44 protein-coding genes (1 of these 44 only partly in view) are annotated in these 57671 nt (G+C 57.4%); 37 read left to right on the forward strand and 7 right to left on the reverse strand.

All coding sequences use genetic code 11. The annotated features are described in order from the left end of the window. Nucleotides 1–59: 59 nt before the first annotated feature. From hisB to G3M56_RS08815, 8 genes are all read left to right on the forward strand, one after another. On the forward strand, nt 60–656 hold the full coding sequence (hisB, locus tag G3M56_RS08780; RefSeq protein ID WP_164363441.1) for an imidazoleglycerol-phosphate dehydratase HisB: 597 nt from the start codon (nt 60–62) through the stop codon (nt 654–656). Between the two features lie 14 nt (nt 657–670). Continuing rightward, nucleotides 671–1285: an imidazole glycerol phosphate synthase subunit HisH gene (gene hisH / locus G3M56_RS08785; protein ID WP_164363439.1), complete on the forward strand. Its 615-nt coding sequence runs from the start codon at nt 671–673 to the stop codon at nt 1283–1285. Between the two features lie 155 nt (nt 1286–1440). Further along, nucleotides 1441–1704, forward strand: coding sequence for a KH domain-containing protein (locus G3M56_RS08790; protein ID WP_164363437.1), 264 nt, complete (start codon nt 1441–1443; stop codon nt 1702–1704). A gap of 144 nt (nt 1705–1848) precedes the next feature. Continuing rightward, entirely contained in the window at nt 1849–2784 is a 936-nt protein-coding gene (locus G3M56_RS08795; RefSeq protein WP_164363435.1) for a Gfo/Idh/MocA family protein, read from the forward strand. Nucleotides 2785–2853: 69 nt separating this feature from the next. Beyond that, nucleotides 2854–3993, forward strand: a complete 1140-nt coding sequence (lpxB, locus tag G3M56_RS08800) for a lipid-A-disaccharide synthase (protein ID WP_235203334.1) — start codon at nt 2854–2856, stop codon at nt 3991–3993. A 14-nt stretch (nt 3994–4007) separates the two neighbouring features. Further along, nucleotides 4008–4793 (forward strand): hypothetical protein, encoded by a 786-nt coding sequence (locus tag G3M56_RS08805; protein ID WP_164363433.1) that lies wholly within the window; start codon nt 4008–4010, stop codon nt 4791–4793. Nucleotides 4794–4806: 13 nt separating this feature from the next. Continuing rightward, nucleotides 4807–6156, forward strand: a complete 1350-nt coding sequence (locus G3M56_RS08810; protein WP_164363431.1) for a mechanosensitive ion channel family protein — start codon at nt 4807–4809, stop codon at nt 6154–6156. Between the two features lie 20 nt (nt 6157–6176). Beyond that, nucleotides 6177–6524 (forward strand): acyl-CoA thioesterase, encoded by a 348-nt coding sequence (locus G3M56_RS08815; RefSeq protein WP_164363430.1) that lies wholly within the window; start codon nt 6177–6179, stop codon nt 6522–6524. Between the two features lie 191 nt (nt 6525–6715). On the opposite strand, the gene lgt is transcribed toward G3M56_RS08815, so the two are convergent. Then, nucleotides 6716–7699 carry a prolipoprotein diacylglyceryl transferase gene (lgt, locus tag G3M56_RS08820; RefSeq protein ID WP_164363428.1) on the reverse strand — a complete coding sequence of 328 codons (984 nt, stop codon included), beginning with the start codon at nt 7697–7699 and terminating at the stop codon, nt 6716–6718. A gap of 137 nt (nt 7700–7836) precedes the next feature. Beyond that, nucleotides 7837–8787, reverse strand: coding sequence for a DUF6263 family protein (locus G3M56_RS08825; RefSeq protein ID WP_164363427.1), 951 nt, complete (start codon nt 8785–8787; stop codon nt 7837–7839). Between the two features lie 263 nt (nt 8788–9050). Here G3M56_RS08825 and rpmE point away from each other — a divergent pair, with 263 nt between their 5' ends. From rpmE to htpG, 10 genes are all read left to right on the forward strand, one after another. Continuing rightward, complete coding sequence (gene rpmE, locus G3M56_RS08830; protein ID WP_164363425.1) at nt 9051–9287, forward strand: 50S ribosomal protein L31; 237 nt, start codon at nt 9051–9053, stop codon at nt 9285–9287. A gap of 148 nt (nt 9288–9435) precedes the next feature. Continuing rightward, entirely contained in the window at nt 9436–10515 is a 1080-nt protein-coding gene (prfA, locus tag G3M56_RS08835; RefSeq protein WP_164363424.1) for a peptide chain release factor 1, read from the forward strand. A gap of 24 nt (nt 10516–10539) precedes the next feature. After that, nucleotides 10540–11409, forward strand: coding sequence for a peptide chain release factor N(5)-glutamine methyltransferase (prmC, locus tag G3M56_RS08840; protein ID WP_164363422.1), 870 nt, complete (start codon nt 10540–10542; stop codon nt 11407–11409). 124 nt (nt 11410–11533) lie between these two features. Continuing rightward, nucleotides 11534–12802: a UDP-N-acetylglucosamine 1-carboxyvinyltransferase gene (gene murA / locus G3M56_RS08845; RefSeq protein WP_164363421.1), complete on the forward strand. Its 1269-nt coding sequence runs from the start codon at nt 11534–11536 to the stop codon at nt 12800–12802. 118 nt (nt 12803–12920) lie between these two features. Continuing rightward, nucleotides 12921–13268 (forward strand): hypothetical protein, encoded by a 348-nt coding sequence (locus tag G3M56_RS08850; RefSeq protein WP_164363420.1) that lies wholly within the window; start codon nt 12921–12923, stop codon nt 13266–13268. A 384-nt stretch (nt 13269–13652) separates the two neighbouring features. Further along, nucleotides 13653–14402, forward strand: coding sequence for a hypothetical protein (locus G3M56_RS08855; protein ID WP_164363419.1), 750 nt, complete (start codon nt 13653–13655; stop codon nt 14400–14402). A gap of 134 nt (nt 14403–14536) precedes the next feature. Then, a complete protein-coding gene (locus G3M56_RS08860) occupies nt 14537–16036 on the forward strand; it encodes an SEL1-like repeat protein (protein ID WP_164363418.1) in 1500 nt (499 codons plus the stop codon). Continuing rightward, entirely contained in the window at nt 16027–16638 is a 612-nt protein-coding gene (locus G3M56_RS08865; protein ID WP_235203335.1) for a PDZ domain-containing protein, read from the forward strand. The genes G3M56_RS08860 and G3M56_RS08865 overlap by 10 nt, the downstream gene beginning before the upstream one ends. After that, nucleotides 16638–18776: a tetratricopeptide repeat protein gene (locus G3M56_RS08870; RefSeq protein ID WP_235203336.1), complete on the forward strand. Its 2139-nt coding sequence runs from the start codon at nt 16638–16640 to the stop codon at nt 18774–18776. The genes G3M56_RS08865 and G3M56_RS08870 overlap by 1 nt, the downstream gene beginning before the upstream one ends. A 334-nt stretch (nt 18777–19110) precedes the next feature. Beyond that, the gene (gene htpG / locus G3M56_RS08875) at nt 19111–20964 is read left to right on the forward strand and encodes a molecular chaperone HtpG (protein WP_164363415.1); all 1854 of its coding nucleotides are present in this window, start codon (nt 19111–19113) and stop codon (nt 20962–20964) included. Nucleotides 20965–21117: 153 nt separating this feature from the next. On the opposite strand, the gene G3M56_RS08880 is transcribed toward htpG, so the two are convergent. Continuing rightward, nucleotides 21118–21666, reverse strand: coding sequence for a hypothetical protein (locus G3M56_RS08880; protein ID WP_164363414.1), 549 nt, complete (start codon nt 21664–21666; stop codon nt 21118–21120). A gap of 92 nt (nt 21667–21758) precedes the next feature. Between G3M56_RS08880 and G3M56_RS08885 the strand changes: the two genes are divergently transcribed. Continuing rightward, nucleotides 21759–22139 carry a glutaredoxin family protein gene (locus G3M56_RS08885; protein ID WP_164363412.1) on the forward strand — a complete coding sequence of 127 codons (381 nt, stop codon included), beginning with the start codon at nt 21759–21761 and terminating at the stop codon, nt 22137–22139. 173 nt (nt 22140–22312) lie between these two features. Here the strand turns inward: G3M56_RS08885 and glnD are convergent, their stop codons facing one another. Beyond that, complete coding sequence (gene glnD, locus G3M56_RS08890; RefSeq protein WP_164363411.1) at nt 22313–25102, reverse strand: [protein-PII] uridylyltransferase; 2790 nt, start codon at nt 25100–25102, stop codon at nt 22313–22315. Nucleotides 25103–25274: 172 nt separating this feature from the next. Here glnD and G3M56_RS08895 point away from each other — a divergent pair, with 172 nt between their 5' ends. The 6 genes from G3M56_RS08895 (at nt 25275) to G3M56_RS08920 (ending at nt 35919) form a co-directional block, all read left to right on the forward strand. Beyond that, complete coding sequence (locus G3M56_RS08895; protein ID WP_164363409.1) at nt 25275–28982, forward strand: ATP-binding cassette domain-containing protein; 3708 nt, start codon at nt 25275–25277, stop codon at nt 28980–28982. 101 nt (nt 28983–29083) lie between these two features. After that, complete coding sequence (locus G3M56_RS08900; protein ID WP_164363408.1) at nt 29084–29959, forward strand: phytoene/squalene synthase family protein; 876 nt, start codon at nt 29084–29086, stop codon at nt 29957–29959. 111 nt (nt 29960–30070) lie between these two features. Further along, nucleotides 30071–31780, forward strand: a complete 1710-nt coding sequence (locus G3M56_RS08905) for an AAA family ATPase (RefSeq protein ID WP_235203337.1) — start codon at nt 30071–30073, stop codon at nt 31778–31780. Between the two features lie 68 nt (nt 31781–31848). After that, a complete protein-coding gene (locus tag G3M56_RS08910) occupies nt 31849–33042 on the forward strand; it encodes a hypothetical protein (protein WP_164363407.1) in 1194 nt (397 codons plus the stop codon). A gap of 12 nt (nt 33043–33054) precedes the next feature. Beyond that, nucleotides 33055–33660, forward strand: a complete 606-nt coding sequence (recR, locus tag G3M56_RS08915; protein ID WP_164363405.1) for a recombination mediator RecR — start codon at nt 33055–33057, stop codon at nt 33658–33660. A 261-nt stretch (nt 33661–33921) separates the two neighbouring features. Continuing rightward, the gene (locus G3M56_RS08920) at nt 33922–35919 is read left to right on the forward strand and encodes a beta-N-acetylhexosaminidase (RefSeq protein ID WP_235203338.1); all 1998 of its coding nucleotides are present in this window, start codon (nt 33922–33924) and stop codon (nt 35917–35919) included. A 104-nt stretch (nt 35920–36023) separates the two neighbouring features. On the opposite strand, the gene G3M56_RS08925 is transcribed toward G3M56_RS08920, so the two are convergent. After that, the gene (locus tag G3M56_RS08925) at nt 36024–36503 is read right to left on the reverse strand and encodes a SixA phosphatase family protein (protein WP_164363401.1); all 480 of its coding nucleotides are present in this window, start codon (nt 36501–36503) and stop codon (nt 36024–36026) included. 119 nt (nt 36504–36622) lie between these two features. On the opposite strand from G3M56_RS08925, the gene G3M56_RS08930 reads away from it, so the two are divergent. Continuing rightward, on the forward strand, nt 36623–37711 hold the full coding sequence (locus tag G3M56_RS08930) for a hypothetical protein (RefSeq protein WP_164363398.1): 1089 nt from the start codon (nt 36623–36625) through the stop codon (nt 37709–37711). Nucleotides 37712–37734: 23 nt separating this feature from the next. Further along, the gene (locus G3M56_RS08935; RefSeq protein ID WP_164363396.1) at nt 37735–38109 is read left to right on the forward strand and encodes a DUF423 domain-containing protein; all 375 of its coding nucleotides are present in this window, start codon (nt 37735–37737) and stop codon (nt 38107–38109) included. 1469 nt (nt 38110–39578) lie between these two features. Here the strand turns inward: G3M56_RS08935 and leuB are convergent. Next, a complete protein-coding gene (leuB, locus tag G3M56_RS08940; protein ID WP_164363394.1) occupies nt 39579–40691 on the reverse strand; it encodes a 3-isopropylmalate dehydrogenase in 1113 nt (370 codons plus the stop codon). A 28-nt stretch (nt 40692–40719) separates the two neighbouring features. After that, complete coding sequence (locus G3M56_RS08945; RefSeq protein WP_164363392.1) at nt 40720–41415, reverse strand: phosphoribosylanthranilate isomerase; 696 nt, start codon at nt 41413–41415, stop codon at nt 40720–40722. A gap of 63 nt (nt 41416–41478) precedes the next feature. Between G3M56_RS08945 and uvrA the strand changes: the two genes are divergently transcribed. The 10 genes from uvrA to G3M56_RS08995 all read left to right on the forward strand — a co-directional run. Beyond that, nucleotides 41479–44382: an excinuclease ABC subunit UvrA gene (gene uvrA / locus G3M56_RS08950; RefSeq protein ID WP_164363390.1), complete on the forward strand. Its 2904-nt coding sequence runs from the start codon at nt 41479–41481 to the stop codon at nt 44380–44382. A 73-nt stretch (nt 44383–44455) separates the two neighbouring features. Next, nucleotides 44456–47035 carry a tetratricopeptide repeat protein gene (locus G3M56_RS08955; RefSeq protein WP_164363388.1) on the forward strand — a complete coding sequence of 860 codons (2580 nt, stop codon included), beginning with the start codon at nt 44456–44458 and terminating at the stop codon, nt 47033–47035. 185 nt (nt 47036–47220) lie between these two features. Continuing rightward, nucleotides 47221–48303, forward strand: a complete 1083-nt coding sequence (locus tag G3M56_RS08960) for a pyridoxal-phosphate-dependent aminotransferase family protein (RefSeq protein WP_164363386.1) — start codon at nt 47221–47223, stop codon at nt 48301–48303. A gap of 100 nt (nt 48304–48403) precedes the next feature. Next, the gene (gene asd, locus G3M56_RS08965) at nt 48404–49309 is read left to right on the forward strand and encodes an archaetidylserine decarboxylase (protein ID WP_164363384.1); all 906 of its coding nucleotides are present in this window, start codon (nt 48404–48406) and stop codon (nt 49307–49309) included. 124 nt (nt 49310–49433) lie between these two features. Further along, a complete protein-coding gene (locus tag G3M56_RS08970) occupies nt 49434–50201 on the forward strand; it encodes a tetratricopeptide repeat protein (RefSeq protein WP_164363383.1) in 768 nt (255 codons plus the stop codon). A 230-nt stretch (nt 50202–50431) separates the two neighbouring features. Then, nucleotides 50432–53152, forward strand: a complete 2721-nt coding sequence (locus tag G3M56_RS08975; RefSeq protein WP_164363381.1) for a coiled-coil domain-containing protein — start codon at nt 50432–50434, stop codon at nt 53150–53152. A 19-nt stretch (nt 53153–53171) separates the two neighbouring features. Next, a complete protein-coding gene (locus G3M56_RS08980) occupies nt 53172–53909 on the forward strand; it encodes a hypothetical protein (RefSeq protein ID WP_164363378.1) in 738 nt (245 codons plus the stop codon). A gap of 27 nt (nt 53910–53936) precedes the next feature. Beyond that, on the forward strand, nt 53937–54950 hold the full coding sequence (locus G3M56_RS08985; protein ID WP_164363376.1) for a prenyltransferase/squalene oxidase repeat-containing protein: 1014 nt from the start codon (nt 53937–53939) through the stop codon (nt 54948–54950). Further along, nucleotides 54940–56397 carry a hypothetical protein gene (locus tag G3M56_RS08990; protein ID WP_235203339.1) on the forward strand — a complete coding sequence of 486 codons (1458 nt, stop codon included), beginning with the start codon at nt 54940–54942 and terminating at the stop codon, nt 56395–56397. The genes G3M56_RS08985 and G3M56_RS08990 overlap by 11 nt, the downstream gene beginning before the upstream one ends. 106 nt (nt 56398–56503) lie before the next feature. Further along, nucleotides 56504–57671, forward strand: the 5' portion of a protein-coding gene (locus tag G3M56_RS08995; RefSeq protein WP_164363372.1) for a hypothetical protein. 311 nt of this gene lie beyond the right edge of the window; only the first 1168 of its 1479 coding nucleotides appear in the window; it begins with the start codon at nt 56504–56506; its stop codon lies off the right edge, out of view.

Consider the following 57671-nt stretch of genomic DNA (forward strand, 5'->3'; position numbering starts at 1 on the left):
TTTTTGTTGGAATCAGGTGCTTTGACAAGGCACGTAATTGAGCCGATGATCGAACCGTTATGGCAAGAACTGCAGAAATCACACGTGAGACCGCCGAGACCCAGATTCGCCTCAGCGTGAATTTGGACGGCACAGGGAAGAACGAGATTTCCACTGGGATCGGTTTCTTCGATCACATGTTGGATCTGCTTTCGCGTCATTCGTTGATCGATTTGGTGGTCGAGGCCAAGGGTGATCTCGAGGTGGATTTGCACCACACGGTGGAAGACACCGGGATCGTGCTGGGACAAGCCATCCGCAAGGCGCTTGGTGATAAAGCGGGCATTCGTCGTTACGGCTGGAGCTACCTGCCGATGGATGAAACCTTGGCACGCGTGGTCGTGGATCTGGGTGGGCGTCCATTCCAGGTATTCGAATTGCCACAGGGCCAGCAGATTGATCCGATCAATGGTAACTTTCCGATGACCTTGGTGGAGGAGTTCTTCCGCGCTGTGTCGTTCAATCTGGGAGCGAACGTGCACAGCACCGTGCTTTACGGGCGTGACGCGCACCACATGGCTGAGGCGATCTTCAAAGGTTTTGCCAAGTGTCTCTACCAGGCTGTGGCTGTTGACCCTCGTATCGAGGGTGTGATGTCGACCAAGGAAACCATCTAACCGAAGTCTGACCGATGACTGGAATTATCGATTACGGTGCAGGCAATCTGTTGAGCGTTGCCAATGCAGTGCGCTCGCTGGGAGTGGAGTCCAAGATTGTGGCGGCTCCAGAGGATTTCGACGGGGTGACCCGCTTGATCCTTCCAGGGGTTGGGTCCTTCGGCGATTGCGTGGAGAACCTTAAGCGTCAGCAGTTGTGGCAGCCGATCAAACAGTGGCTCGCCGATGGAAAGCCGTACTTTGGTATCTGTCTTGGATACCAGGTTTTGTTTGAGTCGAGCGAAGAGACGCCAGGTGTGGAAGGGCTCGGGCATTTTGCCGGGCAGGTGGTGGAGTTTTCTCCTGAAGCTGGTGACAAGATTCCACATATGGGGTGGAATGAAGTCTCGCTGGTGGATCCGGCGGCTGCAATGTGGAACGGGCTCGCCGACCGCACCCACGTCTACTTTGTTCATTCATTCTTCCCGCGTCCGGCGGACGGGTCGATTGTGGCGTGCCGCACCGACTATGCGGGTGAGTCCTTTGCCGCCGCTGTGATGAGCGGGGCCGTGTGGGCGACTCAGTTCCACCCGGAGCGCAGCCAAGCGGCTGGCTTGCAGTTGATGAAGAATTTCATCGACGCGAACTAACTGACTCTATTGTCTCTCCGTGGGATCTACGGGATCCGGCGGGGATTGATTCAAGGCTCCAGAGCTCGGGGAAGGGAAGTATACGTGCCGCCGTTCCTTCAGAGTGACCAATTTTCTTGCCATCCGGCTTAGCAATCCCAAGTTTTATATTCGTTATGGACCCTACATCGACGCTTCAAGAATTCCTCGTTTTCATGCTTAACAACCTTGTCGACTATCCAGATGAGGTGGAGATCTCGTCGGAGGAGATCGATGGCGGGCGTCAGTTTGTGGTGAAGCTGAATGATGACGATGTAGGGCGCGTGATTGGTCGCAATGGCTTCACCATTAGCGCGCTGCGCAGCATGTTTGATGCCGCTGGCGAAAAGCACGGGATGCGTGTGCGTCTGAAGGTGTTTGGCTTCAGTGAAGTGGAGTAACACCATTTAACCTGTCGCCTTGGCTCACTCGAAGAGACTCTCCGCCAATCCGCCAACTTGACTGTTCAATTGGTATAGGCGTCAGGATCGCATCGTTGTTGATCCGAGGTTGATTGCGGTGGGAATCCGCATCACAGTGCCGGCATGATCCGATTGGGAGTTGTTGGAGTTGGCGGCATTGGCCGGAACCACGCGCGTATTCTTGCCGAGCTTGATGATGTCGAGGTTGGTGGGATTTACGACGCGGACCAGGAGCGCTGCAAAGCGGTGGCCGCCGAGTTTGGCGTGCCTGCGTTGGATTCGCTTGAAGCGTTGATCGAGTCGGTCGATGCGGCGAGCGTTGCGACCCCGACAATTTACCATCGTGAGGTGGGTGAGGCCCTGCTCAATGCGGGCAAACACGTGCTGATTGAAAAGCCGATTGCACCGACACTCGACGACTCACGCGCCTTGGTCGATCTGGCCAAAGAGAAAAATCTGATCCTTCAGGTGGGGCACATCGAGCGCTTCAACCCGGTGATGGGAGAACTTGAGCGCAAGCTGAGCGATGCCAAGTTCATCGAGGCGCACCGCTTGTCGCCATTCCCTAACCGAAGTGTGGATATCGGAGTGATCCTCGATTTGATGATCCACGATATTGAGATTGTACTCCACTTGGTGAAGTCGCCAGTGGTTAGCATCGATGCAGTGGGCGTTCCTGTCTTGACCCAGCGTGAGGATATCGCCAACGCACGCCTTCGCTTTGAGAATGGGTGTGTGGCGAACATTACCGCGAGCCGGATCAGCCCAGAGCGTCTGCGTAAGATCCGCGTGTTCCAAGGGGACGGCTATTTGTCGCTCGACTACCAGGCACAGGCAGGTGAGATCTATTCCAAGGACGGAATGGAGATCACGCGCGAGTCGGTGGCGGTTGAGAAAGACGAGCCTCTGAAGCTGGAGTTGGCGCACTTTGCGGATTGTGCGCGTCACGGGCGCCAGCCAAAAGTGACCGGCCAGGAAGGAATGGCAGCGCTTGATCTCGCGTTGGAGATTACCGAAATGGTGCAGAACGGCGGCGGGCAGCGGATTCTGCAGGCGTAGCGAGGTGTGTTTGTGTCATTGTCGGGCGGTCGCTCTCAGGCTGCCGGCTGTGGTTGATCGAATCGTTTTATGGCATCGCCTCTGAAAGTCTATTTGCTAGTTGGTGAGCGCAGTGGGGACACTCACGGCGCTGATCTCGTGCATGCGCTGCAAAAGCGGGTTCCGGACGTGGAGATCCGTGGTATGGGTGGGCCCAAGTTGGTAGATGCGGTCGGTGGCGACGGCATTGAGGATTGGGTTGAGGAGGCGGGAGTAGTCGGCTTGGCCGAGGTACTTAAAAAGTACGGCTACTTCAAGGCGAAGATGAGCCAGGTTGTGGACGATGTGATGGCTTGGCAGCCCGACGTGGTGGTGCCGGTTGACTACCCGGGTTTCAACCTGCGGTTGGCAAAGGCACTGCGGAAACGCGGCTTTGACGGCAAGATCGTTTATTACATCAGCCCACAGGTTTGGGCGTGGAACCAGGGACGTATCCCCAAAATGGCGAAGATGCTCGACCGCATGTTGTGCATCTTCCCGTTCGAGAAGGCGCTGTACGAGAAGTCCGGATTGGCAACGGATTTTGTGGGGCATCCACTGGTGGACAAGTTGGAGGAGATCGCGGCTGCGCCGGTCGAGAGAGACGAGCGCATGCTAGGGCTCTTTCCAGGAAGCCGGATGCGTGAAGTCGATGCTTTGTTCGGCGACATGGTTGGAGCGGTCGAGCGGATGCGTAAAAAGCTGGAGCGCGATGATTGGCGCGTGGTGGCTGCCGCAGCATCCGAAAAAGTGGCTGCGCCAATGCGCGCGATTGTCAGTGAGCGTGGGTTGCAGGACTTGATTGACGTGCAAGTGGGGACGTCGCGCGAGCTCATGCAGCGCTCGACGCTTGGCGCGGTGGCGTCTGGTACGGCGACGCTTGAGGCGGCGGTGTTTGGGATGCCTTATTGTTTGGTCTACCGGGTCGCTCCTTTGACCTTCCTTGCTGCGAAGCTTTTGATGAAGGTGCCGTATCTTGGGATTGTGAACATATTGGCCGATCGGCAGATCGTAGCCGAGTTGTTACAAGGCGACCTGTCCGCCGATTCACTGGCGGGGTGGTTTGAAGAAATGGTCGATCAGCCGCAAAAACGTGAGGAACTGCAGCGTGAACTGCGCGCTGTGATCGATAAGCTCGGGACGGGCGGTGCCGCCGAGCGCGCGGCCGATGCGATCGTTGCAGAATCCTAATCAAGCGAAGAGATATGAGTGAGAATTCATCTGATAACGGAGCGAAGCCGGTTAAAGCGGGATGGTTGATGAAGTTCTTGGTCGGCGGTTTGCCGTTCGGGCTTTTCATCGGGGTCGTGGTGGCGACCTTGTTATACGTGCGCAACGAAGGCACAGAGGGGACGGCTACCGGCGAAGTGACCGGGGTGGGCTACACTCGGGATATGACGGTGAGTTCGTTGCAGGACCGTTACGAAAAGTTTGAGTACCGCGTTGGTCGACGCAATTTCCAGGATGCCGATGGGATCGATGGAGTGGCGAACGCGGCAGCCCTCGTGCGGGGGAGTTTGAGCCGCACGAACATGGGCTTCAGCAAGGTCGATCGGCTGGATAAAATGCGCGGCGAGCGGGAGTTCTCTGCATTTTGGGTAGATGTGGTCGGTATGCGCAACCCATCCGAAATTATTGAGATTCGCGTGCCTTATGACCAGCCGGTGGATGAGCGCAGCGATGTGCGCATCTCGTCGCTGTCGCTGGCGGTGGCGCTTGAAGTTGCCAATGCGGTAACGGGGACTGAAAACCGTCGGACAATTCGTTTTGCCTTTGTTCCCGATGGCTTTGACGGCGGGCCGGTTGCAGTAGCTTACGACGCCATTTACCAGAACCGTCAGCTGCGCGTGATCGCGGGCTTCGAAGTGGAGAAGCGTGACGACTTGAACCCGACCACCTTGAGTTTGGCGGATGGATCGCTTGATTGGTCGGCGGTGCTTGAGGTAGCAAAGGCGTTGAAGGCGGATGTTTTGGATGCCGCGAACCGTTAATTTTAAAAATATTTTGAGTGCGAACAACATGGCGGATATCGCCAAGCAGTTTCAGGAAAGGGTTGAGTCCGCAGGTGCGGCCGCTCCTCAATCTCCGTTGATTGAGACGATTCGCAGCTGGTTGGAGTCTGCTGGAGTGGTGGAGAACCTGGATCGCTGGTCCCATCTCGGAGCGCTGTCTGCGATTTTGTTGATTGCCGTGGTGGCGCACTTTATCGGGCGGGTCGTGGTTTTGCGCTTGGTGAAGGCATTTGCGATCAAGTCGCCGGGTGGCTGGGACGATGAAATGTTCAAAGCTGGGGTATTTCGCTGGCTGGTGCATTTGTTGCCTGCGGTGATTATCCAGCGGATGTCGGCCAATGTGGATTTCCGTTGGGGTGCGGTGGAAGGTGCACTGGATATTGCTGTGCAGCTTTACATCGTGGTGATCTCATTAATGGCTGTGCTCGCCGTTTTGCGCGGTGCGCATGCGATCATCCGGAGCTACAAGCGCTTCCGCAATGTACCGCTGCGGGGGGTGTTCCAGATTCTTGGGGTTCTGTGCTCCGTGGCGGCTCTTATCATTGCCTTGGGAATCGTGTTAGATCGCTCGCCGACGGTGCTGCTCTCCGGTTTGGGTGCGGCCACGGCGATTATCATGTTGGTTTTCAAGGATTCCCTGCTTGGTTTTACCGCGGGGATCCAGCTCGCGGGGAACCGGATGGTTTCTGTCGGCGATTGGATTGAGATGCCGAAGTACGGCGCGGACGGTAACGTGCTCGATGTCGCGTTGACCTCGGTGAAAGTGCAGAACTGGGACAAGACGATCACCACCGTTCCGACCTACGCGTTGATCAGCGACGCATTCAAAAACTGGCGCGGGATGGAAGAAGCGGGCGGGCGTCGCGTGAAGCGCTCGCTTTATCTCGATATGGGAACCATCGCGATGGCGACACGCGAGGATGTCGAGCGGTTCCGCAAAGTGCACCTGATCAAAGATTACATCGGGCGCAAGGAGAAGGAGATCGGTGAGTGGAATGAGAGGCTTGGCATTGGTCCTGATGACATGTTGGTCAATGGCCGCCGAATCACCAATGTCGGAACCTTCCGGGCTTATGCGAAAGCGTATCTGGAGAACCATCCGCAGGTGAACCTGGAGATGACGTTGATTGTGCGTCAGCTCCAGCCGACAGATCTTGGCTTGCCGATCGAGCTCTATTTCTTCATCAAGGACAAGCGCTGGGCGCACTTCGAGGACATTCAGTCTGATGTGTTTGACCATCTGCTAGCGGTGGCCCCGGAGTTCGGTCTGCGTGTGTTCCAGCGTCCGTCTGGCGGCGACCTGCGTAATGCGGTGGGCGGCCGTGAGATGGGTGTCGCTTGATACTCTAGCATCCGATTCCGATGGAAAACTTCAAACTGGTCCTGCCCGAGCACCTCAACCATTTGGGGAAATTGTTTGGTGGCCAGTTGTTGCGCTGGGTGGATGAGTCCGCCTACATTGCCGCGCGGATGGAGTATCCGGGCTGCAATTTTGTGACGATTGGCCTGAGCCAGGTCGAGTTCCGGCAGCAAGTGGTTGCCGGTGCGGTGCTACGCTTTGTGGTGACCAAGGTTAAACAGGGGAACACATCAGTGTGTTATGAGGTTGACGTGAATGAGATCGACGACTGTCATGCGAAGTCGGTTTTCGCCACCACGGTGACCTTTGTGAATATTGGTCCGGATGGCAACAAGGTGCCAGTGGTTTGAGGCGGTGATCCCATCCCCTTTAGACCGTCCCTTCGGGACGCTTCATTCTTGGACTCAGTTCCGGAGGTTGAAACCTCCGGCTAGCCGGCGAAACTGTCGCTTCGCGACGACTTTGATCACCTGGGTGTACCAGCGAGCGACGATATCCGTTACGAGCGCTCAATCCCCATCGGGTCCGCCGAGGTGACTGTTCAATTGGTATTACCTTGCGTGGCTGCCTTGCGCTGGGTGAATGAAAATACGAGGAAGCCGAGGCCGACGAGGAGCATTGGGACCGAGTAGAACTGTCCGCGGGTGAGGCCCATGATGAGCTCGGCATCGGGTACGCGGAAGTGTTCCACGATGATCCGGAAGATGGCGTAGCAGATGAAAAAGAGCGAGGTCAGTAGGCCATTCGGGGCGTTGCGCCAGATCACGCGCACCGCGAAGAGAATACCGAAAAGCACCAGTCCTTCCAGCGCGCCTTCGTAGAGTTGGGATGGGTGGCGCGGGGTGAGGAACTCGCCGACCGCTTGGCGGAAGGCGTCGTTGGTGTGCATTTGGTCGAGAAAGGCCGGGATGTCGATCCGGCGATCCGGAGTGAAGATCTGCGGCGCCATGCTGTTGGCTACGTCAAAGATGCCGCGTGTGGCGACCGGACCAAGTTCGCCGTTGATGAACTCAGCCGGAAACTTGACCGCCCAGCTGACGGTGGTCGGGTGGCCGTAAAGTTCGCCATTGATGAAGTTGGCGATCCGGCCGAAGAGAATTCCGATCGGCGCGACGACGACCAGATTATCGCCGAGGGCTGTCCACGAGATGTTTTTCATCCGGCTGTAGACGAAGGTGAAGATCATCAAGCCGATGACGCCGCCGTGGCTCGCCATGCCGCCATCCCATACTTTGAAAATGCCGAGCGGGTCCTCTGTGAGGATGTCGGGGCGGTAGAAAAGTACGTAGCCGATGCGACCGCCGAGCATCACGCCAAACAAAGCGGCACCGAAAATGAAGTCGCCGACCTGGCTCTGCTCGAGTGGGCCGATCTTGCGCTTCGCCATCCACACCATCAGGAGATAGGCGCAGAAGAAGCCGGCAACGTAGGCCAGGCCGTACCACTTCGGTCCGAACGTGTCGGTGATCTTGAAAATCTCCGGCTGCAGGTTGTGGATGTAGTGGGCGAGGGGCAATGCGGTCATCGCTGCGAAAGTGGAGCGAGATGGTGACGAGTGCGAGGACAAAATGATGATTGGCGGTGGCTCCCCAAGGTGCGCGTTTGATTCGCGTCCCTTGAAAAGCGCACCGCCAATCGATGAGCTGAGCTTTGTCTGAACTACTATTTGATCTCGGTAGTCACTGACTGTGAGGTGGTCGATGGGATGATCATTGGTGGGCCTTCACCCATAGGGTTCGGGATTGTGGTGTTCATCTTCATGTCCATTTCGTAGCTCTTCGGGTAGTCGTTCTTCATGTCCCAGACGATGGCACCCTCGAAAAGAGAAACTTCAATCTTCATATCGGCGAGCGCGGCCGCGGCTTCGGGAACCTCCGCGGCGGCTTCTTTCATTGCCTCTCCGAGATCCATGTCCATGGTCCCGACGAACGAGATCACCGCGCACGGAATGCCGTCGAGTTCGGTGGTGCCTTCGAGCTTGTAGGTTCCGTTGATTGTGCCCTGGCCCATGGCCCCGCCTGGCATTGCCTGTTCGAAGTCCCAAGTGTCGCCGGCTTTCACAGGCTTGCCTGGGAGCAGACCGCTCACATCAAAGCCGTTGACTTGGTTCATGGTGTCCTTGTTGATGACTGTGGTGCCCATGGCCCCCATGTCCTTGAGCATTTCATCAAGCCCCGTGACTTCGACAACTTCGTGGTTTTCGTCCACGACCACGGTGAACGGCTTGTTCACCATTTTGAGCATAGGGGCGAACATAGGGTTGGCTTCGTCCGGAACATCGCTATCGAACTCGATGACGGTGCCCATGACCTCTGTACGCATGGCGACGCGGGTGAACGAGGTCTCCAACTGCTGGTTCTTCGAATCATCGACATCAGAGACCTTCATCTGCGTGGTCATGTCCATGGTCATGCGCTGGTCCATGACCTGTTCGCCCATTGGGACGCTCGTGTTTGAGCGCATGCTGGAGAGCATGGTGTAGGTCTTGCCGGATTGGTATTTGAGCTCCAGTTCGATGGGCTCGTGATCCTTGTTGATCTGCGGGGTGGCGACGACGGCCGGAGCGGTCAGTGTGAGCGCCAGCGCGGTGGCTAGCGAGGTGGTCGATTTCATGCGATGTTGTTAATCGATGACCGTGCCATCGGACAAGAATGAAGATGGCAAATTGGAAAGATCCGCAGCGCTGAGGTGGAGTATTTCATTAACCAACCTGAACTAAAATGCACGGATTCACGCTTGTTCGGGAAAATTCCGTTTGCGAACACCGCATCGGTCGCCTAAGTTCGCGCTCCCGTATGCCTGGTGTGCTGATGGTTGAATCTGTCGCAGTTCACGCGAAGGTGAAGGGATCAGAAGCTTTTACCACGGAGAGAACCATGAAAGAGAACATTCACCCAAACTACGTCGATACGACCATCACCTGCTCGTGCGGTGCGGTTTACAACACCCGCTCGACCTCGAAAGACATCAAGATCGGCATCTGCGCCGCATGCCACCCGTTCTACACCGGTGAGCAGCGTCTTGTGGACACCGCAGGCCGCGTGGACAAGTTCGCCAAGCGTTACGGTGCATCTTCGCTCCGCCGCTCGAAGCCGAAGCTTTCCGCAAAATAATTCCTTTTGCATTGCGGCCATGCGCCGTATTGCCAGATTCAATGGCGGCGCGGGATCTGATTCCCGCGCCGCCATTCTTGTTTCCCCCTGGTGGAGCAGGCTGCTATGTTCCACCGAGCCTTCAATTTGTCTGACCCTGTAGATTCCCATGGATTTTGCTCCACTAGTTGAAAAACGCCGATCCCGCTTGTCTGAACTCGAGGCCGCCATGGGTGAGCCTGATTTCTTCGATGATCAGCGCAAGGCAACCGAAATGACCCGCGAGCACACGCGAATCAAGGAGTTGCTGAGCATGTGGGACGAGCAGACCGAGGTGCAGAAGCAGATCGCGGAGAACCGTGAGCTACTGAGCGAAGATGACCCGGAAATCGTCGAGATGGCGGAGATGGAGATTCCTGAGCTTGAAAAGCGCCTGGAGCAACTGGAGTCGAACATTCAGTACTCGCTGTTGCCGCGCGACCCGACCGAAGATCGCGACGCGATTTTCGAGATCCGTGCCGGTACCGGTGGTGACGAGGCGTCGCTTTTCGCGGGGGACTTGTTGCGGATGTACCAGCGTCATGCGGAAACCCGTGGCTGGAAATTCGAGACGCTGGAGAGCGCGCCGTCGGATGTGGGTGGCTTCAAGGAAGTGACTGTGAAGATTTCCGGCGAGGAAGTGTTCCGCTACCTGAAATACGAGAGCGGCGTGCACCGTGTGCAGCGCGTGCCGAACACGGAGACGCAGGGACGAATCCACACATCCACCGCAACTGTGGCAGTGATGCCTGAGGCGGAGGACGTGGACGTTCAACTCAAGCCGGAAGACCTGCGAATTGAGGTCTGTCGTGCGGGTGGTGCTGGTGGTCAGCACGTGAACCGAACCGAATCCGCAGTGCAGGTCTTCCACTTGCCGACCGGTGTGATGGTGCGTTGTGAAGACGGCCGCAGCCAGACCAAGAACAAAGAGAAGGCATTGATGATTCTGCGCTCCAAATTGCTCGAGCGTCAGCAGCAAGAGCAGGCAGCGGAATACTCCGAGAAACGTCGTAACTTGATCGGTAGCGGCGGCCGCGAGGAGAAGATCCGTACCTACAATTTCCCGCAGAACCGGATCACCGATCACCGTATCGGCTTGACCGTGTACAACCTGGATCAGGTGCTGGAAGGGCAGATCAACGAACTGACTGAGAACCTTCAGGCCGCGGAGATTGCGGATCGACTCGAGGAACTTGAGGCGAACGCGTAAATTCCAACCACTTCGGGTGACCCTGTGAAGTCAGTTCTCGAGACAATTCAATCCGGCACACAGTACCTTGAGGCGCGCGATGTGCCCGAGGCGCGGTTGTCGATGGAGCACATGCTGGCCTCCGTGCTGGAGTGCAAACGGTTGGACCTCTATATGATGTTCGACCGTCCGCTCGGCGAGGCCGAGTTGGCGCCATTGCGTGAGATGCTGAAGCGTCGGGGCAAGCGTGAGCCACTCCAGCACGTGCTGGGGACGGTGGACTTTCTTGGATATGAGTTCGCCAGCGATGCCCGCGGTCTCGTTGCACGACCTGAAACGGAGGAGTTGGTAGAAGAGGGACTGAAGCTGGCACGTGGGTTTGATGGTCCGTTGCGTGTGCTGGATGTGGGAACCGGGAGCGGTGTGATCGGCTTGACCATGGCGCTTGAGCTCGGTGACCGCTTGGAGCGCTCGGTGATGGTCGACCTGTCCATTGATGCGCGATCGCTGGCGGCGGAGAACTACGCGCGACACGAACTCGACGGTGAGCGTGTGATTATCGGTGAGTCCGACTTGGTATCCGGTGCGGTGGTGGCGGAGCACGCTCCGTATCACGTAATTCTGGCGAATTTGCCTTACATTCCATCCGGCGAGATTCCTGGGTTGGATGCGGAAGTTCAGTTCGACCCGAAGATGGCGCTTGATGGTGGTGACGACGGATTGGATCTTGTGCGTCGATTGCTAACTGATGCCCGCAAGCATCTCGTGGCAGGCGGCTGGATCGGCCTCGAATTGGGTATCGGTCAGACCGAGTCGGTCGTAGCATTTGCTGAATCGCAAGGTTACCTCGATGTGCGAGCTGAAGAGGATATGGCGGGGATCGCCAGGTTTGTCTACGCTCGCATGTCAGAGTGAATCTCTGGGCGGATCTGATTGCCAATAGGGGCGATCTTGTATTTTACTAATCTACTCTCTCTTTATTTTTTCGCGTGATGGTTGCCTGCTGATAGGAACTCACGCACTCCCCAGTATTTCGACTATGGATAAATTTTTTGTACGCGGCGGAAGTGAATTGAATGGCACGGTGAATGTGAGCGGATCGAAGAATTCCTCGCTTCCAATTCTGGCGGCAACACTCCTAACCGATGAGCCATGCATCATCCGCCGGGTGCCTGACGTGTCCGACGCGAACTACATGGTGCAGATTTTGCAGAACCTGGGCGCGCACGTGGAGCGCTCGAGCGGGATTGTCCGAGTCGAGGCTGAGAAGATCCACCCGAATGCTCCGTACGATTTGGTGCGCCGAATGCGTGCGTCGATCTGCGTGATGGGACCGTTGGTTGCGCGCCTCGGTCAGGCTTCGGTGTCGCTACCAGGCGGGTGTGTTATCGGCGACCGTCCGGTGGACTTGCACTTGCGCGGTTTGAAGGGAATTGGAGCGAAGGTCGAGGTCGAGGGTGGCAACATGTTGATCGATGCAAGCGAGGGTTTGGTAGGCGACCGGGTTAACCTGCGCGGCAAGCACGGCCCAACCGTTCTGGGCACCGACAACCTGATGATGGCGGCAGTGCTCGCCAAGGGAACGACCGTGATCGAAGGCGCTGCAGCCGAGCCGGAAGTGGCGGATCTGGCCGATTTCCTCAACAAAATGGGTGCCAAGATTGAGGGTGCCGGCACGACGACAATTGTAATCGAAGGTGTGGAGAAACTCCACGGTGCAGAGCACACTGTGATTCCCGACCGGATTGAGGCGGGGACTTATATGGTTGCGGGCGCGTTGGCTGGAGGCAAGGTCACGGTGAACCGTGCCAATGCCGAGCACCTGGGGGCTGTGATTGATGTGCTGCGTGAATGCGGGCACGGAGTGGAAGTCGATGGCGAGCGCATCACCGTGACGCGCAACCCGAATGGTACCGGAGCGGATATTACCACTGCGCCATACCCGGGCTTCCCAACCGACATGCAGGCGCAGATGAGTGCGTTGTTTGCGATTACTCCGGGGCTCTCGGTGGTGACGGACACCATCTTTCCCGAGCGCTTCATGCACATTGCCGAGATGGCGCGCATGGGCGGCGATTTCAAGAAGGGGAATGGCAACGTGGTGATCAAAGGCGTCGGTGCCGATGGTTTGAGTGCGGCGCCGGTGATGGCGTCTGACTTGCGTGCCTCGGCGGCACTGGTGCTGGCAGCGTTGGCTGCAGACGGAGAAACCGAGATCAACCGTGTGTACCATATCGACCGCGGCTACGAACACATCGATGAAAAGCTGCAGACGCTTGGCGCGCAGATTCATCGCGTTCGGGTTTAGATCCTGAACGTGTGAGCATTCCGCACAATGTGATCCTTGCTGCGGATTGCAATTGACTCGTTAGTATAGATCTTTTCTGATGCGACTTCGGGCTGCCTAACTGCAGCCTGGAGTCGCTATGAAAGTTCTTCTCTATGGATTGATTGCACTGCTGTGCAGTCATGCGATGGCGCATGACGGGGCGTGGAATGGCAAGCGCTGGGAGCGCGAGCGCTTGTTTGCCGGTGTTGCCGCTGGTGATCCGGATGCGTTGGCGGAATGGGCGTATTGCTCGAGGAAGGTGCTACTCGGCATTGCCTTCGACGACCAGTTGATCTACTCACGAGCCAAGGAGGCTGCGGACAAGGGATCTTTGTTTGGGAGAAGTCTCGTAGGGGTCTGTTATTACGATGGAATTGCGGTTGATTGTGACTATGATTTCGCGTTTGAGGTTCTAAGTGATGCCGCATCGCAGGGGTGCGCTTAAGGTGCTGCCCGGCTTGCATTGGCCTACTCCCATGGCCAGGGGTGCATGTCAGATCCTGAGATGGCACACGAGGTGATCATGTTGGACGTGGGGCCGGAAGCGAGGCTGAGACGGGCTGTGCTCTCCTCCATTCATCATAAACGTAGCTCGCAGTTCTTCAGTCTTCTGCAAACGACGGACTGTTGGTTGGAAAGTTTTAGCAGAGACGGGGACATTAATGACGCTGCCTGTCTCTCTTACGCTGGGCGGAGGGTTGGCCGTTATTGGAGTGGGGAGCTAGACAAGCATGTGTTACAACGAGCCCGAGTTCGGGTTGCTGAGGGGGCGGTTCTAGGGCAGTGGAGAAGCATTAAGGAGGTTATGGAGGTTGGTGGTGATCCTGGGATGAAAAGGTATTTCGAACTGCTCACTCTCAGTTCAGGAATGGCTGGGCAAGGATATGCAATGACCGCACTGGCAGAAGCCGGGTCAAGGGATCCGAGCTCGTGGAGTTGGTTCGTGACGAGAAACAGCGATGTCGATGCGCTTTGGGGGCGAGCGTTCAGGAGGGCAAGTGGCACTAACGCGATGGCAAGGGTGGCTCGTGATTGGTACGACACTCGGAAGCCCGTTTCACCGAGGCGTGAATATGCTGCACAGTTGTTGCGGCAGGCAATCAATCGTGACGATGGAGACGGCCACGGTGAGTTTGGGTATTGCCTTTTGTATGTTCATTGCTTTCATCAGCACAACCCGGTCGAACTCGACAAAGAACGTGGCATTGCACACTTAATCTATGATTCCGCGACCTCGCCTTACTGCGAGTACCTCTTGGCATGGTATTTTTTTCGAGGCGGCATAGACGATCGTTGTTTTGATCTTGTTCGTGCAATGGCACTAACCCGGGCGACGGTGAATCGAAAGGGGCATGGTAAAGATCGAGAGGTGTTAGCAAGGTGGATCAAGAAATTTGATCAAATGTTAAGTGCCGAGCAAAAGCAGGAGGTCGAGGATTTGCTTAAGCGCGGGTATCCTCGTAGTGATGAGTTTCGGCGACCGGCATTTGAGTTGCTGAAAAAGGTCGGCGACTTGCCCCCTAACGCGAAATTTGTATCAGCAAAGCCACTGGCAGAGGACGAGATGTGGGATCGGTAAAGGCGTTCGCGCGTGGCGTGTGGTTTCGTTGTCGATTTGTGCGCGTCACCTTGTGTAACAGATTGTCATTGACGGTTCTGGGTGGATTATCTCTGATGTGATCTCGAGTCGCCTAACTGCGGCTTATATTTGCTATGAAATGGTTTCTTTATGGGGTGATTGCGCTGCTGTGTAGTCATGCGATGGCGCATGACGGCGCGTGGAATGGCAAGCGCTGGGAGCGTGAACGCTTGTTTGCTGGTGTGGCCGAGGGTGATCCGGATGCACTGGCGGAATGGGCGTATTGCTCGAGCAAGGTGTTGCTTGGCATTGCGTACGACGAGCAGTTGATCTACTCACGTGCCAAGGAGGCCGCTGAGAGAGGTTCGCTGTTTGGTCGAAGCCTGGTGGGGATGTGCTATCAAAATGGAATCGCTGTTGAGATCGATTATGAGTTCTCGGCGCGTGTTCTCAATGAAACCATGGATCAAGGCTGTGGTTATGCAGCTGGATGGGTCGGGTTCTTGTTTAGCAAAGGTCGCGGCGTGATGCGGGATTTTGACCAAGTCTACGAAATAGCAATGACCAGGGTTCCCGAGTATGCGCGGTTGCGAGAAACACTGCTTGCCAGCGTCCAGGATGATTCCACTTCATCGTTCTTTAGTCCTGCGTGTACCACCGACAGGTGGATGGAAAGCTTCGGCAGAACCGGAGATGTCAATGATGCGCTGTGCTCGCTTTATGCTGATGCTTACAGCACTCGGTACTACCCAGGTGGAATCAAGCTGGGCGTGAAGGATCGTATGGGCGTGCGGATGTGGGATGCCGCAATGCTTGGTCACATTGTTTCAGTGAACCAAGTGGCCTGGACTCGGATTAATGCGGGTGGGCATCGGTACGGATCCTTATTGGCTTTGAATGCCGGCACTGCGGGGCAAAAGGAAGCTCTGCGCAATTTGGCTGTGGTTTCCTCCAGACCTTACAGCCGACTCGATGACCGCTCTCGTGAAGTTCTATTCATCACGAGTGAGGAGAGTGGTGACGATCTTTGGGAACGTGCATGTCGCGCTGGGTTTGTGGACTCTTACTACACTGGGAACATTGCTCAGAAGTTGTACGATCTTCATATCCCCAAGTCACCGCGGCGTGATTATGCGACTCAGTTGATGAAGCGCATGATTAATCGGGGCGATCCTGAGGGACATCGCAACCTTGGCTACTGTTTGATGTATGTGCACGGATGGCACCGCTATCATCCGGTGGAGCTTAACAAGAAGCGCGGAATTGCGCATTTGATTTATGGGAGCGCAGAGAGTCACGATTGCGAGTGCACGTTGGCGTGGTGTTATTTCAAGGGCGGGATCAACGATCGCTTTCTTGACCGTGTCCGCGGTGTGGCGTTGGCGCGGGCGACGATCAACCGACGCGGTCATGGGGGATGTGAGACTAAGCTGCGCCAGTGGATTAAAGACGAAGGCGCGAAGCTAAGTGCCGAGGAGAAGAAACAGGTCGAGGACTTGCTGAAGCGTGGGTTTCCACGCAGCGACGAGTTCCGGCGTCCGGCATTTGAGTTGTTAAAAGAGGTCGGAGATTTGCCTCCGAACGCAAAGTTTGTTTCAGCGAAACCTTTAAGAGAGGACGAAAAATGGGATTAAGGATGAAGTGTTTTAGTATGGTTGTTTGCGGGGCTTGCCTTCTCGCACTCGGGCACGCGAGCGAGAGCTCCGACGTTCAGCAGATTGTGCGGGGCGTGGTGAACGTGGAGGATCCATCTGTCGAGCAGCGCGAGGCATTTGCATTGGCTGTGGTACGCGATCTCGATGCTCTGAAGCTACGTCTGATCGACCTGAAACTCGGCGACGATGCCGCGCTTGCGCAATCGGCAGCGCAGCTTTTGCAGCGCTTTGATGGTGCCTGGTCGCCGGACGCCGGGGAACATCGTCTCGGCCTCAAGCTACGGTGGTGGGTCGAGCTCCACGGCGATGAATTAGTTTACACTCCACTGGTAGCGGAGGTGCAAATTGGTTCACTGGCGGAAAACAATGGCATCCGTGTAGGCGATGTCATCGAATTGGTAAACGACCTGCCACTGAAGGGGGATGTCGCCCCTCTTCGTTTTCTGACCATGGCAGCAATGTGGCCGCAGGATCGCCCGATGTATCTGTCAGTTCGACGTCAGGTCGAGGGCGGGACGGAGCGGCTCAACACAACGCCACGCGGCGATGAAACACTTTTGAAGATTAACTTTGACCAGTAATGAGGCACTCGGAATCCCCTGCGAGAGGAAAACAAGCAACGGCAGCATGTTTGCTGATATCACTGATGGCTGCGGGTTGTTCGGAGGCGCCTGACGCGGCCCCGCAAGCGGAGGCATCTGCGGATCGCGAGTCGCCTGCTGTGGTATCGCCTGAGCCATCGGTAGTAGCGCCGCGCCCTGTGGTCGCAGATGAGGAAAAATCCGAGTTTGCGCAGATTGAACGTGTGGTGCGCGCCTCGGCACAGCGTTCCGGGTATCTGGAAAAAACCGCGCCCTTGGTGAATTTGGCGCGGCTTTGCGATCGCTTCGGGTTGCGAGCTGAGGCGGATGGTTGCTGTCAGCGTCTGTGGCAGTCCGCAGTGTTGGACTCGAACGATCGCTATGCGCGTCGTCTACTGATCGGCTTCCTGTTGGAGTCGGGGAGGGAGGATCAACTTCAAGCCTGGGTGAGCGACATTGGTTCCATTCGGCGCACGATCGATGTATTGAGCGATCTTGGGGGATTGATGGAGTTTGAAGATGACGATGAAGTGAGTCCGGCAGTTCGTGTGTTTGCCAAGGCCTTGGAGTGTGCGTTGGTGGCGGAAAGCGTGCCACTGCGCGATGCGCTGGCGCGCTCGGTCCTGTGCGATGCAGCGGACAGCGGCTACTTCGTCTTTGCTCTCACGAACTTGAGTCGGATTGGCGACGACGCGACGCGTGATGTCGCGGTGACTTACGTGATTGAAGCCTGCGTGAAGGCGCATGAACAAGAGCGGATGGCACCTCCGGTGTCGTATGTGTTAGGGCAGGTCCCCGATGTTTCGGATGGTACTTTGCATCAGATTGCTAAAATTGTAGCGCAGTCCAAGAACCCGAACGACGTGGTGACGATTGCCGAGCGCATTGAGGCTTCTTACGAAAAGGCGGTCGCGCTTGTTTTGGCGGCAGAGGGGTACATCAAGCGCGGGGAAAACGAAAAGGCGGTGAAATTACTAGAGAAGGCGCATGCCTTGGCTCCATCGGGCACAGGAACCGAGCCTCTGGGATTTGAAAATGCGCTGAGCTTACGCCACGACATGGCCGAGGCCTACGGCGACGCAGGAATGGCAGCAAAAGCCGCCAAACTGAGCGATGAAATCTATACCATTGTCACCGCCGATAGCGTCTACAGTGGGATCATTGAGACCAAAGTGGTGGATGCCGTGGTCGAACATTACGTAGCGGCTGGGAAAACCGGTAAAGCGAGCGGCTTCCTCAAGCACTTCTCCAGTAACATCGATGCGTTCGGGCACACAGTGGCCTTCGGTGAGGCATTGATTGAGGCCGGTGAGAGCGATGAGGCGTTAGGCGTCTATTCCAGATGCCTCGATCTGATTGGCAAGGATTCGCCGCGTGCGGTCTATGCGAGTGGGGTGGTGCACGGTTTCGTGGCGCTCGATCGTCTCGACCTCGTGGACCAGACTCTCGAAGCTGTGGCTCCCCGCTTCCGATCGACTGCGGTGATTCGCTGTGCGGATCAGCTGCTGGAGGAGGGCGCGTTGGATCACATTGATGCGCTCACCGAGCGGCTTCCAAACATCTGCGACCGTGTGGACTTGTGGGCTCGCTTGGCGACGGCCTACCAGAAACATGACCAGCCTGAGGAGGCCCGGGGGTATTTAGAGAAAGCGCTGGTCGAAGTAGAGCAGGGGGCGTTGCAGAAGGCGGATGAGAACCTGTCAGCACTGCGTGCGATGAACGCATTGAACGAAGCGACACTGGCTGTCGGCAGCGAGACGGAACGCGCTTTGTGGCTGCGCGCCATGTACGAAATGCCCAATCAGGAGGTCTTTTGCCGTTGGTTCCTGAACGTGGCGCCCGACCTTCTGAGCGCGGGGCGTTTCGATGAGGTGGTCAATTGGTACCGCATGTTTGGTGCGGAGCGTGTGTTTAGTTACGAGTTCATGTTGCGCTCGTTGGTGAAATCGGCACTGGAGCAGGGACGTCCGGACGTGGCGCAGGAGGCTGGGATTTGGTTGATGAAGCGATCCGAGGATGTTGTGGATTCCGCGTTGTTTTTGTGCACGACCTACCTTGAGTTCGGGCAAGACCTGCCAAGTACACTTGGCGATGCGGTTTTCATGAGGATCGAGTCAAAAGCGATCGCAGTTCGTTGATAATCAGCGAAAGCGCCTTGGGCTTCTCGGTGGGTGTTGCCGGTCTTTTCCCTATTTGAGGCGATATCCCCGAGGGATTTCCAAAGGTGCGAGCTCAGGTTACATCACTGATCGGGTGATTTTGCCTCGTTGGGGATGCTTTACCGCCGGTTTTTGAGTGCTTTTAGAGGCACGCGCATCGCGTAAAAATAAATGTATGGCGTTCCTGATTAGAGGTTGATCCGTTTATGGCCCCTAGGGGACGAGGAGTCTCCGATTCCCTCCATTTATGAGGGGTTCAATTCGCTGGATGACTAGTTGACCTGCGGGCTCTGATGGCTACCGATATAGCCTCATGACTACTGAATCCCATCCTCAAGCATTCCAGGCGGAAGTCCGCCAGTTGTTGGACATCGTGGTCCACTCGCTCTACACCGATCGTGAGATCTTCATCCGTGAATTGGTGAGCAATGCGTCGGACTCGATGGAGAAACTTCAGCACGTTCAGGCGACTGAAAAAGACATCTTTGACCCGAAGGCTGAGCTCAAGGTGGACATCACCACCGACGAAGATGCCGGCACACTGACCATTCAAGACTATGGTATCGGGATGACTCACGAGGAGCTCGTGGAGAACCTCGGCACCATCGCACACTCTGGCACCAAGGCGTTCCTCGAAGCTGCAAAAGACCAAGGCAACGACGCCAGCGCGTTGATCGGCCGTTTTGGTGTGGGCTTCTACTCCGTCTTCATGGCGGCTGAGTCCGTCGAGGTGTTCACGCACTCGTGGCGTCAGGGCGAGCAGAACCTGGTGTGGAAGAGCGACGGTGTGACCGGTTACTCGATCGAAGAAGTCGACGAGCAAAACCGCGGCTGCAAACTGGTGATCAAGCTCAAGGAAGAGCACAAAGAGTTCGCCAAAGAAGAGCGCGTGAAGGGGATCCTCAAGCGCTACTCGAACTTTGTGCAGTTCCCGATTCTGGTGAACGGCACCCGTGTTAACGAAGTGGAGGCACTGTGGCTCAAGAACAAGTCGGAGATCACCGATGAGCAGTACAACGAGTTCTACAAGTTTGCCGCCAATGCGTTCGACGAGCCTCGTTACCGCATGCACTTCTCCGCTGATGCCCCATTGGCTCTGAATGCGCTCGTCTTTGCTCCGGACGACAACATGGAGCGCATGGGCTTCGGTCAGACCGAGCCAGGCGTGGCGCTTTACTGCCGCCGGGTGTTGATCGACGAAAAGCCGGAAGGCTTGCTTCCAGACTGGTTGCGTTTCCTGCGCGGTGTGATCGATTCGGCGGACCTGCCGCTGAACATTTCGCGTGAGAGCATGCAGGACAGCGCGCTGGTTAAGAAGATCGGCGACGTGGTGACCAAGCGCTTCCTCAAGCATCTCGACAAAGAGTCGACCAAGGACGCGGCGAAGTACAAAGAGTTCTACGAGCGCTTCTCCCGCTTCATCAAGGAAGGTCTGGTCACCGATTACACCCATAAGGATGCGTTGGCCAAACTGCTGCGCGCCGAGTCGTCGATGCACGATGCTGGCGAGCTCACCTCGTTGGCGGACTACGTTACCCGCATGAAGGACGGGCAGGAGGAGATTTACTACCAGAATGGCACATCTCGTGATGTGATCGAGGCTGGCCCATATGTGGAAGGTTTCAAAGCACGGGGTGTCGAGGTGCTCTACTTCTACGAGCCGATCGACGAGTACGTGCTCAACCAGCTCACCGAGTTCGACGGCAAGAAGCTGGTTTCCGTCGCACGCGCCGATGCGAAGGTTGATGACATCGATCCGACCACGGCCGACGAACGCGAAGCTTTGAGTGATGAGGATTTGAAGTCGCTCAGCGAGTGGCTCAAGGAGACTCTTGGCGACAAGGTGACCGAAGTGCGCGGAGGAAAGCGTCTCGTCAATAGTCCAGCCGCGGCCATGAGTCCGCAGGATGAAATCAGTCCGCAAATGCGCCAGATGTTCAAAGCCATGGGGCAGGATGCTCCAGAGGGCGGCAAGGTTGAGCTCGAGCTCAACCCTCGACACGATCTGGTCAAGAAGCTCAACGCGGCACGCGATGCGAAGCCAGAGCTCGCCAAGCTCCTCGGTGAGCAACTGCTCGACCAGTCCCTGCTCTCTGCTGGCTTGCTCGAAGACCAGCGCGCCCTGGTGGAGCGCGGCCTGAAGATCATGGAAGCCGCACTCGACTAAGCCGACCGGCTATCGTGTGAACGATTATCAATCCGCCCGCGCCGTGATTCCTCACGGGGCGGGCGGATTTTTTGTGGTCGAGTGGCACGATCTTCCGTGATCGCTCAATGCCGTCAGGGAAGCGGACGGGGCAAATAGCGCCCTGAGCGGACGCTAGAGCACCGCGTCGGCGGGACGTTGACGGGCGGTGTTGATATTGAAGAAGATATCGACGTAGTCGGTGACTCCGAAAGGATTGTTCATATTGGCGAGGCGCCAGTATCCGCGACGTGTGTTGGCGAGGAAACGTTGTGGGCCGCTGCGGGTGAACGGTTTCCCGTCGTTGATGTGATAGACCTTGGTCGTGATGTCGCCGACGAAGGTGAACCCAGTGGCGTCAATCTGGCTAATGCGCCCGTTGATTTTCAGAAAGTCTCCGTTGATACGGGACTGCTGACGTCCGCTGATCCAATAGGTTTTGTTAATGTTCCGGACCTCGGCAACGCCGAAGTGATCCCAACTGATCCACTGCAGGGCCATCGGTCGCTTTCCTTCGAGGGCGCGAGCGGCCTCCTTGTGGGCAACCACGGTTGGCGGCCCGCTCGGGCGGGATCCGGTGGACGAGCAGGACGCAGCGATCAGGATGAGCGCGGCACTGGCGGTAATGCGGGTGATGTGACGGAGAAGCATGTAGTGGAGGACGTGTATCGACGCTTGATTCATGAGCGTGAAGCGCATAGATTGCCGCCGTAATCCGGTTGCCACGGAGACGGGTGAACCGACTCCATCAAAACCGGCAATCCACGCGAAAACTCATGAGTGAAAAGAATCCCAAAATCGTTTGTTATTTGAAAACCTTCTGCGGATGGAGTGAAGGCGTGCGCGCGATTATGCGCAAGTACGATCTTCAGTACGAAGAGAAGGATATTATTAAGAACCCGGCCCTGCGTTGGGAGATGGAGCAAAAGAGTGGTCAGCCGTTGAGCCCATGTGTGGAAGTCGATGGCAACATGCTTGCCGACGTCAGCGGCGAAGAGGTGGAGGCGTGGATGATCGAAAATGGCTATCTTCAGAAGAGCGAAGAGAAGCCGGACGCGCCAATCGACAGTGCTTGCACCGACGAGCAGCACGCAGCGATGGAGCGCGGCGAACTGCCACCATTACCAAAAGGTGGGTCGATCAAGTTCATCGATTAATCGCGGTTTGCGGCCCCGTGTGAGCGGGGCAATCCGTTGAGAAATCAATCACCCCGTCATGGTTGCGCGATGCGTCCGTGGCGGGGTGATTTTTTTGGGCGGTGAGGTTACCATTATCGCGATCGGCACCCAGTCGGAGAGAATCGATTCCAATCGCACGGAGGAGCGAAGTCTTACACCTCGTGAGGGATGTCGAGCTTCTCCTCCAGGCGGTTCTGGACGTCGCGCAGTTTGGTTTCGTTGGTGATTTTGTCGCCGTTAGGTTCAGTGATGTAGAACGTATCGATCGCGGCACCGCGGGTGGTGTTGATGCGGGCGTGGGCGACTTCGCATTTCATCTCACCAAAGACGGTGAAGATATCCGTGAGCAGAGCCAGTCGGTCGAGCGCTTGGATTTCCACGAAAGTCGTGTTGGGGTCCACCTTGTTCGAGATCAGGACGCGTTGAGGGAATTGCGGTAGGTCCTGCTTTCGTTTGAGTTGCCGTTGCTCGCCGAGCGCAATGAACTTCGCCATGTCGATCTGATCGGCAGAGAAGACCTGGTTCATCAACTTCTCGAACTCCTTGAGTGTTCTCTCATTGGTCACCGGGCCGAGGTTGGTGGTGCACACCCGGAAGAGATCGAGCGCCAGTCCGTCTTTGCGGGTGTAGATGTCCGCGGCTAGAATGTTGAGGTTGAGCGCGGAGAGGCAGGCTGCGATTCGGGCCAGAAGGTTTTCCCGGTTCCAGCTGCAGACGATGACTTTTGATGACCCCTGATCCTCGCGGTGCTGCCAGGTGAAGGCTGGATTGAGGGCGGATCCATCCGATCTGTGGAGCTTTTCGAAAAACTTGCGGAAGACCCGGATGTGCTCGGCGATGGTGCTGACCTTGCGCGACTGGAGGTAACGCGTCGGCATGTTTTCGATGTGGGCGTCCACCTCTTCGGCGTAGCCCGGTGAGAGCTTGCGCAACACCTGCTCGCGGAGCTTGGGGTCGATAATGGCGAGACGCTCTTCGAAGGCCTTGGTGTTTTCGAAGTAATTGATCGTGTATTTGAAAAGCTGCGCCATCAACGTCGCCTTCCAGCTATTCCACGACTCGCTCGACGTGCCGTTCGAGTCGGCGTAGGTGAGGAGGTAGAGATAGCGCAGGTATTCGGACGAGCGGATGACTTTCGCGAAGTCGGCGATCGTGTTCGGGTCTTCGAGGTTCTTGGTGGTGGCGGTTTTCCAGAGTGTCAGGTGGTGGTCGACGAGGAAAATAAGCAAGCGGCGGCGGCCAGATTTGATCTGGAGGCGGTTGCAGACCTTGGAAGAGAGCAGGGCGGACGCGTCCTCGTGGTGGCGGGCATTCTCCGCGCGCCCGGTATCGTGCAGCAGCATCGAGAGGTAGAGCACGGCGGGGTCTTCCAAGCGGTTGAAGATTTCAGCGAAGCGTTTTTGTTCCTCATTCTGAGGCTCTGAGAGGCTGTCGAGCATGTCGATACAGCGCAGCGTGTGCTCGTCCGCGGTGTAGCGGTGGAAGAACTCGTGCTGGACCATGCAGTCGAGCGCGCCGAATTCCGGGATGTATTTCCCGAGGAACCCGACCCGGTGCATCTGGCGCAGCGTGCGAGAAACGTCGCCGCGCCGTGACAGGATAGCGAGGAATGTTTCCCGATGCGCTTTGTTGTAGCGGAATGGACGATCAATCAGATCCAGACTGGCCGCGATCAGGTCCTTCAGGTTCGGGCTCAGTCGCAGGTGACGCAGTTGGGTGTGCTGGAACATGCGGATCAAACGCGCCGGATCCTCACGGAAGATGTCATCGTGCTCCGCGAAGAGGCGCTCACCTTCCGAGAAGAAGCCATCGAACGATTCGCGTTCTTCCTTGCGGCGGGCCAGAAATGAAATGATGCCCGTGTGCTTCTTGCGCTCTGACTCGATCTGGAAGCCCTCCATCACCTGGGACGTAATTTCGCGGATGCTGCGCGTTTGATGGTAGTAGTCGCGCATGAACGCCTCACAGCGACGCAGGATACTGCGCTGCGGGTAGTTGAAATGAGTGGCGACCACGCCTTGGAGGAAAAGCGTGAGTACGTCGCGCGACCGACCTTCTTCGTAGTGCAGGTCATTGCGAACACGCAGCAGGAAATCGTGGCCTTCGTTGAGGATGTCCAGCGATTCGGCGGTGAGCAGTCCTTTGTTCACCAACTCATTGAGGTCGAGTGTCTGGTGTTTGACGTAGTTGATCCAGATGATGTTATGGATGTCGCGTAACGCACCGACGCCAGACTTGAGGTTGGGCTCCTGCACATAGAGCGTGCCGAACGAGCGCTCGTGGCGGGTATCGAGATCCTCGAAACGGTTAGCCAGATAGGCGTCTTCGCGTCCGTTGATGCATTGGTTGCGCACCTTCTCAGTGAACAGATCAAACAACGCGGGGTCACCTGCGATGAGCCGCGACTCGATGAAGCACGAAAGTGTTTGGAAGTCCTCAAGTCCGATCTGGACGCAGCCCTTTACCGAGCGGGTGGCGTGGCCGACCTTGAGGCCTATATCCCACAAGAGATAGAGAACGGATTCGACAGCGTCCTGGGAAGGGGCGTCGAGTTGTTTGATCTTATCGGAGTGGAGGAAGAGGATATCAATATCCGAGAATGGGTTGAGCATGCCACGGCCGTAGCCACCGGTTGCAACCAAGGTCAGGTTGGTTTTGCTCTGCGGGTCGATGTCGACCATGGCGTCGTCGAAAACACGGCGGAGGATCAAGTCGATCATGCACGAGCGCAGCTTGCAGACCTCCATCCCTGGCGCGCCTTCAAGGTGGATGCGTTTGATGACTTCCTCGCCGGTTTTAAGGACTTGTTTGAGAAGCGCGACGCGATCGTTATGATTGGCTAGTTGCTCCGGGCTCGCAGCGGCCAGTTGTTGTTCAACCCAGGCGCAAGGATCTTGAATCGCGGTGCTGTCTGTGTTGTCTGAGGAGTCGGCTGCGGTCATGGTGGAAATTGGTCAGGGTGGCCAAAGAGGTAGCATGGCACATGCCCCCCGACCACCGCAAGGTGGGGAATTGATGAGCAGGCGCCGGCAACGGCGAGAATTATCGTGAAAGTCGGGCTTGCAGCCACCCGTCGATTGCATGTCTGATGAGGAACCCACGAATCATTCGTTCATGGCTCGCAAACAACCACCATCACCCAGAGAGACTGATCCTGCAGCGTCGCGCGACGAGCAGGGAGCGTCACGTCGCGGTTCGCGCCGGCTGGATGAGAGCTTGATGCCGGGAGGTTTGCGCTTCGGGCGGCGGTTGTGGAACCGAATGCGCCGTCGAATGAAGGGTGAGCGCGAACCTTTGCTTCAGAGTAACCTGCCGCTGCTGATCCGTGTGTTCGCGGGCTTCACCCAGATGGACGGGGAAGTGGCGGAAGAAGAGGTCGACTCCATTCTTGGCTTCTTGCGCTACGACTACCCGGAGACTCTCTACGGCGAGCTGCGCGGGCTCTATGTGCAAGCGCTGAACGAGCGGCAGGATCTGCCAACGATGGCCGAAGAGTTGGCAGGCTTGATGACCGATGAAGCGAAGCTGCTGCTCGGCGTGCAGCTTTACACATTGGTCTCAAGAGCCGGCTTCAAGGGCGAGAGCCTCGTTACGTTCTATCTTTTCATGACCAACCTCGGAATCGCATCCGAGGCGGTGGACATCGTCTACCAGCTCAGCGGCGAGCACCATCGCGATGTCGCGGCTCCGATCGACGGCATGCACACGCCACTCGAGTCTATCACCATGGGCGGGAGCGACAGCTGTGATGTGTTTCTCGACGGCGTGGCGGAGACGACCCGATTGGCGGCATTTCGTTTGGAACGCTTGATTTTGCTCAAGAACGTGGGGTCGGATCCTGTGTTTGCTCGAGGCCACCGGCTCAAGGAAGGGGACTTTTGCCGATTGTACGAGGCACAGCAGGTGGTGATGGGGGAAACCGTGGTGACCACCGCGGACTTGGAGTTTTACTTCAACGCGAGCAAAGACATCAGCGCGAACCGCTTGTTCCTGCATGCCGGGCGTGAGGGACAGCTGATCGTAGAGAAGAAGCAATCGCGGCAGACAGAGATTGTCGTGACCTTTGGATTACGGGTGCAGGTGACGGCGATTGCGCCGACAGGGATCACGCTTGGCGGTGAGATTTTGGTGAGAGGTGAGGCGGTTCAGGCGACATTGCGGGACCGGTTGATCCTACCCAATGCGACCCAGGTTCTGATCGACGACCTGCGCAGGCGGTCGCGCGAGATGGGCGGGCGCTTCGAGCTTGAGGCGGACAAGACCGAGTACCTCGTGTCCAACAATCCGGATCGGTTGGGAGCGGGGGATATTCTGTTGTCACCCGGGGCGCCTGGGGAGATTTTGCTACGGATCAGCTGTGACTATTCCGCCCGCACAGGGGAGTTGGAGATTCTGGAGTCGCCGCTCCCGATCTCGGTGGAAGGGGTTCCCGCCAAGCAAACCACAAAGCTCTATGACGGTGACGCGATCACCTTGGGCGAGGGTCAGTTTTTGCGCTGTCAGTTCAGCGATCGCATCATCGAGGAAGAGCGTAATATCATCTCCGACTTGGAGATGCGTGAGATAACCCACGGATTCCGTAAAAACGAAACCGCGCTGGATGCGGTGTCGTTTGCAGCGCGGCGCGGGGAAATGATCTGCGTGATGGGACCGAGCGGCTGTGGAAAGTCGACCTTGCTGCGGATCCTCGCCGGCCACCTCCGACCGCAGGAAGGCCGGGTGCTCCTCAATGGCATCGATTTGTTTGATGAGGAGGAGACGCTGCGCCACTACATCAGCTTCATGCCGCAGGACGATGCGTTTGATCCGTTGCTAACGGTTGAAGAAAACGTGGCGTGTGCAGCGGCATTCAGGGCGCCTCACCATTCCTCCTCCGAGCGCAGACGGAGAGTGGACGCCAAGTTGGCGGAACTCGGGTTGCGCGAACGCCGCAGTCGATTGGCCGGATCCGCGGAGTCCAAGAGCTTGTCGGGCGGTGAGCGCAAGCGACTCAATATCGGCATGGACGTGATCGGCATTTCGGACGTCTATCTTTTCGATGAACCGACGTCTGGGCTTTCGTCCAAAGATTCGGAGTACGTTTTGGACATCATCCGTGGGATGGCGCACAACAAGATCATTCTGGTGTCGATTCACCAGCCGAGTGCTCGATTATTCTACCGTTTCCATAAGGCACTGCTGCTCGACCACGGGGGCAAGATGGCGTTCTTCGGCACGCCACGACAGATGTTGACCTACTTCCAGCGGGCCGAGGCGGAAGAACGTGCGCGCTTGCCGGTGGGGGTGCGCGGGCAGAGCTTGAGCACGGATCCGTTGTCGATTGATCCGTCCAACTCAGTACCCAACGCGCAGCAGAACCAGCCCGACTTTATTTTCGACGTACTGGAGACGCCACTGCGGGATCCGGATGGTGAGGTCATCTACGAAGAGGACAACCGCGGACGGGTGAAGCCCGCGCGGCGATTCCCTCCATCGTTCTGGGGTGACCGCTTCCAGTCGTTCCGGATCCTCAAGGATGTGGGCGAGATCCCGGACCCAATCGATGCCTCGTTAGTAAGCAGCAGAGCGGAGCGCGCGCTTCCAGTGAAGCCGAAGCTTCGGGTGCGCGATGAGTTCGTGCTCTTCGCCACGCACTTAAAGCGTTCGTTTTTGAGCAAGCTTCGCAACCGGGGGAACCTGGTGACGACCTTGCTTGAGGCTCCGGCACTGGCTTTGTTGGTGGCGACCACGATGCGCTATTCCGAGGAAGGAGACTACACCTTTGGTTCCGCATTCCACCTGCCGACCTATCTTTTCCTGTCGCTGGTTGTGGCGATGTTCCTCGGGCTGACCAACAGCGCGGACGAGATCATCCGCGACCGAGGGATCCTGCGACGTGAGCGCAACCATTTCGCACGCCACTTGTATTATGTGAGCGGCAAGTATTTGAGCCTTGGTGTGTTCTCGGTGGTCCAATGTTTGATCTACCTGTGGATCGGAAATGCGGTCTTGGAGATCCGCGACATGTTGGGGTGGCAGTTGATATGGATGCTTTCCGCGAATCTGATCGGCGTGATGATCGGGTTGTTTGTGTCGAGCTTGGTGAAGGACGCCAAGACGGCCCTTAACATTGTTCCGGTAGTTCTTGTGCCGCAGATTATCCTGGGCGGAGCATTGATCAAATACGAGGAGATGAACCGCAGCTTCAGCAATGCACCGTTCTTCCGCACCGCTGAGAGCGTGGCCAACGACGAAGACCCGTCGAGCCGACTCGAGGTACCATTGATCTGCGAATTCATGCCATTGCGCTGGGTTTACGAGGGGATGATCGTTTCGATGGCCGACCACAACCCATTGAGCGCCGCGATTCACGAGGTCGACGCGAAGGACGCCTATTATAAAGAGACGTATCCAAAGGGGACGCTGACGCGGGATCAGTTGGACGACTGGCGCCGTTGGAAGAGTTCGCGCCCAATCCTGATGGGATTGGCGGCACAAGAGCCCGACGAAGTGCGGGATCGAATTGAAGATGTGTTGGTAGACCTGCGCAATGGCACCTTTGATGACTTGGCGTACCTCGATGAGGAGTTCGATGAGAGCTGGACCGAAGCGAGCGATCTGTATTGGAATGAGAAGACTCGATTACTCTTCACCAACGCGGAGGTCGAGCGGTTGGATATCTACCGCGAGAAGATGCCGAACGTGTTCTTCGGTTCGAAGAAGCTCTACCTCGGCCAAAAGTGGGATACACGCTGGGTCAATCTATTGGTGGTCGGTGTCTCGCTGCTTGGTGGGTTCCTCTTCAGTGTGGCTCGTGTGCGCTACATGGTGAACCGCAATTAGACGAGACAATGCCGGTGCAAATCACCACGTAGAGTCAGTGAGCCACAATCATCGGGATATCGTGGTTGCGTAACCGCTAACCTGAATGAATGGTGCGGGGTATGGCGAACGAGGGTCAATCGGTTGGACAGAGCAACGCGTCGGAAGGCGACCACGAGTCCCGTGACGCGCTGGCGATCACACGTCGAGCCAAGTCGAATCTGGCATTTGCCTTGGCGAGAATGCCCAAAGTGCGGCGCCAGGACATGATCACATTCTACGCATTCTGTCGGGTGATCGACGACATTGCCGACGACGAAGGAATCGCGACCGATGATCGCCGCCGGCAGCTCAGCCGCTGGATGAATGCGGTTGCGCAGCCCACAGCCGAACTCCCCGAGGAGTCGCTTGAGCATGCGGTAGCAGACCTGCGTGACCGCTACGATATTACAACCGAGCAGCTGCAAGGTGTGGTCGAAGGGGTTTCAATGGACCTGGAGCCACTGCGCTTCGAGACCGCCGGGGATTTGGAGCATTACTGCTACCATGTGGCGTCACTGGTCGGCTTGGTGAGTATTGAGGTTTTTGGATATACGGATCGTCGCTGCCATGAGTTCGCCGTTCAGTTAGGCTATGCTCTACAGTGGACCAACATCATCCGCGACGTGGCAACCGACGTGCGCAATGGCGGACGAATCTATCTACCAATGGCAGACTTGCGGCAGTTTGGAGTAACCCCAGAGGGATTGGAGAACGAATCGCCGGAAGCTGGTTTTGCTGCATTGATGGAGCATCAATACCAGCGGGCGGTTGGGTATTATGATGCGGCGATGCGCGCGTTGCCGGAGGCGGACAGGCGATCAATGCGCCCGGCATTGGTGATGGCGCGCATTTATCGTGAATTGCTCGAGAAGATCCGCAATGATGGCTTTCGTGTGTTTTCGACCGATTACCGTTTGAGTCGATGGCGCAAGCTGTGGTTGTTGCTGACGACCTAGGCGGGCGTCTCGGGTGGGACGATTGGACGGATTCCATCCGCAGCGTCGCTGACGCCTCGCACGAGGTTCGCCAGCGGACCGATCAATAGATTTACCCTCAGAGATGCGGCTATGTCTGCCGCAGATGAAACCTTCCACCAAGACGTAGCGATGAGCGACGAAAAGAAACCCGAAGACCAGCCAGACAAGACCAAGAAGGACGAGCCACAGATGCCTCCGGGTATGCCGAGTCCGGAAGAGATCGCCAAGCAGCTTGAGGAGGTGATGAAAAATGGTTTCGGAGGAGGTGGCTTCATGCCATTTGGCGGAGGCCCTCAGACTCAGACAGTCGAGCCAGAGGAATCCGATGAGGTGGATGCGGTGGATCCGTTCCAAGATGTCTTTGATTTCAATCTGCTGCCGCGCGACATCAAAGCGCATCTTGACCGGTTTGTGATCCGTCAGGATGACGCCAAGCGGGCATTGGGGATTGCGGTATGCGACCACTACAACCACGCGAAGTTTTTGCGTTCGCTTGAGGAGGAAGATCCCGAGGCTGCAAAAGAGGTCGAGTTCATGAAGCAGAACGTCATGATCATCGGTCCGACAGGTGTGGGTAAGACTTATCTGGTGAAACACATTGCCGACCTGATTGGGGTGCCGTTTGTCAAAGCGGACGCCACCAAGTTCTCCGAGACGGGCTATGTCGGTGGTGACGTCGATGACTTGGTGCGCGAGCTCGTGCGCAAGGCGGACGGCGACGTCGATCTGGCCGAGTACGGCATTATTTACATCGACGAAATCGACAAGCTGGCGAGCCGCGGAGGCAACACGATGGGGCGTGATGTGTCGGGCCGCGGGGTGCAGACGACCTTGCTCAAACTGATGGAGGAGACAGAAGTCCCGCTGCGCAACCCAATGGACATGCAAAGCCAGATGGCGGCGATGATGGAGATGCAGAGCGGCGGCAAGAAGCGCAAGCAGTCGATCAACACCCGACACATTTTGTTCATCGTCAGCGGTGCTTTCTCCGGGCTTGATACCGTGATCAACCGCAGGGTGCGTCAGGGGCAGATTGGATTCGGTGCTGAGCGGGTGGTTCAGTCGGATGACGACAACGAAGTTCTCAAGCAGGCAACGACCCAGGATTTCATTGAATACGGATTCGAGGCGGAGTTTATCGGTCGATTGCCGGTGCGCGTGGTGTGCAGCCCACTCCCGGCAGACGCACTCTTCAGCATCATGAAAGAGTCCGAGGGGAGTTTGATCCGTCAATACGAGCGCGAGTTCGAAGCCTACGGAATCAGCGTGCGCTTCACTGACGATGCGTTGCGCTTGATTGCCGAGCAAGCTGCGGCGGAGAAGACCGGGGCGCGAGGACTGCTGACGGTGGGTGAGCGATTGCTCCGTGGGTTCAAGTTCTCGCTGCCGGGCAGCGACGTCAGCGAGTTGGTGATCGACGAGGAATGTGTGCGCGATCCCGAGAAAGTGTTGGCAGGTTATGTCGAGCGCAGCAAGGCGGTGAGCTTGGGCAAGCTGAGCGAGGATGCTGCGGTTTTCTGCCGCAGTTTCGAAGAGAAGGCGGGAATCGAGCTCGTGTTCGACGAGTCGGCATTGGCTGCCATTGCCGACCTGGTGGAAGAGGAGACCAAGACGCCACAGCAGATTCTGCGCACGCGTTTGAAGGACTTCCACTTCGCGCTCAAGCTGATCGAGGGCAACACAGGGCGCTCGTCATTCGTGGTGAACCGTCAGGCGATTGACGATCCTGACAAATATCTCAGTGAGCTCGTGGTGAAGTCGTATCGCGATGGATCGTCCGAGGCGGGTGCCGGAGCTTGACGGCGTGCTGATTATCGGCGTTTATGCCACCTTCCCAAGTTTTCTAATACCCCTCTCCGGAAATTTCTATGCGTCGCATTCTCTCTTGTCTGATCGTTGGCCTGATCTCCCTGGTGGTGATCCTATTACTCAAGCGCAACGGTCAACTCGGGGTGCTCTCCGAGGATTTGCTCAAGCTGTGGGTGCCTGACGCGGCGAGCCGTGCGGCCGCTACGGAGCGTTCGATGCCGTTGCCGGCACCCTTGTTTGATCTTCTTGGCGGGTTGATGGCGGCTGGTGCAGCGTGGGTTTGTCTGGATGTGCGATCCGCCGCTCGACAACTGATGATCTTTACCATCGGAGCGTTGGTGGTAATCAGCGCCCCGGCAGTCTGGTTGCGTACTGGCGTTTTGTTTGAATCCGCGCCGATGGTGATTGGTTTGGTGGTGGGGATTGTAGGTGGCCAAGTTGCTGCCGGACTCGCGTGGAGCGAGACCCAAGTCGCCAAGTTCCGTGAGATGATGCAAAACCGCTGCGAGGACTGGGTGTGCGAACGCCTGGCCGAGTACGACGGCGCGCTGTCTGACGGCGAGGAGTTTCCGGCTGTGGTCGTGGCAATCCGCCCGCGCGGCAAGGTAGCTCTGCCCGAGCGCTTGCACTACCGCCTTCAGGCGCAGATGAAGAAATCGGGAGCGATTGTCGACGACTCGCAGTTGCAGGATCTGGTCGCTGTTTTCCCAACTGTGCACAGTCCGTCCGAAGTGGCGCGATTGGTGATCAAGGCAATTGATGAAGCGAAGAAGACTTGTGAGAAGTTTTCCGCTGAGATTGGCAAGAAGGAGAACCTGCCAAATGCGTTCTGTGTGGTGGCTCGTCTGGGCGACATGAACGTGCGCTCGATCCGCCGTCTCAACGGACAGCGTGATTTGGCGGTGAGCGGTCGTGCATTGTACGGCGCCATGGAGTGGCTATTCGCCCAGCGTCCATGGGTGGCGGCTGATGATAAATGGAGCGTGTCGCTCGACAACGAATTCACCTCTATTGACGCTCAGATCACCGAAGTGCGCGAGCAGGTTGGGGAGATCTCAGGCAAGCCTGTTTATGTATTGTCTGCTGAGCCGGACCCAGTGCCAAAGGCCGTCGTGGTGGCACCAACCGCGAAAGCAAAGGCTCGCGTGATCAAGCAGGACGCGGATCACGGAGACGTGGAGGAAAAGGTGGTGAGCGTGAAGCCCCGCCGGGTGCGACTTAAAGTCGAGTCGAAGGCGGAAGGCGACGCGTAAGCTCCGATGGCCATGGCGATTGATTTTCCCGACTCCGTGCGAGAACTGGTGACCCGGCTCAAAAAGCTGCCGGGGGTGGGACCGCGCAGTGCCGAACGTATCGCCGTTTGGTTGATCAACCAGCGCAGTGGCGAAGCGGGCCTGCTTTCCGGTGCGTTGGCGAAAGTCGACCAGGCGGTCAGCTTGTGCCGCCGCTGCGGTTTTTTCATGGATGAAGGGGCGTGCGCAGCATGTGCCGCTGCCGATCGCGACCGAACAGTGATGTGCGTGGTCGCCCAGCCGACGGACGTGCTGTCCATCGAGCGCACCGGACAGTTCAAAGGGCGCTATCATGTGCTTGGCGGGACATTGTCACCTTTGGACAATGTGACCCCGGAGGATCTGAACATCGACGAGTTGTGTCGTCGCTGCGGAGAGGGGTCAGACGTGACCGAGGTTGTGCTTGCTTTGGGCTCGGATGTTGAAGGTGAAGCAACGAGTCATTACCTGGTCGAGCGCCTGGTGCGCGACGGGCTACAAGTCACGCGTTTGGCACACGGTTTGCCAGCAGGTGGAGGGATCGATCACGCTGACCCTCTGACATTGATGCGCGCGTTCACCGACCGGCGTTCGGTTTGACCTGAGCACGGAAGAGTCGGGGGATGCCAGCCAATGCGCGGGAGTTGTTTGATCTTCTCGCAATTTGATTAAAGAGGGCTTGATCCGAGCTCGTATCTGGGGCGCAATTGGCAGCGCTGATTGCAACGTGGATGTGAACTGACTTTCGTTACATCCGGCGAACACCGTCACGTTGGAATAACCCCAAAAGCCTCAAGAATGATTAACAATAGATTCACTCTCGTATTGGCGGCCGCCAGTACGCTATCGCTCACATCGTCCATGCTAGCTTCCACGCCTCCCAGCATCATCCCGAAACCATCCACACTGACCCTGGCTGAGAACGCCTCTGGATTCACCCTGGGTGCCGACACAACCATCGTTCACTCACCAGAGTTGAAGGCGGAGGCTGCATTACTGGCCGACTATTTGAAACCTGCCACTGGGTTTGAACTCAAGACGGTAGGTTCAGCTGCAGGTGAGGGCGGCGTGATCGAGCTCGCGATGGACCCGTCGATGAGCGACAACACCGGCGCCTACAGCCTGGCGGCGAAGGACGGAAAAGTGACCATCACCGGCACCACGCCAGCTGCGGTTTTCTACGGCATCCAGTCGCTGCGCCAGATCCTGCCAGTAGAGATTTTGTCGGATGAGAAAGTCGACGGAGTCGAGTGGTCTGTGCCAGCTGTGGAGGTCAAAGACGAGCCCCGCTTCGGCTGGCGTGGGATGCACTTGGACGTCGGCCGCCACATGTTCGAGGTCGACGACATCAAGAAGTTCATCGATTTGCTCGCGTTGCACAAGTTGAGCAACTTCCATTGGCACCTGACGGAAGATCAGGGGTGGCGGGTTGAGATCAAGAAGTATCCGAAGCTGACCGAAGTTGGCGCCTGGCGCAAGAGCACCCCTCCATACGGAGATCGCAGCGCGAGCGACGGCAAGCGCTATGGCGGTTTCTACACCCAGGAGCAGATTAAGGAGATCGTGGCTTATGCGGCAGAGCGCCACATCACGATCGTTCCAGAGATCGATATGCCGGGTCACATGGCGGCGGCGATTGCATCGTACCCTGAGTTCGGGAACACCGACGTGCCGAACTACGCACCGGAAGTCTGCACGTCGTGGGGAGTGCACCCTTACGTGTTGTCTCCAACCGAGGAAACATTCCAGTTCGTCGATGACGTTCTCGGTGAGATTTGCGAATTGTTCCCGTCAGAGTACATCCACATCGGTGGGGATGAAGCACCGAAGACGCAATGGCAACAGTCGAAGATCGCGCAGGACGTGATCAAGCGCGAGGGGCTCAAGGATGAGCACGAGCTGCAAAGCTACTTTATCCGCCGCGTCGAGAAGATGCTCAACAAGCGTGGGCGTCGACTGATCGGATGGGATGAGATTCGTGAAGGCGGGCTTTCACCAAGCGCTACCGTCATGTCGTGGCGCGGAGTTGGTCCGGGGATTGCTTCCGCCAAAGAGGGTAATGACGTGGTCATGGCTCCGAACAGTCACACGTATTTCGACCACTATCAGGCTCCAAGCGCCCAAGAGTTGGCGAAAGGGGTCGAGTTTGAAGCTATCGGCGGCTACCTCCCGATCACCAAGCTCTACGATTTCGATCCGGTGCTCCCAGGCCAGCTGACTGAAGAGGAGAACGACCATGTACTCGGCGTCCAGGCCCAGCTTTGGACTGAGTACATGAAGACCTGGGACAAGGTCGAATACATGGCATTCCCTCGTGTGGCAGCACTTTCGGAGATTGCCTGGACCCAGCCGTCGCAGAAGGACTTCAAGGACTTCGCAGGACGCCTTGAGACGATGATGAAGCGCTACGAGGCGCTCGGAGTAAACGCGTACAGTGACCCGATTCCACTGCCGCCGCAGTCGCTCCCTGGCACATCGGTGGACACCTCGCTGCCATCGCATGGTGAATACCACGCGGTGCAGGCGCACGACGGCAAGCCGGACACTGTCTTCTGGTCGTCCCGAGGTCCACAGGTCAATGATCACCTGACCGTGCGCTTCGATGAGCCAAGCAAAGGCGGCAATATCCGCGTGTTCACCGGTGGTGACGGCAAACACGCAGGGGACACACTGCGCAATGGCGTGGTGGAAGTGACCAGCGACGACAGCAAGTGGGTCGAGGTTGCAAAGTTCGACAACGGCATGGCGACCGGTGAGGTTCCTGCGGGGACGCTCGCTGTACGCATGCGCGCTACTGGCAACCAGGAGAACTGGCTGATTGTCAAGGAGGTGGTGATCGAAGAGGTTCGCCGCGACTAATGCATTAGTCCGACCAAAGAGTGATCAAAGAGTGATCAAAGTGATCCGGCGGTTCGCGCACTTGCGTGGGCCGCCGGATTTTTTGTCGCTTGATTAGAGAGGGCTTAATGATGGGACATCAGCGCGCTGGGCAGAGCGAAGTTCAGAGTTCCGCCGCCGGTGCGGAATGCGTAGAGCTCAAACTGAATGAGCGATGCCTTTTTGACGCGAATCGCGCCGGCCCGGGCATCGAGCAGGCAGTTTGCCAGCTCTGAAAAGTCCGGATTGTGGCCGACGATCACGATGTGATCGAAAGCCTCGTACGCCTGCAGTTCCTCCAGCATGTCTTGCGGTCTTGCTCCAGCTGAGAGCCACTGACAAACCGACGGTGGCTCCAACTGCAAGTCCTCACAGAAGATCGCGGCCGTTTGGTGCGCGCGCACCAGCGGGCTGGTCAGAACCAAGTCCGGCTTCATTCCATGCGTAGAAGCGAAGGCGGCGGCTTGATGCGATTGACGAATACCTTTGTCGATCAACTTGCGCTCAGAATCCGGGCACTCATGGTGGTCTTGGGCTGTGGCGTGACGGAGTAGCGTGAGCTTCATAATAGGGAATCGGTTCGCGGAGTGTCGCGGATTGCGCTAGACTGTAATGCTGGTGGTGGGGTGTCGGGCGACTTGACCCAGCTTGGGAAATCGGCAGACTACCACAACTTCTTTCCGTCATGATTCGTCCATTGCATTCCTCACTGACCAAAGTTCCTGTCGCAGCTCTCGCCATGGCGATCCCATCCGCAGTGATGGCCGAGCAGCAAGACGAGGCTGCCACCGCAGGTACGCCGGAATCGCAGGTGAAAGATGCATCCGAGCATGCCCAGATGGCCGCAGCGGTTCCTGTAGAGCTTTTTCTCGGGCAGAAGATCGAGTTGCTGCCACTGCTCCCAGAGGGTGAAAGGCGCAATGAGTCACCCGTGACCATGCGTGTTGAGGCCGACGAGCAAGGTCTGTATGTCGTGTTCGATCTGGTCGACGTGGTGCTTGCGGAACTCGACACTACCGGTTCGCCGTTCTACATCGACTTGTCGCTCGATCTGCGAGGTGACGACGTCCGCGGCAAGAACGGCAAAGCAATGGTGGTACGGCTGGTCGGACGGCTCGATGCCGGTCAGATGGCGGTTCAGTTTTCCGAGGTACCCGAAAGCGATGACGCGCCATTGAAGGTGACCTCAACCAAGGCGGCGAAAGCCCGGCTTTCGATGATGCGGGAGGGGTACCCTCGCGTGTCTCTCTTTGTGCCAAAGTCTGCATTCCGCGGCCATCCGTGGGATCTCACGGCCCAAGACTCGACCGTGCCAATGTGCGGTATTCTCCGACTCGCCAAACTCAACCCAGCCGTGGTCTCAAGCATTGAGATGGACGGGGAGGGCCTGGAGCACCCGGTGCAAGCTCAGAACGAGCCTGGTCAGCCGGTCTATCCGGACTGGAATGCTTTCGTGATCAACCGCTCGGCCGAGCATACTGACCGCGACGGCTGGCTCTCCGCCTGCGGGTTGAACACACTACACCTAAAGAAAATCGACGCGGCTTCACTGGCCGACGCTCTGCATGGCGCAGGCAGCGCGCCTGATGCGGATGATAGGGTTCGTCGGGCCCGGGCAATCGCATTTGCAGCCGTACTGGATCCAGAACTGCGAGGCGCGATCGTGATGGCCACCGAGCACAGCTCGAAAGCGGTGCAGGAGGGTGCGCGCCTGGTCATGGAGCAGGAGTCCTTTGAGCAACTGGCAGACGCCCCTCAGGCACCGGAAGTGTAAAGTTCAACGCGACCTTCACCACCATGGCTCGGTTCATCATCGCTGGCATTAATGGCGCAATCGCTGTGGCCGCCGGAGCATCTGGCGCTCACGGGAAATGGGCGGAGCACCTGGATGAGATCGGTCGCCTTGATCAATGGCAGACCGGAGTCCACTACCAGATGGTGCACGCCGTCGTGCTGCTGGTGCTCGCGCTGGCCATCCGGGTGATGCCGGATTCGCGAGCGGCCCGCATCGCGTTCGCGTTGATTTTTGCCGGAGTGTTTTTGTTCTCTGGCAGCTTGTATGTCCTCTGCATGACCGACGTCTCGAAGTGGGGGGCGGTTACTCCTTTCGGCGGACTCTCCATGATCGCAGGATGGATCGCATGCTGCTTCTGCAGCAAGCGGCAAAAGTGATGGAGCGCAGGCGGGAATCTCCACGATAATTATTGCATACATGCTGTTAGATTAGTCACTCAGCGCTGCATCAAGCGGGGTGTATCTGGCGAATATCTACGAGCGGATTTATTGGGTCGCTCAAGCCGTTCAGAAGCGAACTAGGTGTCCTTAAGAGGAGAGGGGAAACCTTCTAGAAATGCGCCCGAAACAGGTCGCTTCCCCGGGTGTTGTTGAACGCGGCCCTTGCACTTAAGTGTGCCACTATGTCGCACGCAAGTCGACCGCCAAGCGGACTCCGGCGCCGTTGATTCGTTTCGAATTTCGGAGCGTGGAACATTTACAGCATCAAAGATCGGGTGGGGCTGAGGATGTGACGGACACGCTCCCACACGACTGTAGCGTTCCTTCCGGCCCGACGTAAGGGGTGGGGCGTCGCGCCGTGCACCCAGGAAGGGTGAAAATGGGCCAATTTTATCCACATTGTGTGAATAAGTGTTTTTAAAGCGTTATTAATCCACTGTAACTAGCGCATCTCGTGCGCATTGCGGTAGTCCGCACGCAATCCACGTAAAAAGCAATCATGAAGACAACTCGCGAATAAACCCTGAAGTAGGTGCGGAGAACTTGGGGATTCAGGGTGAAATCGGTGACGCTCAGAGGGATTGATGACGACAATGGGCCTCTGCGACAGCGTCCATAATGCAGGTTTCGACGGCGGTCCCGGTGCGCGCAGAATGCGGATATAGGAAGTGCAGCGCATGAGCTTGTCCATTCCATGTATACTGACGGCCTGGTCTCAGAGGTAACTCTAAAGACTGTTGATAACTGGTTTATCCACATTGCGTGACCAGCGCTGCAGATTAGCTGTCTACGGGCTGGGTTGGCCTGATTGGAGCGGCTTCGAATTGGTGCTAAAAACGGCGTGCAGTCCGAGGTTTGAGCTTGGGAGATCTCGATCCGAAGTGAAGTCGTGAAGACCGATTTTGTGACTCAAATTCCAGCGCTTATTTGTGGGTGTTTACTCTCGTGAATTTACCGCGTAATGCGGTCGCTGGCAGCAGCGCAACTCGAGCCACCTGAAGTCTTCCTTAGCTGCGGTTATGCGCGCGGGGCAATCGACTGGACCGAGCGTTAGCCACACGTTTCACATCGTTGGTGAGTGACTCACAGGTGGCGTGTCGAGCGATGTCGATTCACTCAACAGGCAGGGCCTACCCCCATATCAGGCTTACCATTACATGTATTATGTGCATAACGAGGTAAGCCGGAAAGGAGCCCTGCCTAGCGGGTTTCTTTCGATCTTCTATGCCTGCGCGCTCTACTGCATCGCCAGGTTCAGCAATGACACCTCAGCGTCGCCCCCCTGAAAAAAGAGAGACTCCGCCCACCGGTCTGATTTAGACGCCTGCTCGAAATTGTTGAGCTTGCGCCTGAATCTGGTGATGACCGTCGAGCGGAGTCTGTGAGGTAGATTATGTCGCGGAGAATTACGCGCTGATCCGGCTGAGGATTGCCTCACCCATTTCTTTGGTGCCGACCTGGCGAAGCGACGCATCGTCGGTCATGATGTCGCCGGTGCGGAATCCGTCCGCGATGGCGGCGGCCACTGCGTTCTCAATCATCTTGGCCTCGGTCTCGAGTCCGAACGAGAAGCGCAGCATGAGTGCCGCCGACAAGATTTGTGCGATTGGATTCGCGACACCTTGACCGGCGAGATCTGGAGCGGATCCGCCACTTGGCTCGAACATACCGAAGTACAGTCCGTTGCCGGACGTCTGGCCCAGGCTCGCGCTGGCAAGCATTCCGAGCGATCCGGCAATCATCGCCATCTCATCACTCAGGATGTCGCCGAACAGGTTTTCGGTCAGCAGAACATCGAAGTTTGGCGCGTCGCGAATCAACTGCATCGCCGCGTTGTCGACGTAAAGATGGTTCACTGTCACCTCTGGGTATTGCTTGGCGATTTCGTTCACGGTCTCACGCCACAGGATGCTGTTCTCCAGGACATTCGCCTTATCAACCGATGTGAGGCGCTTGTCGCGAGTCATGGCAGCCTGGAAGCCAACGTGAGCGATACGTTCGATCTCACTCTTGCGGTAGACCATGGTGTCGACTGCGAGGATGTCCCCCTCCTCTTCCTTGCGGAACTTAGGCTGACCGAAGTACAAGCCGCCCGTGAGTTCGCGCACGCAGAGCACATCGAAGCCGTCTTTGATCAAGTCCGGGCGGACCGGCGATGCGTGGGTCAATGCAGGCAGGCAGATGGATGGACGCAAGTTGGCGAACAATCCGAACTTTTTGCGTAGAGGCAGCAACGCGCCGCGCTCCGGCTGGTCATTAGGCGGCAAGTGCTCCCACTTCGGGCCACCTACGGAGCCGAAAAGGATTGCTCCGGCAGCCTCGCAGGCCGCGACTGTAGCGTCAGGCAATGGGCATCCGGCCGCGTCAATTGCGGCACCGCCGACCAGCTGGTGGTCGAACTCAAAACTGAGGTTACGCAGCTCGGCCACGCGCTCGAGGACGCGGATCGCTTCGGTCATGACTTCTGGGCCGATGCCGTCACCGGCAAGCACCGCTACTTTGATCGCTTGATCGCTCATGGAGTGTGTGTTCAGGTTTTTGGTTTTCTTAATGCGCCTTTTGAATGGCAGTTACGAAAGTTTTTACGCGGTTTGCATCCTTTACGCCTGGGGCGGACTCCACCCCGCTTGCCACGTCCACCATCGCCGGATGCACGCATAGAACCGCTTCAGCAATATTCTCAGGCTTGAGCCCACCGCTGAGCACCAGCCGATGACTCGGGTGTGAGTCCCCCCAGTTCGTCAGCAATGACCAATCGACGGTTTCGCCGGTCCCGCCCCACTCACCCGGCGCGAATGCATCCACCAAATGGTACGCTGTTGGGTGCTGGGTCATGGCATTGATATCCGCGGCGTTGCGGATGCCATGGGCTTTGATCACAGGGATACCACGGGCTGTGAGCGCGCTGACCTCATCAGCTGACTCCGTGCCGTGAAGTTGGGCCACGTCAATCACTCCGGAGGTGAAGAGCTCGATAATTTGGCGCTGCTCTGCGTTTACAAACACACCAACCGTCACCACGCCGTCGGCTTTGCGATCCCACGCCGACGTCCACTCACGCGCCGTGGCAGGTGTGACGTAGCGTTTGGACTTCGGGAAAAAGTTGAGCCCGATCGCGTTTACACCGTCAATGGCCGCAATCTCGCGCAAATTAGCCAGATCCGTGAAGCCACAGATCTTCACCGCAGGCAAATTGGAGTTGCCAACGGGCGCTTGGTCGAGCAGAGCAATAGATGCGGCCATAGTAGGTCTACCGATGGCCGCGACTCCGCGCCGAATCAAGCCCGCATATCCCAGCATCGAATCATGCCGCCCTCAGCCCCCTCATTTCCTTCCGCCTCGGACCGCCTGGTGATCGTCGGCGCCAAGACCCACAACCTGCGAGGGATCGACGTGGATTTGCCCAAGCATCGGATGGTGGTGATCACCGGCGTTTCCGGGTCGGGTAAGTCATCGTTGGCGTTTGATACGCTTTTCGCTGAAGGCCAGCGACGGTATGTCGAGTCGCTCTCGACCTATGCGCGGCAATTCTTGGATCGGATGGAAAAGCCGGATGTTGAACGCATCGATGGCCTGACTCCAGCCATTGCGATCGAACAACGAAGCGCCGCCCCCAACCCGCGCTCAACGATTTCCACCATCACCGAAATTCACGACCACCTGCGCGTGTTGTACGCGGCAATAGGGATTCCACACGACCCGAAAACCGGCAGGCCGCTTGAGAAGTTGAGTCCCGGTGAGATTACCGAACGGCTGATGGCGGAGCCTGAGCGCACGAAAGTCGTCTTGCTTGCGCCGGTGGACTTGGCGGGCGAGCCCGTTCCTGCGGACTTGTCTGCATCTGAGTTGGCAAGAGCTCGGATCGAGTCATTGCGGCGTCAGGGGTTTGTGCGCGCTCGGATCAACGGGCAGTTGATTGAGCTGGACGGACCCGAAGTGGAAGGTGTCACCAAGATTGAGTCGCTGGACATCGTCGTAGACCGCTTGGTCATTCGCGATGGTGCCCAGTCGCGTCTGGCCGACTCCGTGGAAACCGCCTGTGCAAGGGCGCGCTTCCGGATCAGCGCACTGGTCATGACGCCGGAAGACGATGATTTCCGCGAGGTGTTCTTTCCTCTGAGTTTTACCAACCCGGAGACAGGCTTTTCACTGATCGAGCTGTCACCTCGCTTGTTTTCATTCAACTCCCCGCAAGGTGCATGTCCTGCGTGTCATGGAGTGGGCTCGGTTCCCCGTCCTTCGGATGAGTTACTGTTGCCTGATCGGCGCCTCAGTTTGGCAGAAGGTGCTGTGAAGTGCTGGTGGCGGGACAAAGCGCCCAAATCCGTAGCGCTATGGAAACGCCAGCTGTCAGCGGTTGCTGAGCATCACGGTGTAGCGGATGACCTCCCGCTCAACCGCGCACCTGCGGAGTTCTTCCACACGCTTTTCCACGGCACCAGTGATTCGATCTCTGGGATTGACGGGGTGTTCGACGGCCTGCTGGCGCAGCTTCAGCGTCTGCGCGATGGAGCGAAGTCTGAGGCTGCCCGCCGTCGGTTCGAGAAGTTTTTTGCGCGCAGTGAATGTCCGTCGTGCCATGGAGCGCGCCTACGCCCACACTTGCTGGCTGTAAAGCTTCCCGGAGAGGCTGACTCATTGGGGATTCATGAATGGTGCGCGTTGTCAGTGGATGCGGCACACGAATGGATGCAGCAAATGCCTGTGAGTGAACGTCAGTCATTGGCGGTACAACCCATTATCGATGAACTGCGGAACCGCCTGAGCTTCCTCAAAGAGGTCGGGCTCGGATACCTGACCCTCGACCGCCAAACATCCAGCCTGTCGGGTGGTGAATATCAACGCGTCCGTCTCGCCACACAGCTAGGGTCACGATTGTCAGGCGTCACCTATGTGCTTGATGAGCCGTCGATTGGGCTTCACCCCGCCGATAACGCGCGCCTGATTCAGGCCATCCATCGCCTCCGCGATCTGGGGAATACAGTCGTCGTGGTCGAACACGATGCAGACACGATTCTCGCTGCTGATCATTTGGTCGAAATCGGCCCCGGTGCGGGGCATCAAGGCGGTGAGTTGTTGGTCAGTGGATCCTTGGCCGAGCTTTTACGCACAAAGCCCGATGCCAGCGTAACCCTACCGTACTTGGTCGGCGCTCGGTCCGTGGGTGCGCGCTTGGCAAGACGCCCTGTGAGCATCGATGAGCAGGGGCTCGATTGGCTTGAGTTGAGCGGATGTCGCGGTCAAAACCTGCAAGACGTGGATCTGCGGCTTCCGGTCGGACGCATGACAGGTATTGCCGGCGCGTCAGGATCCGGCAAATCCACGTTGATCAACCACACCTTGAAGCCACTGCTGACCAGACTGCTCAACCGATCCCGTGAAACCGGCCTCCCCTACCAGTCAATCCGTGGCGAAGAGGTTTTCGAACGTTGCATCTCCATCGATCAATCTCCAATCGGCTCGTCCCCGAGATCGAACCCCGCCACCTATGTCGGTGCATTCGATGAAATTCGAAAGGTCTTCGCCCAGCTTCCCGACTCGCGGATGCGCGGGTATTCCGCGGCTCGCTTTTCATTCAACCGCCCTGGAGGGCGGTGTGAGGTCTGCCAAGGCAACGGAGCACTGAAGATAGACATGCACTTTCTCCCCGACACCTTTGTGCCGTGCGAAGCCTGCGACGGAAAGCGCTATAACCGTGAAACCCTCGAGGTTCGCTTCAAAGGGCAAAGCATTGCGGATGTGCTGGCCATGACTGTCGAAGACGCAGCCCGGTTCTTCGGCAAGATTTCAAAGGTGACTCGGATGCTCGAATCCATGCGCCAGGTCGGACTAGGTTATCTGGTGCTCGGGCAGCCCGGCAACACGCTGTCAGGAGGCGAAGCCCAGCGCCTGAAGCTTGCCACGGAACTCGCCCGCAAATCCCACGGCAAGACAATTTACCTGCTCGACGAGCCGACCACCGGGCTACACTTCTCCGATATCGACCGACTGTTGGAACAGCTCGCCCGGTTGAGGGATGCAGGCAACACCGTGGTGGTAATTGAACACCATCCCGATGTGCTGCGAGCGACCGATTGGTTGATTGAGCTCGGCCCGGGGGGAGGTGTGCATGGTGGGCAAATCGTCGCGGAAGGAACACCTGAGCAAATTGCAGATGCCGGCAAGTCACCGACCGCTCCATATTTGTTATCGGCTGGGCCACGATCGTGATCCAGTTCGCATTCCTTCTTTTCCCTCGCCGGATCATCGGTATCTTGAGCCCGAGTCCGCCACCCAGATTTTCATGATGCGCCCAATTTTCCTCTCACTTGCTCTCGCAGGATTGCCCATTGCACTTCCCGCATATGCGGCCGCGGATGAAAGCACGACCACAGCGGAAACTCAAAAAATCATCCTCAGGGATGCGGAGCAATTCCGCATCGGACGGCAGGCAATGGCGGACAGCCTTTATGGCGTGGCGGCTGAGAACTTCCGTACGCTGGCATCCAGCACCGAGCTGTCGGACGAGGATAGACTTACCGTAGAGGTCTTGTTGCTTGAGGCGTTGGTCCGAGACGGGCAGGCCGTGGATGCCGTGCTGGTGACATCAGGTTTCGATCCGGCAGCACCGCCTGCCGGTTTGTTTTGGGGAGCTCAAGGGTTTGCCGCAGCGGGCCGTTTGGCTGACGCTGCGGACTGGTTCTCGCGCTACCTGGAGTCAGGAGACACGCGTTACGTACTCGCTGCGTCTCTCTCTCAGGCGGATGTTTTGCTATGGCTACGAGAACCCGCAGCGGCATTGGAGGTGATTGAGGCGGCTTTGGAGAGAAATGGATCGATCGAAGAATCCGACCGGGTCTGGCTGTTCCTCAAAGGGGCCGAAGTCTTGCTCGCTACAAGTGATTTCGAAAAAGCGGAGCAATGGCTCACCCAGCTCGATGGCGATGCTCTTACTCCGGTGTCGTCGTTGTTGCGCGACTACTTGGCAGCCCAGGTAGACCTCGGGCTTGGACGGTTCAAGGAGGCCGCCGTGCGTTTTGGAGGGCTTCTAAACCAACCGGATGGCGGAAAGCTTCCGCCAAAAGTGGCCGGAGCGGCAGCCCTGGGGCAGGCGCACGCTGCGTTGGCTGCTGGCACGCCGGAGGACGCGGTGCTGACATTGAAGAAAATGGTCAATGACCCGGCGATTGAGTCGGAGGAGGCCTTGAATGCCGCATTCAAACTACTGGCGGAGTTTGGCGTCTTCGAAACTTCCGACCGCGGTGTCGCTCACGAGGGCGACGTCCGCGAATGGGTCCGCAGCGGGCGTCCACTGATCGCCTCACTGGCAACCTTCCATCAGGTCAAACATATGCTGAAGCAGTCCCCGGTCGAGGCTTGGGACCTGCTGGAGTCGTACCGCAAGTGGCTCGGCCCGGGAGCGGAACTTTCCCCATCGTTGAAGCTGTTGGAGGCGGAGACGCTGATCGAACTTGGCCAACTGGAGCCTGCCCGGATTCTTCTGACAACTCTCGAGGAAGGCACTCTCGCCATGGATGAGGAAACCAAGCGTTGGTTCCTGCTCGGAGTGGCGTCCATTCGTTCAGGCCGATACAGCGACGCCCAGAGGGCCTTTGCCAACGCGGCATTGCGTGCAGCTCCCGATGTTTCCTCCGCGGCCAATTACAATGCGGCAGTGGCATCGATGCAGTCCGGAGAAAACCACGGCTTTCAGCAATACTTGGGCAATTTGGAGAAAAGCGGTCACCAAGGGCTGGCTGCCCAGCTGCTGCTGGAGCGTGGGATCTACCTTTCGGAGCGGCAGCCCGAGCTGGCTCGCGTCGCTATCTGGCAATACATCCGCTCGTTCCCACGTCGTGCTGAGAATGCCCGGGCGTACATCGTGCTGGCAGAGATCGCATTGCGCCAATCCCCACCTGCGCCAGACAAAGCACGCAACCAGTTGAGCCATGTTTCGGATAGTGGAACGTTGCGTGAGGACGTTGAGAAGCGTGACTACTTGCTGATTTGGGTGGCGGATCTGGAAGGTAGCGCCCCCGAAGCGATCAAGCGCGCCCTGCTCTTTCTCGAGGCATGGCCGGATTCGGTCTACGCAGACGCAACGCGGATGAAGCTGGCGGAGATCTACTTCAACAGCGGCGACTACGTCAACGCACGCGGACAATTTGAGTTCCTCGCCAAGTCATCCAAAGACAGCGACCTCGTGGAGCGCGCATTGTTCTTCGCTGGGCGGTCTGCTGCATTGAGTCTGAGCGACAAAGGTTTGGACGATGCGATTACTCTCTTCCAGAAGGTCATCGACTACGATGGTAAATTGTTGCTGCGCGCCCGCCGTGAACAGGCGGCGGTACTCGTGCGTCAGGGCAAGATCGATGATGCTGTGGACTTGCTGAATGTGGTGCTCGCTGAGAATGCGAAGCCCACGGAAGATGAGTACTTCGATGTGCTTCAGCAGAAGGGCGAAATCCTTTTGGGTAACCGAGCCGACGACAAGGCTGCATTGACCGAGGCCGAGCAGGTTTTTCAAGTAATGGTCGACCGCGGGCGCGATGCATCCGGAGGCGATGTAGCGCGCCATTTGGCAGAGGGGCGCTTCGGGCTCGGGCGGATCGCGGAGCTGCGCGGCTTGCCGGACCGGGCTCTGGCTCAGTACTACTCAATTTTCGAGAGTAGCGATGGAGAGGAAGGCGCCCCTTCCGGATCGGTGGCTTGGAGGTTCAGAGCCGGCATGAATGCGGTCGATCTTTTGATCCGAGAGAAGCGCTGGAAGGCGGCGGCTCGGTTGGCCGGACGCGTCTCCAAGCTCCCCCACCCGCGTGCCGCCGAGGCGCGCGACATTGCCGAGCGTATCGAGCTCAACCATTTCATCTGGAAAAACGAATAGCCCATAAGTCAGGCTGCATGTGAGCCCAAGAGCGAAAGCCCACCTCGAACGATGGTGCGCGGCTCCCATGGTAGCTTGATGCTTCCGCTAATTCCCGCTTGCGACACCCCACCTGTCGAACTATTGGATCCGAAGGCAGCCATACAGGTTTTGGTTTTGCCCAAGATCCCATCCATCACACCACCATGCGAGATCACGTCAAACTCTTCATCCCTGGTCCGATCGAAGTCAGCCAGGACACATTTCAGGCGATGACCCAACCTATGATCGGTCACCGCAGCGGCGACTTCGCCAAGCTCTATGAGCGCATGATGCCGAAGCTGCAGTCTCTTTTCGGAACCGAGCGGCCGGTCTTCCTCTCGACCTCGTCCGCGTGGGGCGTGATGGAGGCTTCGGTCCGCAACCTGGTCAAAAAGAAGGTCCTCAACTGCTGCTGCGGCGCGTTCTCGGACAAGTGGTTCGACGTCTCCCAGCGCAACGGCCTCGCAGCAGACCAGCTCCAAGTGGAGTGGGGACAGCCGATCCTGCCCGACGCGCTGCGCGCAAAACTTGCGACCGGTGAGTACGACGTGGTGACCCTTGTTCACAACGAAACATCGACCGGCGTGATGAACCCATTGGCTGAACTTGCCGCTGTGGTGCAAGAGTTCGATGATGTGCTGTTGATTGTCGACACTGTCTCCTCTTTCTCAACGGTTCGCACCGAGATGGACAAACTCGGAATCGACGTGTTGCTGACGGGAACGCAGAAGGCGTTGGCATTGCCTCCTGGCCTCGCGTTGTTTGCGGTCTCGCAGCGAGCGATGGACCGCGCGGCGACCGTGGAAAACCGCGGCTACTACTTCGACTTCTTTGAGTTCGAAAAGAACGCGGAGAAGTTCATGACTCCATCGACTCCGTGCATCAGCCTGCTCTACGGACTTGAGCACCAGTTGAACAAAATTTTCGACGAGGGCGTGGAAGAACGCTTTGCCCGTCACGCCAAGCTCAACGCCATGGTCCATGCATGGGCGGAAAAGCACGAGATCGAGCATTTCGCACCAGAGGGCTATCGCTCGATGGCTTTGACCACGTTCGCCAACACCGAAGATCTGGATCTCGACGCGTGGAACAAGCGCCTCAAAGATGAGCACAAGTTGATGATCAACATGGGCTACGGCAAAATCAAAGGGAAGACCTTCCGCATCTCCAACATGGGAGACGAGACCGAAGAAACAATCGCCGAGCTGATTGAGGCGCTCGACGCCACCTACCCTGGCGCCAAGTAAGCACAAAGAATAACCCCGATTATCTCCGCGAGCGGCGGCAACCTGCAAATGTGTTGCCGCCGCTTTTGCATTTCATCGAAGCACGCACTTTACTGACTCCATGACCGTCGACACGCCGATTGAGTTCTTTGACCGCTACCAACAGAAAATGATTACCGAAGACGTGTACGGTGAGTCATTTTTGCGCTGGATTTATGGTACACCAAGCGGGCGCCTGGCACTGGCGGTGGTGGCCTCCCGCCCTGCATTCTCCAAATGGTACGGCTGGCGCATGTCGCGTCCGGCCAGTGCGCGGATGGTGACTCCCTTCGTCGAGGAGTTCGGGCTCGATCCTGCTGAGTTCGCTGATGAAGTCTCCAGCTACGGCAGCTTCAATGAGTTCTTCTTCCGTAAACTGAAGCCCGAGGCGCGCCCGGTCGACTCTGATAGAAGCTCCGTTGTGTTTCCTGCGGATGGGCGTCACCTGTGCCTCCCCAACGTGACAAAAGCCGACTCGTTTTTCGTCAAGGGGCAGCGCTTCGATCTGGAAAAACTACTGGGGTGCAAGACCCTTGCGGCGCGCTTCGAAAATGGTTCGCTCTTGTTGTCGCGGCTCTGCCCTACCGACTACCACCGTTACCACTTCCCGGTCAGCGGCGACGCTGCTGTGACTCGCGAGCTCAATGAGCGCAACCGGTTGTACTCGGTTTCACCCATCGCGCTGCGCCAGCGTCTCGACTATCTTTGGGAGAACAAGCGGACACTGACACTTGTCGAGTCGCCGGGAATTGGCGAAGTCGCGGTCCTGGAAATCGGGGCCACCTGCGTCGGGTCAATTCATCAGACGTACGATCCGGGCACCGTCGCTAAGGGAGACGAAAAGGGCTACTTCTCGTTTGGCGGTTCTTCGGTGATCACACTTTTCCCTGAAGGTTCAATCACATTCTCCGACGATCTCGTGGAGTGGAGTTCCAAGCAGACCGAAGTTTACGCCCGTGTGGGCGATATTTGCGCCCGCGTGAACTGAAAATCAGAAGCCGCCTCGGAGCGAGTCACAATCTTGTAAAGATGTGTGTTGTTTTCCTTGCCACGGCACCGTCGACCTCGCTTATATAGCCGCAAATTGAACCCTACCAGAATTTCGAATTAGAATGATGAAGTCATCAATTCCCGCTATTGCCGTTTCCGCATTGTTGGCAGCCGTTGCTCCCATCAGCGGCGCCTTCGCCCAGGATCAGGAAGATCTGGCAAGGCAAGTCATTGAGCACAATCGGACAAAAGAGGCCGATGCCGCTAATGCCATGGTGAAGACCCTCAGCGACGACGAACAAAAAGTGTTCTTCGAGGCGCTCCGCGATGCCGGGTCGTTCCTCTCTCAGAAGCGCAATCAGGAGGCTCTCGACAAGTTGCACGATGCGGAGGCGCTGTTGCCAGAGCACCCTGCGGTGCTGAACTTCAAAGGTTCAGCTTACGTCAACCTTCGCGACTTCGATCGTGCTGCCGATTATTTCGACAAGCTGGTCGCGAGCTTCCCTACCAATTGGCAGGGCATGTTCAACCGTATCGAGATGGACTTCGTGCGCCACAACTGGAAAGAGGCTCTCAGCGGATTTGAAAATCTGCTTGAGCGTCACGCCGAAGTGCTTCCTAAGCCGTCGCTGCGCCTGATCGATTACAAGATCGCAATCTGTCACATCAAGTTGGGCGATACCGCCAAAGGTAAGGAGATTGTCGAGAAGTACGGCTTCTTCGACGACACCCCGATTTACTATTATGGAAATGCCGCCCTCGCCTATGACGAAGGCAATGAGGCCAGCGCCCAGGAGTGGATCAACAATGCACGTAAGATCTACAGCCCGGCGGCCAACGCAATGTACGCGGATGCTTTGTTCGAAGCCGGATGGCTTCAAATGCTGTAGGCGAACTTCGACCGCCTGCACAATCGCCCACGATGACCAGCCGACGGCGAGACACTCGCTGTCGGCTGGTTCGTTTTCGGGCCTCTGACGGGCGGGCGGATTTTTATTCCCGCATGATTCCAAAAATCTAAACAAATTAGACTGCGCGCAGTCGTTGACTGTGGGCACAATTACCATCTGGTGCGTCCTGCCGGCGTACTAGATAAATGACCTCCCGTACTGATTAGCCGATGCCCGCCCCACCATCATCCAAGCTGCCGGATTCCCTCAAAGAGTCACTCGACGGATTCCGAGTGGCTTTATGGCGGACCAAATTCTTCGAGGCTTCGGTGTCCGGCGCGTTGGGGCTGCTGATTGGATTCGCCTTGGTGTTCGTGTTGGACCGCGTGGTCGACACCCCGGGGGCAGTGCGTCTGGGGATTCTATTGGCTTCCCTTTCGGTGGCGGGCTTTGTGGTTCCCCGTCTCCTTCAACGTTGGATTTGGAGTCATCGCACCAATGACCAGCTCGCGAAGTTGGTGTCGGCTTCATCGCCGAGGTTTGGCGATCAGTTGCTCGGTGTGATTGAGCTGGAGAACCAACAAGGCGACAACGAAACCCTGTCTCCTGCCTTGCGTCAGGCAGCAATTGCTCAAGTGGCAGAGCAAGCCCGCGAGTATGACTTCGACTCGGCATTGCCTCGCCGCATGCCCCGTTGGCTGATTGTCGTTACGGTATGTGTTCTAGCCGCGGTCATCAGCATGGTGGTATGGTCGCCTCCCGCCGCATTGGCGTCGGCCGTGCGCTGGGTCGCGCCATTTTCGGACACCAAACGATTTACCTTTACCAAAACCGAACCTCTGCCGCCATCGATCGTCGTGCCTCGCGGTGAGCGCTTCGCCGTGGATGTCGAGCTCGCACCGGATAGTGAATGGCAACCGACCCAAGGTCAGGCAATGGTGACTGGTGATTTGCCATTTTCCGTCGAGCGTCGCCGCGACCGTTTTCCATTCCGCTTCAACGGCATGACCGCCCCGACCGAAGTGCGCTTCGAAATCGGAGATGCGGTCGAAGAAATCGAAGTGGTCCCTCTGGTGCGTCCAGCCGTGGAATCACTCAAGGTGGACGTAAGCTATCCGGATTATCTTGGCTACGAACCCGAGACGATCGATGCGATCAGCGGACTAGTGAACCCGCTGGAAGGAAGTGTGCTGAGCCTCCACGGCACCGCTAGCCGGGAACTGGCATCCATTCAAGTCACCGACCAGAATGGTGATGATCTGGCTGCCCAGATCGACGGCGACACATTCCGCCTCAATTCGTCTTGGATGATTCCAATTGAAGCCACGACTGAGGGTGACACGGAAGCCGCGGAGGAATCAGAGGACAAAGCTCGATCGGTTCAGATCCGCATGAGCGACGTGATGGGCTTGCAGGATTCCGGGCCATTCGAACTCAAAGTGAAGCCTCTCAAGGATCAAGCTCCGGTGATTTTCTTAACCACGGACAGCACCTACGCTTTGTTGGTAGACGAGGATCTTCCGTTTGAACTCAACGCTTCCGATGATTACGGCGTTGCTGAGTTCGGCTTGGAGTGGATCAATCTGGACGAGACCAATGCAGCTCCTACCGTGATGAAAGTCGGAGAAGGTGGCCACAAGCAGCTGCGTGAGGTGACTCCATTTGTCTTCAATGGCACGGAGCTTGGCATCGAGCCACAGCGCATCAGCTTGCGCGGATACGTCACAGACTACTTCCCTGATCGTCCCAAGCAGTTCTCTGATCCTGTGGTCATTGAGGTCCTGAGTCATGAGGATCATGCCCAGATCGTTCAGGAAAAGTTCGGGCGTTTGATGGATGACCTCGAAGAGGCAGCCCGCAACGAGGAATCATTGCTGGCGGAAAATGAGCGTCTTGGCGAGCTCAGCGGTGAAGAGTTGGCCGAAGCAAAAGCCCGTGTCGACGAGCAGATTGCCGAGGATGAGCGCACCCAGCAGAAGATCGACGACCTCGAACGAATGTCGCGTGAGTTGTTCCGCGAGGCTCTTCGGAACAAGACGATCGACCCGAAGGCGATGGAGCGCTGGAGCCAGATGAACAACCAGCTCAGCGAGTTGAGCCAGTCGGAGGTGCCCGAGCTCCTGGAGCAACTCCAACAAGCAGGAGATCCTTCAAAGGCCGCCAGTGAGCGCGAGCAGGCAATGGATCGTGCGGTGGAAGAACAGAAAGAGGTGGTCGAGAAGATGAAGGACGCACTCAAGTCTGCCGACCAGACCGAGGAACAGCTGGAGGCGGCCGGATTCGTCGCCCGTTTGCGATCCGCAGCGAAGAAGAACCGCAACAACGCGACCTCGCTGGTTCAGGTGATGGTGCGCTCACTCAATGACGAAGACGGCACGCTGGACGCAGCCGGCGCATCACGCGATGAGGTTGAAAAGGACACGTTTCTTGAGTTGCTGGAAGGTGCCAAGCGCCAGGAAATGCTGCGCCGAAGCATCCGCAATATTGAAGAGGATCTCGGTCACTATTCCCGCCGGTCCCAACGTGAAGATTACGGCCAGATTCAGGAGGAGATGAGAGAGCTCGGGGTTGTCGATGCGATGGACAACCTGCGCGAAGAGATCGGAGAGAACCTGGTCGGACGCAGCGTGCCGGCACTTAAACAATGGGCCGACCAGCTCGATGCCTGGGCTGATCTGATTGACCCTAGCAAGCAAGAGGACCAGAACGGCGGCGGAGGCGGCAGCGGGGGCGGCGGTGGCCAGAAGGACTTGGCTCAGATCGAGCTGATGCTCGAGCTCATGCGCATGATCCAGCAGCAGCAGGATATTCGGGCGAAGACCCGGTTCCTTGGAGAGAACTACCCTGGAGCCAGCGGCGACGCGTCGCAGCCTAAGGCTGCACCGGAAGCTCAGCCATCTGAGAAACCTAGCCTGCCAATTCCACCTCGCGTCGAGCGCCCGACCACCTAATCTTTGAACATTCACGCCTATGATTTCACAGCGCAATCAATCGCGGCTGAACGCCGGCATCACAGCATTCCTCCCCTTGGTGGTTGGTGGAATGCTTGGTGCGGGCGGTCTGTGCGCAACAAACGCAGCGACGGAGGGGCAATCCCCTTCGGCCCAACCAGAGGCGACAGCGACTGAGGCCGAAGTGCTTGAGTTGCCTGAATTTGAGGCTCGGGCAAAGGCTCTCGCCGAACGTCAGGATGAGCTCTCCATGCGGCTTCAGGATCTGAGCTGGAAGTGGGCCGACGATGAGATCGTCACCTTCTTGGAAGAGATCGACTTTGCGCTGCTGGATGCCCGTGACCTGCTCGAGGACGGTGTCGTTGGTGGCGAGACCATCGCTGCCGAGAATGACGCGATTGAGAAGATCTATCAAGCCGCCAAACAGCAGCAACAACAGCAACAGCAGGAAGGTGACCCGTCCTCGTCGCTCGGCGCCATGATGGATCAGCTCGACTACATGACCGGCAAGAAGAAGGGTGACAAGCCCGGCGACGGTGAAGGCGAGGGTGATGGTGCCGGCCAGTCCCCGGGTGAAGGCGGTGGAAACGGTGCTGAAACCACCGGCAATTTGCCCAACTCCGAAGCCTCCGGTGAAGTCGCCGCGACCCGAACCGTCCCCAAAGGTGGTGGCATCAGCCCTGCGATGATTCCATCCGAGTTCCGCGAAGGAATGGAAGCCTTGCGCGACGAGCTCGACACCCCTGAAAACCAATAATCTCTCCCCTCCCCAGCCCACGTGACGTTGCACTCTCTCATCCGCCCGCTTGTATGCGGTGCCCTCGTAGCCCTGGCGATCCCCGGCCCCGCGTCCGCGCGATCATTCTCCAATAGCAGCCAAGCGGAAGTCATTCCCAAGAAGCTGGAAAAGATGTACCAGCGCGGCTTGCAGTGGCTCGCTACCAACCAAGGAGCGGACGGAAGTTGGGGCCACATCGATAGCAACTTTGGCTCGAACCCAGGCGTCGTTGGTCTCGCCGTCATGGCATTGGTAAGCCGCGGTGACGACCCAAACACCGGGCTCTATGCTGAGAATGTTCGAAAGGCTGTGGATTTCATCATCGCGGAGCAGAACACATCGAGCGGTCTGATTGGTTCACGCATGTACGACCACGGCTTCGCCACCACGGCGCTGGCAGAGGTTTACGGCGAATTGGACCACCCAGGGGTCGGCCAGACCTTGCAGAAGGCTGTCGATTTGATCCTAAAATCCCAATCGGAGAACCCGACCGGAGGATGGCGCTACGACCCCGGATCCACCGATGCGGACACCTCGGTCGTGGGCTGCCAGATGGTTGCGTTGTTCGCAGCCCGTAACGCGGGACTCATGATCCCCGATGTCGCCTTCGAGAGAGGACTAGCCTATCTGGCATCGGTGCGGACCTCAGAGGGCGGCTACGGTTATAGCAACGCTTCTAACCCCAACCCCACACGGGGTGCCATTGGCCATTTGATGTATTCGCTGGCCAAGCAACGGGACGACTCGTCGTACAAGTCCGGATTGGCCTACCTGAAGAAAAACCTCAAGTACCGCGATCAGAGCTACCCATTCTATTACGAGTACTACATGGCGCAGGCACTTTTCCACGCCGACTCCGAAGTCTGGAGCGAGTGGAACAACGCCAACATCGGCTACATGTCGACCATCCAATTGCCCGACGGCAGCTGGACCAGTGGCAAAGGGTCGACCTTCTCCACCTCCGCAGCCCTCCTCTCCCTCGCGCTTAACTACCGCTATTTGCCGATCTATGAACGTTGATCGATTTTATCTCTCCACACGCACACTCATGACATCCGCCATTGCCGCTTGTTGTGGCATTGGGTTGGCGCTTGCCGAACCTGAGGATGGTCAAAGTGAGTCCCCATCCGTGCTCGTACTGCAGGATGGCGGGTTGTTGCGTGGCACCATGGAAGGGATCGCACCAGACGGTCAGCTCAACTGGCTCCACGATTTCAGCTCACAACAGGTCGAGTTCCCAAAATCTGCGTTCGACGAGATTTGGTTCGACCGTCCATCCAAGCCATCCGCTGATCAAGATCTGGTCAAGTTGGTGGACGGAACCCAGTTTGTTGGGCAGATCACCAGCGTCAATGAGAACCAGCTGGTGATGAATTCCCCAACATTGGGTAAGCGAGAATTGGAGCGCTCAAAGGTGGAGTCCATTCGACTGGGCCTTGCCCAGGGAATCGGCAAACACATCGCAGGTGGCGATACCCTCTCGCTCGACGAGTGGACCGGCAATCACAAGAAAGAGCGAAATCCATACGGCAGCCAAGTCCGTGAAGTCGGGGGGAACTTCGTCTTTGACGGGACGTACTACCCAGCGGTCTCAATGGAGGCCGAACTCCCCACCCGATTTGTAACAACAGTTCAACTCGATTGGAGGAACCACCTTGACTTCCGCGTAACACTCGGTGCTGGCAACGAGGAAGGTGTCTCGATCGACGCCCCTGCCCTTCATGTAATTTTCAGTGAGCGCTCAACACGCTTGCAGTTGGTTCCTGTGCAAAAGCGCAATGCACACCGCTCGCCCACTACATTATTCCAAGACAACGACGTCGACTGGGACTCCGATAGGCAGCGCGGCAGCATTGAGCTCACCTTGTACGTCGATCGGGAGCTGCAGCGGGTGATCGCTGTTGCCGACGGCAAGTTGTTGACCGATTACCACGGCGGTCCGCTGGCCTCACAACGCTCGGTGTCCGAAGATGAAGCTTCGATTTGCTCTGGATCGTGGTTGGTACTCCAGCAACGAGGAACCGGCCCGCTCCGACTGCGCAAGATCGAAGTGCGCGAGTGGGACGGCGTGGTGGTGAGCTATGCCCCGTCTGCGGATCAATCAGACTCCATCGTCGGACTGATCGACGGTGATCACCTGCCAGGCAAGCTTACAGCAGTCAAAGAAAGCAGCGGGGGCGGCAGAATCTTGGAGATCACACAAGATGGACGCGAGCCACTCGAGCTCAGCGAGCAACTGATCGCATTCGTCCAAATGGGCGGAACTGAGGAAGCCCCCGCCGCTACGGATTCCGGATCTGACGGATGGCATATCGAGCTCAGGGACGGCTCCCGCGTCGCGGCACAACGCATCACCTATGCGCAAGATGCCGAGATGGTTCAAGCCATGTTGAAGGAAGGCTCCAGTTTGGATGTGCCGCTTAACCAAATCACCCGAATCGTCAAATCCACCACGCACGATGAGTAACCCGAGTGGAGAAGAACTTACCAATTGCGGTCGCCCAACCATGACAGCCCCCTTGATGACCAAGAAAAATCCACAACACCTCCATTCATTGTCCGTTCGAGCGTGCATGGGTAGACGGTTGCTGCCAGCGTTTTGTGTGGTCGGGATGCTTACGGCGCTACAACCATGCGTGATCGCTGAGGATGAAGGGGCTGAAACTGCGACAGAGGAAGCGCAGGCGCAGCTCACCCCAGGACAAGGAGCACTTGTTTTTCGCAATGGAGACCAGATCAACGGAGTATTTGAAGGAGTATCCGATGGCGGGCGAACAATCCATTGGTTGATGAGCGACGGCGAGACACGATGGGCGGTAGCGCGAGACAAGGTGCGCCGCATTGACTTGAGTCATCCGCTTCCGGCAAAAAACGTCTCTTCTGACACGGTCACGGGAATTGCACACATGACCAATGGCAACCAAGTGGTAGGTGTGGTCACCGGACTTTCCGATGAGTTAGTGACTCTGGAGACATCGGACGGCGGCCAGCTTCCTCTGAAGCTTGAAATGTTGAAATCAATCTCGCTGATCCCGGGTAATTATTTGCTTCTCGATGGCCCGGGACTGCTCGAGGACTGGGAGGGATCAACCCGTGGATGGGAAATCGATGGGGCGGTCATGACCACGTCGAACCATAGCGTCATCAGTCGCGATATTGGCGATGCCGATATGATTCACATCGGATTCTCGATGAGTACTAGCACCACCACCTACAACCTTACTGTCAAGGCGTTCAGCCCGAGCGAGGCCGACCGTGGCCGCGAGGGGTATTATGAATTGCGCATCGGCCAAGGGTGGATGGACCTCAATAAGGCGGACAAATCGCTCGACGAGAAGGGCAAGCAGCGACGCAGTGTTCGCACTGTGAGCATGGGGCGGATTGGAGACACTCCACCGATCTCCGGCGTGGATAATCTCGATCTTGACCTGTATTTCGACCGCAGAAATGGCGAGATAGCAGTCTACGTTGATGGAAAACGCGCAGCCTCTTGGACTGACAAGAGCGGCGGGCTCAATAGCTACGGCACCGCCATCTCGCTGGCCGTGAGCGGCCGGACCACCACCCGGATCCATAATCTACTGGTGACGCGTTGGAATGGAATCTTCCCAGAAGATTTGCAGCGCGACGATGAGTCCACTACCCCCGAGATCCTCTTGGTCAACGGCGACCGGATCACCGGAGAGGTCACTGACATTGACCGGAACTCGATCGCTGTCGACACCGATGACTTTGGCGAAA

This window comes from Sulfuriroseicoccus oceanibius (genome assembly GCF_010681825.2).
GTDB lineage: Bacteria > Verrucomicrobiota > Verrucomicrobiia > Verrucomicrobiales > SLCJ01 > Sulfuriroseicoccus > Sulfuriroseicoccus oceanibius.

Excerpts from the sequence above, each read along its gene's own strand:
- G3M56_RS08825 (WP_164363427.1), bottom strand. The coding sequence starts at position 8,787 with ATGAAATCGACCACCTCGCTAGCCACCGCGCTGGCGCTCACACTGACC.
- hisH (WP_164363439.1), top strand. The coding sequence starts at position 671 with ATGACTGGAATTATCGATTACGGTGCAGGCAATCTGTTGAGCGTTGCC.
- recR (WP_164363405.1), top strand. The coding sequence starts at position 33,055 with ATGGCGATTGATTTTCCCGACTCCGTGCGAGAACTGGTGACCCGGCTC.
- rpmE (WP_164363425.1), top strand. The coding sequence starts at position 9,051 with ATGAAAGAGAACATTCACCCAAACTACGTCGATACGACCATCACCTGC.
- G3M56_RS08955 (WP_164363388.1), top strand. The coding sequence starts at position 44,456 with ATGATGCGCCCAATTTTCCTCTCACTTGCTCTCGCAGGATTGCCCATT.
- G3M56_RS08975 (WP_164363381.1), top strand. The coding sequence starts at position 50,432 with ATGCCCGCCCCACCATCATCCAAGCTGCCGGATTCCCTCAAAGAGTCA.
- G3M56_RS08880 (WP_164363414.1), bottom strand. The coding sequence starts at position 21,666 with ATGAATCAAGCGTCGATACACGTCCTCCACTACATGCTTCTCCGTCAC.
- G3M56_RS08895 (WP_164363409.1), top strand. The coding sequence starts at position 25,275 with ATGGCTCGCAAACAACCACCATCACCCAGAGAGACTGATCCTGCAGCG.
- G3M56_RS08815 (WP_164363430.1), top strand. The coding sequence starts at position 6,177 with ATGGAAAACTTCAAACTGGTCCTGCCCGAGCACCTCAACCATTTGGGG.
- G3M56_RS08945 (WP_164363392.1), bottom strand. The coding sequence starts at position 41,415 with ATGGCCGCATCTATTGCTCTGCTCGACCAAGCGCCCGTTGGCAACTCC.
- leuB (WP_164363394.1), bottom strand. The coding sequence starts at position 40,691 with ATGAGCGATCAAGCGATCAAAGTAGCGGTGCTTGCCGGTGACGGCATC.
- G3M56_RS08935 (WP_164363396.1), top strand. The coding sequence starts at position 37,735 with ATGGCTCGGTTCATCATCGCTGGCATTAATGGCGCAATCGCTGTGGCC.
- htpG (WP_164363415.1), top strand. The coding sequence starts at position 19,111 with ATGACTACTGAATCCCATCCTCAAGCATTCCAGGCGGAAGTCCGCCAG.
- G3M56_RS08885 (WP_164363412.1), top strand. The coding sequence starts at position 21,759 with ATGAGTGAAAAGAATCCCAAAATCGTTTGTTATTTGAAAACCTTCTGC.
- G3M56_RS08930 (WP_164363398.1), top strand. The coding sequence starts at position 36,623 with ATGATTCGTCCATTGCATTCCTCACTGACCAAAGTTCCTGTCGCAGCT.
- G3M56_RS08790 (WP_164363437.1), top strand. The coding sequence starts at position 1,441 with ATGGACCCTACATCGACGCTTCAAGAATTCCTCGTTTTCATGCTTAAC.
- uvrA (WP_164363390.1), top strand. The coding sequence starts at position 41,479 with ATGCCGCCCTCAGCCCCCTCATTTCCTTCCGCCTCGGACCGCCTGGTG.
- G3M56_RS08870 (WP_235203336.1), top strand. The coding sequence starts at position 16,638 with ATGAGGCACTCGGAATCCCCTGCGAGAGGAAAACAAGCAACGGCAGCA.
- murA (WP_164363421.1), top strand. The coding sequence starts at position 11,534 with ATGGATAAATTTTTTGTACGCGGCGGAAGTGAATTGAATGGCACGGTG.
- lgt (WP_164363428.1), bottom strand. The coding sequence starts at position 7,699 with ATGACCGCATTGCCCCTCGCCCACTACATCCACAACCTGCAGCCGGAG.
- glnD (WP_164363411.1), bottom strand. The coding sequence starts at position 25,102 with ATGACCGCAGCCGACTCCTCAGACAACACAGACAGCACCGCGATTCAA.
- prfA (WP_164363424.1), top strand. The coding sequence starts at position 9,436 with ATGGATTTTGCTCCACTAGTTGAAAAACGCCGATCCCGCTTGTCTGAA.
- hisB (WP_164363441.1), top strand. The coding sequence starts at position 60 with ATGGCAAGAACTGCAGAAATCACACGTGAGACCGCCGAGACCCAGATT.
- G3M56_RS08920 (WP_235203338.1), top strand. The coding sequence starts at position 33,922 with ATGCTAGCTTCCACGCCTCCCAGCATCATCCCGAAACCATCCACACTG.
- G3M56_RS08970 (WP_164363383.1), top strand. The coding sequence starts at position 49,434 with ATGATGAAGTCATCAATTCCCGCTATTGCCGTTTCCGCATTGTTGGCA.
- G3M56_RS08980 (WP_164363378.1), top strand. The coding sequence starts at position 53,172 with ATGATTTCACAGCGCAATCAATCGCGGCTGAACGCCGGCATCACAGCA.
- asd (WP_164363384.1), top strand. The coding sequence starts at position 48,404 with ATGACCGTCGACACGCCGATTGAGTTCTTTGACCGCTACCAACAGAAA.
- G3M56_RS08860 (WP_164363418.1), top strand. The coding sequence starts at position 14,537 with ATGAAATGGTTTCTTTATGGGGTGATTGCGCTGCTGTGTAGTCATGCG.
- lpxB (WP_235203334.1), top strand. The coding sequence starts at position 2,854 with ATGGCATCGCCTCTGAAAGTCTATTTGCTAGTTGGTGAGCGCAGTGGG.
- G3M56_RS08795 (WP_164363435.1), top strand. The coding sequence starts at position 1,849 with ATGATCCGATTGGGAGTTGTTGGAGTTGGCGGCATTGGCCGGAACCAC.
- G3M56_RS08990 (WP_235203339.1), top strand. The coding sequence starts at position 54,940 with ATGAACGTTGATCGATTTTATCTCTCCACACGCACACTCATGACATCC.
- G3M56_RS08855 (WP_164363419.1), top strand. The coding sequence starts at position 13,653 with ATGAAAAGGTATTTCGAACTGCTCACTCTCAGTTCAGGAATGGCTGGG.
- G3M56_RS08905 (WP_235203337.1), top strand. The coding sequence starts at position 30,071 with ATGTCTGCCGCAGATGAAACCTTCCACCAAGACGTAGCGATGAGCGAC.
- G3M56_RS08850 (WP_164363420.1), top strand. The coding sequence starts at position 12,921 with ATGAAAGTTCTTCTCTATGGATTGATTGCACTGCTGTGCAGTCATGCG.
- G3M56_RS08900 (WP_164363408.1), top strand. The coding sequence starts at position 29,084 with ATGGCGAACGAGGGTCAATCGGTTGGACAGAGCAACGCGTCGGAAGGC.
- G3M56_RS08960 (WP_164363386.1), top strand. The coding sequence starts at position 47,221 with ATGCGAGATCACGTCAAACTCTTCATCCCTGGTCCGATCGAAGTCAGC.
- G3M56_RS08925 (WP_164363401.1), bottom strand. The coding sequence starts at position 36,503 with ATGAAGCTCACGCTACTCCGTCACGCCACAGCCCAAGACCACCATGAG.
- G3M56_RS08805 (WP_164363433.1), top strand. The coding sequence starts at position 4,008 with ATGAGTGAGAATTCATCTGATAACGGAGCGAAGCCGGTTAAAGCGGGA.
- G3M56_RS08865 (WP_235203335.1), top strand. The coding sequence starts at position 16,027 with ATGGGATTAAGGATGAAGTGTTTTAGTATGGTTGTTTGCGGGGCTTGC.
- G3M56_RS08910 (WP_164363407.1), top strand. The coding sequence starts at position 31,849 with ATGCGTCGCATTCTCTCTTGTCTGATCGTTGGCCTGATCTCCCTGGTG.